The sequence below is a fragment of the Flavobacterium enshiense genome (genome assembly GCF_022836875.1).
Classification (GTDB): domain Bacteria; phylum Bacteroidota; class Bacteroidia; order Flavobacteriales; family Flavobacteriaceae; genus Flavobacterium; species Flavobacterium enshiense_A.
Genome location: NZ_CP090376.1, coordinates 230,686 through 288,356, shown reverse-complemented (window position 1 = coordinate 288,356; position 57,671 = coordinate 230,686). Strand labels below are relative to the sequence as shown.

Below are 57,671 nucleotides of genomic sequence, written 5' to 3'. Positions count from 1 at the left end.
CTGCTTCGAAGTGCTGAGGGAACAGTGTTGGGAAGAAAGTATGAGTTTTCAACTATTAAAAGCTATAAAACCTTTTCTGAAAGAATTCCGGTATCAACCTATGAAGAGCTTGAGCCTCTGATAGAGCTCACCCGAAAAGGTGAACAGAACGTTTTTTGGGGTACGCCTATTAAATGGTTTGCCAAATCCAGCGGTACAACGAATGCAAAGAGTAAGTTCATTCCGGTAAGTAGTGAAGCGCTTGAGGATTGTCATTACAAGGCCAGTAAAGATTTGTTATGTCTTTATCTGAATAACAACGAGGAATCAGAACTGTTCACAGGTAAAAGCCTTCGATTGGGAGGAAGTAAGCAGTTGTATGAAGATAATAACACCTTCTTTGGAGATTTATCGGCTATTCTTATCGATAACATGCCTTTCTGGGCTGAATTCAGCAGTACACCAAGTAATAAGGTGTCTCTGATGAGTGAGTGGGAGACCAAAATTCAGGCGATTATCAACGAAACCAGAAATGAAAATGTGACCAGTTTTGCCGGCGTTCCTTCCTGGATGCTGGTGCTGCTGAATAAAATGCTGGAAGTAACCGGAAAAGAGAATCTGTTGGAAATATGGCCTAATTTAGAGGTTTATTTTCACGGCGGGGTGAGTTTTGAACCGTATCGCGAACAATATAAAAAAATAATACCAAAGGCTGATTTTAGATATTACGAGATTTATAATGCGTCCGAGGGTTTCTTTGCGATTCAGGATCTCAATAATTCCAGTGATTTATTGTTAATGTTGGATTACGGTATTTTCTATGAATTTATTCCGATGGATACTTCCGGAACCCTTAATCAGCGTGTGATCCGACTGGCAGAAGTGGAACTGAATAAGAACTACGCCGTGGTGATAACAACCAATTCTGGTTTGTGGCGCTATTTGATTGGTGATACGGTTCGTTTTACGTCCTTAAATCCTTATCGTATTCGCGTTTCCGGGAGGACTAAGCATCATATTAATGTTTTTGGAGAGGAACTGATGGTAGAAAATACCGATATGGCTTTGGCAAAAGCATGTCAGCAGCTAAATTGTGAGGTAATTGATTATACGGTAGCCCCGATTTTTATGGAAGGAAAAGAAAAAGGAGCACATGAATGGATGGTTGAGTTTAGGAAACATCCTGCCAGTATTGAAGAATTCAGTAGATTATTGGATCAGTGCTTGCAGGAGGTGAACTCGGATTACGAAGCAAAACGGTATAATAATATGACCTTAAATCCCTTGGTTTTAAATGTGGCACGTACCAATTTGTTCTATGACTGGTTGAAAGAACAGGATAAGTTAGGGGGGCAGCATAAAATCCCAAGATTGTCAAATCAAAGAGAGTATCTGGAGCAATTAAAGGCTATGCAGCTCTCTGAAACTGTTTAATATATGAGAAAGGTATTGTTGTTTGTTGTCTTGATAGGGTTGACAGTGTCTTGTGGTCCTAAAAGATTGGGCTGCGGTCCTGGAAGATGTGACTTGGCTAAAGAGGAAAAGGCTGGTGCAAAACCTTGTTAGTTTTTAGTTTAGTATAGAGCAAAAAAAAGTCCTGCTAAGCAGGACTATTTTTTTTCTTACTGTATTTAAAATACTAGTGAGCAGCTGGAGCTTCAGCAGCTGGAGCAGCAGCAGGAGCAGCAGTCTCAGTAGCTGGAGTAGCTTCTGTAGCTGGAGTAGCAGCAGCAGCAGAATCAACAGTTTCAGTTGTAGCTTCAACAGCCTCTTCAGTAGCTGGAGCAACTTCTTCAGTTACAGTTTCTTCTTTTGCAGTTTCTTTACATGATACGAAAGAAACACTCATCATAGCTACTAAAGCTAAACTTAAAACAACTTTTTTCATCTTACTAAATTATAAAGGTTAATTATTAATTCGGGGCAAAGATATAAATTTTTTCATAGCATGAAATAATTTTTTTTCATTTTTTCAAAAAAATATTGCTTTGGATCCCAGCACAGTAAAAACAAATTTCATGCCAATAAAAGAAAATTGTATTTGTAAGGTAAATTTTCTTTGTTTTTCGGTATGTATTTGATTTACAGTTTGTGTTATTTTTTCTTCTTAGTTGTCGGTGTAACTAATTTCATTTCTTCAATCAGGTTTTTAGCACCGGCATATTTATCGATTACGAATAAAACATAGCGCATATCGACCATAATATTCCTACATATTGACGGGTCGTATTGAATGTCACTCATAGTTCCTTCCCAAACACGGTCAAAATTTAGTCCAATCAGGTTTCCTTGAGCGTCTAAAGCCGGGCTTCCTGAATTTCCTCCAGTTGTATGATTCGTTGCTATGAAAGCCACTGGCATTTTTCCGTTTTTATCGGCATACTGACCATAATCTTTCGCATTGTATAAGTCAATCAGCTTCTGAGGAACGTTGAACTCATAATCTCCAGGGATGTATTTTTCCATCACTCCGTCCAAATAGGTTATCGGTTCGTAGCTTACTGCATCACTAGGTTTGTACCCTTTCACTTTTCCGTAAGTAACGCGAAGGGTGCTGTTGGCATCCGGGAAAATACGTGCTGATTTCGGACTCAATTCCAATATTGCTTTCATGTAAGTACGTTGCAGTGCGATGTTTTTCATGTTTAACTCATCGTATTTCGGAGCAACATTTTTATTGTAAGCGTCAGCGATCGTTTTTACAAGTGCAAATCCGGGATCCTGATTCATTTTAGCGATTACGGATTTTGCATCGCCTTCCAATAATCCTTTTAAGCCATCGTAAGAAGTCAGTTTCGAATTGGCGAAAATGGATTTGGCTGTAGTTTCCGGATTGATGTTTTTAATGTTTTCCGGCAAAAACTGTTGCGGAGATTTTTTAGAATACAATTCAATCAATTGCTCGAAAACTTTCTCGTCTACTTTAGCGTTGAAATCTTTGTATAAAGGTTCGAACCCAGCAATAAGGTTTGCTTTTCTATCTTTAAAAGCCTGTTCACCTTTAGTGTTGTAAACCTGCTCTAATTGGTATAGCTTGTATCCGAAACTTAAGATTTCGGTATTTCTTAAAACAACTTCCGAAAAGTAATCACGGGCCAATGCGTAAGGAGCAATAGCGTTGTAAGTGGTTTTGAAATCTGCTAATATGTTTCCGTATTCCGCCTGTTTCCCTGCTTTTTCAACTTTAGCGGTGAAGTCTTTTTCAAATTGTTGTTTGTTGGCAACCGCATTTGTTTTCTTCAGACCTTTTGATTCTCCGATCCATTTTTTCCAGTAATTGGCCACTTGAGCATATTTGGCAGCATATTGAATTTTGATGGCATTGTCTTTTCTCATGAAGCCGTCTTGCGTTTTTAAGGCGCGGTCACGAATTTCAATTTTAGCAGGGTTTAATGAGTTTACGATTTGTTCTACGGCATAAGAAGGCAAGTATTCCTGTGTTCTTCCAGGATAACCCATTACCATGGTGAAATCGTTTTCCTTTACACCTTGTATAGAAACCGGGAAGAAGTGTTTCGGTGTGTACGGTACGTTGTCTTTGGAGTATTCTGCCGGACGGTTGTCTTTTCCTGCATAAATACGGAACAACGAAAAGTCGCCGGTATGACGCGGCCAAACCCAGTTGTCTGTATCCGAACCGAATTTTCCGATTGACGAAGGCGGAGCGCCTACTAAACGTACATCTTTATAGGTTTCGGTAACAAATAAAAGATATTGGTTTCCGTCGTAAAACGTTCTGATACTGTTTTCCTGCCATGTTTCTTTAGGAAGGGTTTTGTTCAGCATCGCAATGTTTTCCTGTATTTTCTTTTGTTTTTCCGTTTCTGTCGGAAGGTTGATAACGCCTTCCAAAACTTTATTGGTAACATCGTCAATGCGGATGATAAAGGTTACGAATAGATCTTTGTTAGGAAGTTCATCTTCCATTTTATAAGCCCAAAAACCGTCAGTCAAATAATCGTGCTCAACTGAAGAATGGCTCTGGATGTTGTCAAACCCACAGTGGTGGTTGGTCAGGATTAGTCCTTTCGGAGAAATTACTTCGGCAGTACAGCCTCCGTCAAAATGAGGAACCGCGTCTTTTAAACTGGAATGGTTTACGGAATAAATATCTTCAGCCGAGATTTTCATTCCCAAATTTTTCATTTCGGTTTCGTTCATTCCTTTCAGTAAAGAAGGAACCCACATGCCGCCTTGCTGAGCATAAATTGGCAGAACGAATAAAATAATAAGGAGTCTTAAAAATTTCATTTTTTTGGTTATTAAGGGTGTTTTTGTACTATATGTTTCATTATTTTCCGATGATGTACCGTAAAATCGTTGGCAAGATACAATTTTTGTGCGTTTTCATTGTGTTCTTCTGTTTCCAGATAGATTATTTTCAACTTCAGTATTTGAGCTTCTGCTTGTATAAATCGGACAGCTTCTTTCCCGATTCCTTTTCCCCGCATACTCTCAGAAAGATACAATTCGTCAAGAAAGGCAATGGTTCCGCCGTATTCAAAACTGAAAACAAATGTCAGGATTACATAGCCCACAATTTCATGTTTATGGTAAATCAGCCATGCTTTTCCTAAATGTTCATTTTTGATGAATTCCCTGAAAAGTATTTTCGATTTTTTTGTATCAATTGGATAATTATCGATGGCATAAAACTCCTGCATCATTGAGACAATCTTCTCGATGTCTGATAAAGTCAGGGGTATGAATTCTGTTTTCGGAGCCATGTTAGTTAAGGATGTGTTTCAGAATCGTAGCCGTCGCTCCCTTATTCATCTGAACAAAAGTGCTGCAAACATGTCCTTTTTCATAGCGTTCGTCTTCGTTTTGTACCAGTAAGTCAAAAGCCTGTTTCAGTTCGCTTTGGTTGGTGATTGAAATGCAGCCTTCAATATTTACCAAAGCTGTTGCTTCTGCGAAATGAGAGTAATTTGGACCAATCACAATTGGAATTGCGAAAGTCGCCGGCTCTAAAATATTGTGTACGCCCGGGTTTCCGAAGCCTCCGCCCACATAGGCGATGTCAGCGTAACTGTAAATTTTGGTCAGAATGCCGATAGTATCAATGATGAAAACCTGAGAATCAGATAAATTTTGATTTTCTTTCTCCGAAAAAAGAACGGTTTTCTTTGTGATTGCGTCTTTCAACTGTTGAATTTGATCGGTTTTGATGTTGTGTGGTGCAATGATGAATTTTACATTGCTATCTGATTGATTGATATAATCTGTTAATAGAGATTCGTCTTTTGGCCACGAACTGCCAATCACAATGGTTGTAGTGTCATTTTTGAATTCTTCAATGAAATAAAGCGAATTGTCGCGTTCCAAAATGGAAACCACACGGTCAAAACGGGTGTCTCCGGATACTTTTATGTTGTGGAATCCGATACTTTGCAGGAGCTTTTTCGAACTTTCATTCTGAACAAAGAAGTAGTCGATGTTTTTCAATGCTTTTCGGTAAAAACCGCCGTACCATTTAAAAAAACTTTGTTTTTCTCTAAAAATGCCGGAAATCAAATAGGTTTTGATATTCTGGTTTTTGAGTTCATTCAAATAATTGGGCCAAAACTCATATTTGATGAAAAAAGCCATTTCCGGACGCGCCAGTTTCAAAAATTTCTTCACATTTTTTTGGGTGTCCAAAGGAAGATATACGGTAACGTCGGCCACGGTATTGTTTTTGCGGACTTCATATCCGGATGGTGAAAAGAACGTCACCAGAATTTTATGGTTTGGGAATTTTTCTTTGATTTGCTCCATGACCGGAAGTCCCTGTTCGTATTCTCCGAGCGATGCAGCATGAAACCAGATGGTTTTGTCGGAAGCTGAAATTTTAGAGGAAAGCGTATCGAAAACCGACTTCCGTCCGTCAACAAACAATCGTATTTTAGGACTGAACAAAGCGACTATTTTCAGTAGAAATCCTGCAGTTTGAAGCACTAAATTGTAGAGAAAAAACATAACTTTTCTTTTGTCGCGCTAAAATACGGTTTCTTTTCGTTATCAATAAATCATTCTGGTTTAATTCGTACTTTTGCGTGTTTTAAAAATCGTTTTTCAAATGAGAAAATTACAAATGGTTGACCTGAAAAGTCAATACGAAAAAATAAAAGATACCGTAAACGCTTCTATTCAGGAGGTTTTAGATACTAATACTTACATTAACGGACCACAAGTGCAGAAGTTCCAAAAGAGTCTGGAGGATTATTTGGGGGTTAAACACGTGATTCCGTGTGCTAATGGTACTGATGCGTTGCAGATTGCCATGATGGGATTAGGGCTTGAACCTGGTGATGAGGTGATTACTGCGGATTTTACTTTTGCTGCGACGGTTGAGGTAATCGCTTTGTTGCGACTTACTCCTGTTTTGGTAGATGTTGAAATGGATAACATGAATATTTCGATTGAGGCCATTAAAAAAGCAATTACTCCAAAAACCAAAGCGATTGTTCCTGTTCATTTGTTTGGTCGTGCGGCTAATATGGATGCCATTATGGATATTGCCAAAGAACACAATTTATATGTAATCGAAGATAATGCGCAAGCAATCGGTGCTGATTTTACAGGAAGAGATGGTTCAAAAAGAAAGGTGGGAACTATCGGTCACGTAGGAGCAACATCGTTCTTCCCTTCTAAAAACTTAGGTTGCTATGGTGATGGAGGTGCAATTTTTACCAATGATGACGAATTGGCTCACACATTGCGCGGAATCGTAAATCACGGTATGTACGTTCGTTATCATCATGATGTGGTTGGTGTGAATTCTCGTTTGGACAGTGTTCAGGCTGCGGTTTTGAATGCTAAATTGCCGTTTTTGGATTTGTACAATGAGGCAAGACAAAATGCAGCCCGAAAATATTCAAAAGGATTTGAAGGTCATAAAAATATTATTACGCCGGTTATTCCGGATGAATGCGATTGGCATGTTTTTCACCAGTATACGTTGCGTATCATTGATGCGAGTCGTGATGCGCTGATGGATCACCTTCAGGCAAAAGGAATTCCTTGTGCCATTTATTACCCGATTCCGTTGCATAGTCAGAAGGCTTATTTGGATTCAAGATACAAAGAGGAAGATTTTCCGGTAACAAACCAATTGGTAAAAGAGGTAATATCATTGCCAATGCATACAGAGTTAGATGACGAGCAAATCAGCTTTATTGTCGATTCTGTTCTTGAATTTTTTAATAAATAGGATGTAAGGTTTATTTTTGTGACATTGTAGTTGACATTGTTTAAAATCAAAAGACTTCGCAAGATGAAAGTATTGGTGACTGGTGGGTTAGGTTTTATCGGATCGCATACAGCGGTGGAATTGCAAAATCAAGGATTTGAGGTTGTAATTGTTGATAATTTGCAGAATTCTACACTTGAGGTTTTGGATGGAATTTCTAGAATTACGGGTAAGAAGCCTGTTTTTGAAAAATTGGATTTGCGTGAGAAAAATTCGGTTCAGGATTTTTTTAAACGTCATTCCGATATTTCTGGAGTGATTCATTTTGCTGCGTCAAAAGCGGTAGGAGAAAGTGTTGAAAACCCGTTGCTGTATTATGAAAACAACATCAGCTCACTGGTGTATCTGCTTCAGGAATTGGAGAAAAAAGGCAATGCTAATTTTATTTTCAGTTCTTCGTGTACAGTTTATGGACAGGCTGAAAAAATGCCCATTACCGAAGATGCACCTGTTCAGGAAGCCATCTCACCTTATGGAAATACGAAGCAAATCGGAGAGGAAATAATTAAGGATGTTGTAAAAGTGTCCGATATCAATGCTGTTTTACTTCGTTATTTTAATCCGATAGGTGCGCATCCGAGTACCGAAATTGGTGAGTTGCCAATAGGTGTCCCTCAGAATTTAGTGCCGTTTATTACACAAACTGCAATTGGATTGCGAGAGGAATTGTCTGTTTTTGGAGATGATTATCCAACGCCGGACGGAACCTGCATCCGCGATTATATTCACGTAGTTGATTTGGCAAAAGCCCATGTGGTAGCTTTGCGACGTTTGCTGGAAAAGAAAAATGTGGAAAAGGCAGAAGTTTTCAATGTAGGAACCGGAAAAGGGAGTTCTGTTTTAGAAGTTATTCAGGCATTTGAAAAGATAAGTCAGCAAAAATTGCCGTATAAGATTGTGGATCGAAGAGAAGGTGATGTTATCTCCGCCTATGCTAATACTGATAAAGCTAATATGGTTTTAGGTTGGAAAGCAGAATCTACTTTGGAAGAGGCATTAAACAGCGCCTGGAAATGGGAACAGAAAATAAGAAGTGTACATATATCAAGTAAATAAAAAAACTCCCAAATCAACGATTTGGGAGTTTTTTTTATAAAGAAGTTTTATTTTATAAAAAAGACCGGATAAACCGGTCTTTAAAAATTACTTTTTAGCATCTTCTTTAACTTCTTTTGCAGCGTCTTCTACTTTTTGAGCACCAGCAGCAGCAGCATCAGCAGCCTTAACAGTAGCAGTGTCAGCAGCAGCTTCAACAGCAGCAGCAGCAGTATCTACAGTTTCAACCATTTCAGTTGCAGCAGCATCAGTTGCTTCTTCCATTTTCTCTTCAGTTTTTTCTTTACAAGAAACCATCAATGCTCCAACAAAAGCTAAAGCTAAAAGTGTTTTTTTCATTTTTTAATTTTTAAGAATTAATAATTATTTATACTTAAGGGTAAAATTAATTTTTTTTTTTAATTAAAAACATTTCAAAGTAAAAATTTTATCCAATTTTTTTTAAAATTAAGCCGAAATGGTTTGGGCTTCTTTATTGATTTTGTTAACCAGGCCTACCAATACTTTTCCAGGACCAACTTCTGTAAATGAAGTGGCACCATCGGCTATCATTTGCTGTACTGACTGTGTCCATTTTACAGGAGCTGTTAATTGGATAATCAGGTTTTTCTTGATTTCATCAGCATCAGAAACAGCGCTTGCTGTTACGTTTTGATAAACCGGGCAAATAGGAGCGCTGAATGTTGTAGCTTCGATTGCTGCAGCCAGTTCTTCACGTGCCGGTTCCATCATTGGCGAGTGGAAAGCGCCTCCCACCGGTAAAATTAATGCGCGTTTTGCTCCGGCTTCCTTCATTTTCTCACAAGCTTCCTCTACCGCTTTCAATTCGCCTGAGATTACCAATTGTCCCGGGCAGTTATAGTTAGCAGCTACTACAACACCATCAATAGAAGCACAGATGTCTTCTACAATTTTATCATCCAGATTTAATACCGCAGCCATGGTTGATGGAGTAATTTCACAAGCTTTCTGCATTGCTAACGCACGCTGTGAAACCAGTTTTAAACCATCTTCAAATGATAAAGTTCCGTTAGCAACCAAAGCTGAAAACTCTCCTAAGGAGTGTCCGGCTACCATTTCAGGTTTGAAATCCTCTAAAGTCTTCGCTAAAATAACCGAGTGTAAAAATACAGCAGGCTGAGTAACTTTGGTTTCTTTTAATTGTTCAGCTGTACCTTCAAACATGATGTCGGTAATGCGGAATCCTAATATCTCGTTGGCTTTTTCGAATAATTCTTTTGCAACAGCCGAATTTTCATATAAATCTTTGCCCATTCCGGTGAATTGTGCGCCCTGACCCGGGAATACATATGCTTTCATCTTTTCTTTATTTAGTTTGTGATGCAAAAATAAGGTTTTTTTTAGAAGCGTAAACATTCAGACATTTTTGGAATCGTCGTTCCTGCTGTCCGCTATATCCCCGCTTTTTAGCGGGGGATGCCGCTCCTCCCGATAGTTATCGGGACGGGGCTATGGAGAAAGCGTCTTTTGTGTCAGTAAAAAAGCCTGCAATTCAAAGCGAACTACAGGCTTCCTATCATCAATCAAAAAGTATTCTTCTGAAATATTATTGTCTTACCAACTGTATTTCGATGTCGAATTTTACAATGTCACTTAATAAAAAACCTCCATTATCCAGTGGTGAGTTCCATTTTAAACCCCAGTCTTTTCGGTCTACTTCTCCGAAAATATTGATGCCTACTTTGGTGTTGCCCCAAGGATCGGTCATCAGTCCGCTGAACTCGGCCGGAAGTTTTACGAATTTCGTAACATCTCTGATGGTTAAATCACCAGCCAATTCATATTTTTTATCATCCAATTTGGTGAATGAAGAAGCTTTGAAGGTTATTTTTGGATATTCTTCCACGTTAAAGAAATCAGCGCTTTTTAAGTGATTGTCACGGTCTGGGCTTCTTGTATCTACCGAATTGGAGTCGACGTAGAATTCAATCACCGCTTTACTGAAATCATCGTCCTCGGCTATAATGTTCACATCATAACTGTTAAATCTTCCGGATAAATTGGTAAACATCATGTGTTTCACCTTAAAGGTTACTTCGGAGTGTGTTGGGTCGATAATCCATTTTGTTGTTGCCATGACTTCATTTTTTTAGTGTTATTACAAAATTACTTTATTGTTGGTAATCAATGACTTAATCTAGATTAAGAAATTTGTCTTGTTCATAGCTATAGTCAAATTGCTTAAAGCTCTGACTGCTGACAGAGGCTTTATAAAGCCATAGGGACTTCCATCAATAAGAATTCGGCTTCTGAATTAGCTTTAATCGTTACTTTGTCAGTGTTCCATATTCCTAAACCGTCCCTTGTATTCAGTTCCTGATTGTTAACGGTAATGTCTCCGTTGAGAACAAAAACATACAATCCGTTGCCTTGTTTATTGAAATGATAGTCGGTTGTAACATCTTTGTCGAATTTTCCCAGGTGAAACCATGCGTCCTGATGAATCCAAACTCCTGCATCCTCGGCATTCGGCGAGAGGATTTGTTGTAATTTATTGTGTCGGTCTTCTGAATTTAAAGTAATCTGATCGTATCTCGGCGTAACATTTCGCTTGTTCGGGAAGACCCAAATCTGAAGGAATTTAACCTGCTTGTCTTCGTTCTTATTGTATTCGCTGTGATGGATTCCGGTTCCCGCGCTCATTACCTGAATGTCACCATTTTTGATTACGGCTTTGTTTCCCATGCTGTCCTGATGCTCCAAATCGCCTTCCAGCGGAATACTGATAATTTCCATATTCTCGTGCGGATGTGTTCCAAAGCCCATGCCAGCTGCAACCGTATCGTCATTCAGTACGCGTAGAACGCCAAAATTCATTCGTTCCGGATTGTGGTAATTGGCGAAACTGAAGGTGTGGTAACTTTGCAGCCAACCGTGATTTGCATTTCCTCTGCTATTGGCTTTGTGTAAAATGATATTTTCCATGATTTTAGAATTGGTGTTTTGAATATGATTGAACCCTACAGTTTCTTCTGCGGATTCAGAAGTTTCTTTAGCCAGCGCAGAGCCTGTAATTATCGCCCCGCTGCCTAAAATTGTTTTTCGGATAAAATCTTTTCGGTTCATAACTGTTGTTTTGATGAAACAAAGTTACGATGAGCCACTGCAGGAAGTGCTTAACCTAGATTAAGAAAGTTAAGGGAGGTAGTAGTCACGGATTTTAATTTGTATAATGTTTGCAGAAGCTGAGAACTTCGACTATTTTTTCAGAAATCTAGCCTTCATCTTACTGAAAAATTCCGGAGTAACGCCAATATAAGAGGCGATTTGTTTTTGTGGAAGACGGTTAATCAGTTCAGGATATTTTTTGCTGAATTTGTCGTAACGGGCTTCGGCCGTAAAACTCATGTTGTCAATTAATCGCTGCTGGTTTGCTACTAATGAGTTTTCGATCAGAATGCGGAAATAGCGTTCCATCTTCGGAACAATAGAGTATAATTTTTCCTGATTTTCTTTGGAAAGTAAAATTACCTCGGCTTCTTCGTTGGTTTCTATGAAGAGTTGTCCCGGTCGTTGCGACAGATAACTGTACATGTCGGCAATCCACCAACCCGGGCAGGCAAAACTCATTACGTGTTCCACACCGTTCTCGTCCAAGGTATAGCTTCTAAGAATTCCCTTCAGTACGAAAAAGGAATGGGTGCAGATTTTTCCTTCCTCTAAAAGTGTTGTTTTTGCTTTATATTGTTCGGTTTGCAATAAGTCCAAAATGCTTTCCTGCTCCACGGCAGTGAGCGAAATGTGTTTGGCTATATTTTCTAATAAGGTCTGCATTGATTTATCCAAATGTACTAAAAAGTAGTCATAAATCTAGAGAAGGAGAACCTTGCTTTTTCTTAATGAATTATTGTTTTTTGCCGAGAGCTGCAGATAGCTTCATTTTATAAGGTTTTCGTTTTGGGTTATTAAAAAAACGTTATCAAAAAAAACACCCCGTTTTACATCGATTTAGAGTAAAACGGGGTGTTCATTTATTTGTAATTCTTTTGTCCTGCGACTATATTTTTAGATTAAGGCATCAAAACTTTTTTGGTGACATTTTTCTGGTCTTCTAAAGTAACCTTCACGATCAGCATTTGTGATGTTGCCGGAATGGCATCTGTATAGAATTTATTAGTGTGAATGCCTTTTTTTGAGTAAACCAATTTTCCTAAAAGATCATGAACTTCGATACTTGAAATGTCTGACATGCCTGATAATACAGAAAGATGTTGGTCTGCAGCAATTATTCTAATATTCGTATCGTTATTGTCTACTGCGTTAACACCTAGTGTTACTGTATTGAAACGCAATTCAAAACGGTTATTAAATGTTCCTTTTGTCGTTGTGAAAGTAAAATCTCCGGCTTTTAAATCGTGATATTGTCCTGTTGTTTTGTCAAATAAATAAATATCTTGTTTAGCGAACAGACCATCAAAATTCTCTAAATGGATGCTGAAATCTCCAGTAATTGTTGTTGTATATCCGATAGGGATGATATCTGAAGCCGAGAACGGTAAACTGCGTCCCTGGATGCTTAATTCTTGATTTGATAACAGAGAATATAGGGAAACTACGTTTTCACCAGGCATTGTTTTACCGTCAAATAATCTGTCCAATTCATTTGTCGCTCCTTGGATATACCCTACAAGGGTTTCATTATAAGCCCCACGATTGTTGCTAAATGAAAGCCAAACACGGTGTTTTTCAAGTGCTAATGGTTTGTTGTTTGTGCTGTTTTTAGTATCTGAATTTCTGAAAAACTGGTTGTTGCTGCCCTGTATACGCATGCTGTTTTTAAAAGTAGCTGTTCCGCTGGCTAAGGCATCTATAAAGAATCCTTGACCTGCTGCTATTTTTCCTGTTGGTGTTACACCACCGGTAATTGCTCTTGAAGCTGTCGTTACTCCGCCTGTAAGATTGTATTTGCAATAATCATCAGCAGTATAATTGTAAACCCAATCTCCTGGAATGGTATTACTGATTGCAGTATTGTGTGTCCAAAGATAAATAGTTCCGTTTACAATTCCTGCATTGGCTGGATCAGTTAAGAATAAATCAATATCGATTGCCGAAGGATAAGGGTTTCCAATCAAGTTAGCGGTGTCAGCTCCTTTTATTATTGGTGTTGTTATGATACCGTTGTTAGGAACACCCGTAAAACTTGTTACCACAATTTGCGGCGTTGCATAATTAAGACCGCTTGGAGCTCTTCCTGCATAGCCTTGACCATTAATCATTACATTACCTCCAGATTTTGGAACCCAATCATTAATGCTTGGGCTGTAAGCATAGAATAATGAATTCGTTGCTAATTGGCTTAAGGTAGCATTGGCTACCGGTGTAGACCACAAAGTATAGTCGTATTGTTTTAATGGTGTAGTTTTTCTTTTATAAACTATGTTTCCGGTGTTTACTGCGTTGTCGTTGATTTGAATCAAGCTGCTGTTGTCTTCAAAAGTTAACGAACCTCCGGAAACTGTAATTCCATTAGTAATGGATACGTTGTTGCCTGAAGTAATAACAACATTGCCTGAATTTACCTGACAAGAACATCCGGTCAAATCCGAAGAAGAAGTAAAGTTCCCGTTAAAGACGATTACATCTGTTCCTGTAGGTGCAGAGCCAGTTGACCATGCAGTTCCGTTCCATGTGTTTGTTTTAATAGAAACGATTGATACACTTCCAGATGCTGATGAAGTACAAGATCCCGAAGACGCTGTCACTGTATATGTTCCCGCAGGGGCTGTAACAGTGTTTCCGGAAATGCTTGTTCCTGCTGATGGAGATACTGTATAAGTATACGATGCGCTGTAATTCGTGATAGTGAAGGTTCCGGTAGCTGTAGTACAAGTTGGCTGAATAACCGAACCTAAAGTTGGCTGTACCGGAGGAATCGGTGCGTTAAGCGTCACAACTCTTGCCGGTGAAATACATCCTGCAGGATTTTTAACTGTTACATTGTAAGTGCCTGCAGCTAAGCCTGAGAAAATTCCTGTAGTGTTAGTGTATGCGATACCGTCAATACTGTAAGTCATTCCTGGTGCAGTCGGGGCAGTAATTGTTATAGTTCCTGCTGCAGTAGTACAATTTGGATGAGTAACTGTAATTGCCGGTTGTGCCGGTATACTGTTTACAACCACAGTAACAGCCTGTTTAGGTGTTCTTTTGGTAGGTGTAATAAGCGCTTCTACATAATATGTGGTTGTAGTCGTTAGTACCGGCGTGGTGAACGTAGCGGAATACGAAACAATATTGTTGTTGGCATCATACCAAGTATAATTAGTTGAAGAATTCGAAGGGACTCTTGTCGCAGTTAGTGTAGATGTGCCGGAACCACAGATAGAAGCGGGAGTGGCAGTTGTGTTAATAACATAGTAACCTGCGCCGCCCATTAACTCTTCAAAGCTGTAAATTGCTCCATTACCGTTGCAACTTGCTACTTTGGTATCTCCGATATAGATGGTTTTATTCGCGTTGCAAGGATTATTACTTGGTAAGTTCCCTCCTTGTTCGATGACAAACGATGAACCTTCAGTTAATTTTAGGTCTACATTTCTGGTGAAATCAACGGTGGCTTTGTCCCTAATGATGAACTCAATCTGGCCCAGGCACGTTAAATCCAGATTTTCATCCATATTTAAAGTGGTAGTGGTAATGCCGTCTCCAATATAAATCTTAGAGCAAGAACCGAATGAAGCACAATTTAAAGTACTCGCGTTAACTGTTCCGGTTATGGTGCATTGTCCGATGGCATTAATAGAAAATAAGATGAAGGCAATTAGTAGTAGTAGACTTTTTTTCATGGATTTGCTCGGAATTGTATAGTATATAATTCACGGCAAAATTATCTCAGGGCGTTTGAGGGGATGAAAAAAATCGATAAACTGCACTTAAAATCGACGAAATACATATTTCAAAAATTAATAAATTTAGTACTACTTTATTACTGTTTAAATCATTTTTATTTGTGATATCTCGTGTTGTAAAAATATTTTTTTTGTTTTATTCTTAACAATTTGTGTTAAATTTAATTTACTGAAATTTATGAAATAATTTTTTTTAGGAATTAAAAGATGAGATTTTGATAAATTGACTCTTGGGAAGAATTATTTTTTTGTCAATAATGTAAAAAAAACACGTTCTTTTTTAATTGTTGAGTGAACGTGTTTTAATCCTGATTTTTAGTAGTGTGAATTATTTTTCCTCTTCTATTAATTTGAAAGAAGTGGCTTTAAAATGATCTTCGACTATGGTGCCGGATACTTCTGCTTTACGGATGGTGTTGCAGAAACCGTCTTCGGCATGAGCATCTCCATGCTCGTCAATGGAGGTTCCCTCGACGAAATATGATTTTCCCTCGATACGGACTGCCAAATCACAACCTTTTTCCTGCATTCCGAACTGACACTGCCCGCAGGCAGCTTCCACGATTTGTGTTTTTGGTTGTTCTTTTTTCTCCTGTGATAGTGCAGTAGTTGTTGCTCCTATTAGAAATAAAAATATTATGTTTTTCATCAATAACTAAATGTTTGGTCTTTTATATAATTGTTTCTGTCTCTATTGTTGCCACTTTGTGGATTGTAAATGATATGAGAAGGGCCTGAATTTCTTTTCCTTTCGTAATTGTAAACGGGTGGTTTTAAATAACTGTTGTTTCTCTTTGCTTTAAATGTCATGGGTAATGTATAAACTCTTTTTTCATTCGTGTCTAAGCTTTCAATAGGAGCAAAAATTGGAAGGCTTTCAAAGGCTTTAATTATTTTTTCCTCGAATTTTTCATCTACTAGACCTCGACGTAAAATTTTAACATTTTCAGTTTTGCCATATTCGTTAACAGAAAAGTTAACTAATATTTGTATCATATGTACTCCTTCTGGGAGTGAGGGTTTGTGCTTCGACAGTTTATTGTATATGTGCTTGTATATTTTTGTAGTACTACAACTTATTTTGTTGTGATCGAACTTTTCATTCTGACAGCCTTCCAAAATTGGATGGGTATTTGTAACTTCCCTCTTCTCGGCGAATATAGCTTTTAATTTTCTTTCCTTAACTGTGAATTTTGCCTCCATATTTATCTTGTAATCCATGGCCTCATTGGTTTCAGGATTGAGTGCAGGGACAAATTTTGGAAGCGAATTAATCATCAGTTTCATATAATTGTCAAGTGTTTTTACACCCGTGTCTATTTGAACGGAATCCATCGGTGTCGTTCCATACGAAGATATTAAATAGACTACGTTAAAGCTGATGGAATCATTTTCTTTCAGTCCTAATCTTCTAAGAAAAACACTGTCTGTTTTTATTTCAATATGCTTAAGTGTTTTGATCGTAATCTCTTCAAGCTTTTTTTCCTTATTTGACTTTGCATCACTTCCATTAAAAGTTGGGACTGATTTGCTGGTCATTTGATAAGGGTTTTGAGAAAAACTCAAAAAGGCAAACAATAGGAATAGAAGAGTAAAAACCTTTTTCATTTAAATCTGCATTAGAAAACTAGGTAGTAAAATTAAGAATTTACTGTAACTAATGCAGCGGTTTTTTTTGCTCTTTCCACGACTTCTTCTACCGGTGTGTCTAAGTGGTCATTAGACAGAACAACTCCCATTCGTCTGTAAGGTCTGGACGTTGGTTTGCCGAAGACTCTAAAATCGGTTTTTGATAAGCTGGCGACTTTTTCGATTCCGGTATACGTTGGGTTTTCTGAGTTTTCGGAAGCTAAGATTACCGCACTGGCACCTACTTTTTCAAGGGTGATTTCTGAAATCGGCCAGCCTAAAATAGCGCGCAGATGTAGCTCAAACTCGTTGAAGTTCTGTGTTCCGGATAAGGTAACCATTCCCGTATCGTGCGGTCGTGGGGATAATTCTGAAAAATAGACGCCTTCATCGGTAAGGAAAAATTCCACGCCAAAAAGTCCGGCGCCTCCTAAAGCTTCGGTTATTTTTCTTGCCATATCCTGAGCTTCTTCTATATCTTTTTGGGAAACGCGAGCCGGTTGCCAGCTTTCCTGATAATCGCCGCGCTCCTGTCTGTGTCCGATTGGTGCGCAGAATAATGTATGATTGTTGTTCTGTGTAACTGTCAGTAATGTAATTTCCGAATTGAAATTCACAAATGCTTCCACGATAACTTCAATGATGTCGCCTCGCGAACCTTCAACGGCATAATTCCAGGCTTTTTCAATACTTGCACTGAGCTCCGTCGAAGTGTCTCCTTTTATGGTAGATTGGCCTTTTCCGGAAGAGCTCATCAGCGGTTTTACCACGCAGGGAATACCCACTTCGGCTACAGCTTTTTCCAATTCTTCTTTGGTTGTGGCGTATCGGTAATTTGCGGTTCGGAGACCCAATTCTTTTGCAGCCAAATCTCGGATTGCTTTTCGGTTCATAGTGAAATTGGCAGCCTTGGCTGACGGAACTACAGTGATCCCCTGTTTTTCATAATCGTAAAAACGTTCGGTTCTGATAGCTTCGATTTCGGGAACGATAAAATCCGGCTGGTGTTTGGCTACGATGCGGTCTAATTCGGTGCCGTCCAGCATGTTGATTACTTCAAATGCGTGTGCTACCTGCATGGCCGGGGCATTTTCATAACTGTCGACGGCAATGACTTTCTGGCCGATGCGTTGTGCTGCTATAACAAATTCTTTTCCGAGTTCCCCGGAACCTAATAAGAGTATCTTTTTTTGCATTTTTTTGAGTTAGTTTAGGGTTTAAAGATAAAAAGTTTAAAAGTTTTGGACAAGAAATGTTTTTAAGATACGATTTTAAGAATTTTGAAGTTATAATAGCGATTTTTACACTTCAATTCTATTTACTTGTTTAATATGTTTAAAAAGATAATTTTTTTAATGGTGCTGTTTTTGGCGCAGAAGTTATATTCTCAGGAACGGTATATTGTCGTAAAAGATTCGGTTACAAATGAAACGCTTCCCTACACAAGTATAGGTTTTCAAAATGGGTATGGTTTGTTTACCGATGAGAATGGGAAGGCAGTCTTAAATAATGATATGCCGAATAAAATAAAAATTACGTATGTCGGTTATACTTCTAAAATTGTTTCAGTCGATAAATTAAATGGGAATCAAATTTTACTCAGACCTGAGGCAAGTATGCTGAACGAAGTAAAAATTTCAGCTTCACGGAAAGAAGTAAAAAAGAAGAAAAAATTTGTGGTCAAACCTTCTTTGCACGATAATATCGATGAGATGTATTGGTCGTCTATCGGGCAGCAATTTGCGTTTTACATTCCATCTGAAAAAAAGAATGGTATTTTGGAGTCGGTTACCATTCCTTTGATTGTAAAAGATCTCTATCAGGGGATAACCGAATCTTCATTTGAAGATAATCCCTATGGAACAATGGTTCGTTTTGAATTCATGAGTAGTTCAGAAATGTTACCGAATAGTAAACTCTATGATTACGAGAAGATTTTCGTGATTCAGTCTGATAAAATTTCCAAAAAGATTGAGGTTGGTTTTGAGGAGAGCATCCCAATTCCTGATGAAGGTTTTTTTGTTGTGATGACCGTTCTCGGAAAAACAGACGAATCAGGGCAATACACACCGGAATTGCCTTTTGAAATCCGTGAGGTCCAAGGTGTTAAGAAGAAGTTTATCAAGATTATATTGCCGAATTATCCGTTGGTGGAAGAGACGAAAGGAATCCTGACTTTATTTCGTCATGTGTTTAATGAGGATAAAAAATGGAACCGAATCAATCGTCCGATGGTGTATAAAAAGGATAAGAAATATCCAATGTACAACATAGGGGTTGGATATACGGTTTCCTATTAGTGTTCTGATTAAACTGTTTTAATAAAAAAAGCCTCAAGAAAACTTGAGGCTTTTTAAATTATGCTAGAACTTCGGTATTGGTTACCGCTTCTTTAATTCGGCGTAAAGCTTCTTTTAGTATTTCTTCGCTGGTTGCGTACGAGAAACGGATACAGTTCGGGTTTCCGAAAGCGTCTCCGGTTACTGTCGCTACATTGGCTTCGGCTAAAAGATACATTGAGAAATCGTTTGCGTCTTTGATTTCATGGCCTCTCAATGTTTTTCCGAAGAACGAAGAAACGTCTGGGAATACATAGAAAGCACCTTCCGGAACGTTGATTTTAATTCCCGGGATTTCTTTTAATAAACCAACAACTAAGTCACGACGACTGTGGAAGGCATCTACCATGTGTTTTAAAACCGATGGGTCTGCGTCAACAGCAGTGATGGTAGCACGTTGTGCGATTGAGTTTGCTCCGCTGGTTACCTGTCCCTGAATTTTTGTACATGCTTTAGCGATAAATTCAGGAGCTCCCATATATCCGATTCTCCATCCTGTCATAGCGAAAGCTTTTGCTACTCCGTTAACCGTGATGGTTTTTTCAAACATTCCCGGAATAGATCCGATACTGCAGAATGTTCCTGAGAAGTTGATGTGTTCGTAGATTTCATCGGAAACTACATAAATGTTCGGGTATTTCTCCAATACTTTTGCTAAAGCAGTTAATTCTTCGCGGCTGTATACCGAACCACTTGGGTTACATGGTGAGCTGAACCACATCATTTTTGTTTTTGGTGTGATGGCAGCTTCCAATTGCTCAGGTGTGATTTTGAAATCAGTTTCAACAGATGTTGGTACTTCTACCGGAACACCTCCCGAAAGTTTGACGATTTCGAAATAACTTACCCAGTAAGGAGCAGGAAGGATTACTTCGTCTCCGTGGTTTAACATTACCTGCGCAATGTTGTATAAGGATTGCTTCGCACCGGTAGAAACTACAATTTGCGAAGGTGTATATTCTAAATGATTGTCTCTTTTGAATTTGCGGCAAATCGCTTCTTTCAATTCCAGATAACCTTCTACCGGAGTATAGGTGCTGTAATTTTCATCGATGGCTTTTTTTGCAGCTTCTTTGATGAAATCCGGAGTATTGAAATCCGGTTCTCCTAAACTTAAACTGATAATGTCTTTTCCTTGAGCCTTTAATTCTCTGGCTAACGCAGCCATAGCTAACGTTTGCGACGTAGATAAATTGTTAATTCTGTCCGAAAGCGGGTTCATAGTTCTGATGTTATGTAGTTATTTTTTATTTATGCTAATTGCGGTTTCTGACCTAATTCCTTCAGATGTTTGAAGTGGGAATAGACAGCAGAACTCATTGTCTTAAATTCATAGTATGGCAGATTGCATTCGGCTGCAGTCTGTTTTACGATTTCACCTATTTTGCCATAATGAATATGACTGATATTTGGGAAAATATGATGTTCAATCTGATGGTTCAGTCCTCCGGTGTACCAGTTTATCAGCCAGTTTTTCGGAGCGAAATTTGCTGTGGTGAACAACTGATGGATTGCCCAGGTGTTTTCGATTTCATTGTTTTCGTCCGGTTGCGGATGATCGGTTTCTTCAACAATGTGTGCCAATTGGAAAACGATGCTCAAAATCAGACCGGCAGTATAATGCATTACTAAAAATCCTAAAATAACCTCCCACCAAACGATGCCAAGAATCATTGGAATTGCCAGCCAAATCGAAAAATAAATGATTTTTGTGATAACCAAAGTGCTCCATAGCTTTATAGGACTTGGAAATTCACCATAGGATAATTTTTTCTTGATATAACGTCTGGTTTGTTTTATATCCGTCGTAATAGCCCAGTTGAATGTTAGTAATCCATAAAGAAATACAGAATAATAGTGCTGGAATTTATGGATTGGCGACCAATCGGAGTGTTTTGTAAAACGGATAATTCTTCCGGCTTCCAGATCTTCGTCGTGACCGTGGATGTTGGTGTAGGTATGGTGCAAAACATTATGCTGCACCTGCCAGTTGTAAACGTTTCCGGCTAAAATGTAGATACTTCCGCCCATGATTTTGTTCAGCCATGGTTTGGAAGAATAGGATCCATGATTTCCATCGTGCATTACGTTCATTCCTACCCCTGCCATTCCGATACCAATCACGATGGTTAAAAGTAAATGAGCCCAAAGCGGGAAGTCCAGCGCCAGAATCAAAAAATAGGGGGTAAGGAACAACGAAAACATAATAACGGTCTTCAGATGTAATTTCCAGTTACCGGTTTTTTTGATGTTATTCTCTTTGAAATAATCGTTTACGCGCTTATTCAGGATTCTGAAAAACTTCAGATTATCGGCCTTAGAGAAAATTGGCGTTTGTTTATTCATGCTCAAATTCATTAAATTCGAGCAAAGGTAACTATTAATGAAGATGCAAACCGTTAAAATGATTAAAAAATTCATCGGTAAATTGCTTACTTTTGCATAAAAGACAGAATAATGCATGAAATTGTAAAATATTTCCCTAATCTTACTGATAATCAGATAGAACAGTTTCAAAAACTGGAGGAATTGTATAGGGATTGGAACGCTAAAATTAACGTGATTTCGAGAAAAGATATCGATGAATTGTATACCAAACATGTGCTGCATTCTCTCGGAATCGCAAAGATAATGGAGTTCAAACCGGGGTCTAAAATATTGGATGTGGGAACCGGTGGCGGTTTTCCCGGAATTCCGCTGGCTATTTTATATCCGGAAGTCGATTTTTATCTGATTGATGTGATTGCCAAAAAAATCCGTGTAGTAAATGAAGTGGCTAAAGGATTGGGATTACAGAATGTTAAGGCCGAACAGATGCGTGCCGAAAATGTAAAAGAAGACTTTGATTTCATTGTGAGCCGCGCCGTTACCAATATGCCTGATTTCTTTACTTGGGTGAAAGATAAAATCGCCAAGAAACAGAATCACGAGCTTAAAAACGGAATTTTATATCTGAAAGGCGGGGATTTGTCTGAAGAACTGAAAGATTTTCCAAAGGCAACGGAATATAATTTATCGGATTTCTTTGAAGATGAATTTTTCGAAACTAAAAAAGTAGTACACTTACCGCTAAAATATAAGTCATAAAAAAACGTCCCAATTTGGGACGTTTTTCGTTTTTATGATTTTGCTTCTTATTTTAAGAAAGCATAGCGATAATCTGTCGGTGTAACGAAAGTTTCTTTGATCGTTCTTGGAGAAACCCAGCGCAACAAGTTCAAAATTGAACCCGCTTTGTCGTTGGTTCCGGAAGCTCTGGCTCCACCAAATGGCTGCTGACCAACGACGGCTCCTGTCGGTTTGTCGTTGATGTAGAAGTTTCCTGCTGCATTTTCCAATGCTTTAGTAGCCTCAACAATGGCATAACGATCCTGGCTGAAGATAGCTCCTGTCAATGCATAGTTTGAAGTTCCGTCAACTAAAGCCAATGTTTCAGTCCATTTAGCATCTTCGTAAACGTAGATAGTTAAAACCGGACCGAATAATTCCGTACACATCGTGTTGTATTTCGGATTCGTAGTTAAGATAACCGTTGGCTGAATGAAATACCCAACCGATTTGTCATAACCTCCTCCGGCAATAATTTCAGCATCTGCATCTTTCTTAGCTTGGTCGATGAAACCAGCTAACTTGTCGAAAGACTGTTCTGAAATAACTGAAGACATATAGTTGCTCATGTCTTCCGGTGAGCCCATTTTAATGGAAGCTAAATCGGCTAACAATAATTCTTTAACTTCTGGCCAAAGTGAAGCCGGAATATAAGCTCTTGAAGCAGCAGAACATTTTTGTCCCTGATATTCGAAAGCGCCTCTTGTTAAAGCAGTAGCAACTTGCGCCGGAATCGAAGATGGGTGAGCCAGAACGAAATCTTTTCCTCCTGTTTCCCCTACGATTCTTGGATATGATTTGTATTTGCTGATATTTTGACCAATTTTTGCCCACATGTCATTGAAAACTCCTGTTGATCCCGTAAAGTGGATTCCTGCGAAATCAGCACTTCCTAATAAAGTATCTGAAATCATTGCTGAATTTCCTGTGATCATGTTGATAACACCAGCCGGTAGACCAGCCTGTTGGAAAACTTCCATGATTACGTTAGCAGAATATACCTGCGTAGCAGCCGGTTTCCAGATTACTACGTTACCCATTAAAGCCGGAGCCGCCGGTAAGTTTCCTGCAATGGCCGTAAAGTTAAACGGAGTGATGGCATAGACGAATCCTTCTAACGGACGGTGCTCCATTCTGTTCCAGATTCCTTCAGAGGAAATTGGTTGCTCGGAATAAATCTGCGTCATGAACTGTACGTTGAAACGCAAGAAATCGATCAACTCACAAGCCGAATCGATTTCTGCCTGGTGTACTGTTTTTGCCTGAGCAATCATAGTTGCTGCATTGATTTTCGCACGGTAAGGTCCTGCTAATAATTCGGCAGCTTTTAAGAAAATGGAAGCTCTTTGTTCCCAAGGCATGTTGGCCCATTTTTTCTTTGCTTCCAAAGCAGCAGCAATCGCTTTTTCAATGTGCTCTTTTTCTGCTTCGTGATATTGTCCAACCACATGTTTGTGATCGAAAGGAGGCGTCATGTTTTTGGTTTTTCCGGTACGGATTTCCTCTGAGCCAATATATAAAGGTACATCAACTGTACTGTTGAACATTTGTTTGAAAGCTGCAGCCACAGCTTCTCTTTCAGGGGTCCCGGGAGCGTATGTTTTAACGAATTCGTTATACGCTGTTGGAACATTGTAGATTCCTTTTGGCATAATTTGTTATAATTTGAGTTATCAAAAATTTCGCGTAGCGAAGATACAAATTATTAGCCAATTAGTTAATCGGTGAATGTTAATGCTATTGTAATTTTTAGGCTTAATTTAAGGCGAACGGCGCGCTTAGTTTAAAAGTAGGAATGATAACGCGGAAACTTCTTGTGGTTGTGAAATTCACCATATTAAAATAGCCGTGCATTGCGCCAAAAGGGGATGAAAGCAGACAGCCTGAACTGTAAGTGTGTTTTTCTCCGGGTTTTAATACCGGTTTTTTTCCAATTACACCTTCTCCATCAACGATTTCAAGATCATTAAGTGAATCGTAAATTTCCCAGTGGCGGGAATTCAATTGTACCGAATCTTTACTTTGGTTTTCTATGGTTACTTCATAACTGAAGGCAAAATGAATCTTGTAGTTTTTGAAGTAAGTGCCCTCAAAACTAGTTAACACAGAAATTTTAATGCCGCTCGTTATTTGTGAAACCATATTTTTTGTAAAAATTGGGTTTGTAACTCCAAAAATAGCAAAATATTTATTTTTGATTGTAAAATTTAAAACTTTTTTAATTCGTTATGTTTGTTGAAGTTGCAATCCCTTTACCAATAACCCGGTCATAACGGTCATTGTTTCCTCGGTAATAGACAAGAACGAAATAATTGTTTTCGGTTTGCCAATAATTTCCGTCGATGGCATTTTGAAAATCGACTTTTCCGTTTTTATCTACAATCTCATATTGATAGTTCGTAAAACCTTGTTTGATTAAAAGTGCTTTTTCATACAATCCTTTTTCGGAATTGTAGTCCATTTTATATTCGGGGATGTGTGCAAAATTGTTGAACATTCCGCCGATATAAATATCGCTTTTGTCCATGAAGGTATTCGTGTTTAGGGTAAAATATACCCAGGCATAATCGGCTTCTATATTATTGTCTTCTGCATTGATGTTGTTGGGCAGGAAACTTCCGTTGATGTCCGGATAATAAGTGTACTGACTCTTTTTTCGGGAAGTATTCATGTACAGATGCGAATTGTAGAGATCGCCCGCACTTACATGTGCTACATTGTTAGCGACCGCCCTAATGTCTTTATTTTCGAAATTTAAAAATTCGTTTCCGCCCCAAAATCGCGTTTCTTTTTCATGACGGTAAATCAATTCAGAACCAATGGTGTACTGCGGTTTGATATTGTATATGCCGTTATCCAGTCGTCCGTTTTGAAACAAGGCGATTTTTACATTCTGAATTGGATTTTGGAGAAGATAATTTGCAGTACTGATGGTAAAATACAGGTTCTGCATGTGGTCGATGATTTCCAAATCGCGGGAACGTTTAACCTGAACCGCAACTGGAACGCGGTCTTCATAAATGATGAATTTGCGTGAAAAAACCAATTCCTGACTGGAATTGAAGATTTTCAGCATGTAATTGCCTGTTAGTATAATCTGGTTGAATTTATTCGGGAAATTTTGAGTGTAATGGGAATATAACTGAAGTGTATTAAATGAATTTTTGTAATTAATGATGCGTTGATTGTCGATTCCCCTCATGTATTCGGCTTTGCCTAAATCGGTCGGCGTCCAATCGTAATTATATTGGGTGATGGTGAAGTAGTAATCGGCTTCATTTCCGTAAACGTCATCAAATTCCAACTGAAAAGGTTCGCCCAAACGGAATATGGGTATCGTAACATTTCCGTTTTGCACGAAAGCTACACTTTTGATGTTAAAAGGAGGCGCAACTTCGTTTTCAACCTGTGCAAAGGCATGGAAAAGACTCATGCATATCAATAAAAGAGTATAAATTTTTCTTTGAGTCATCTTTGTAAACATGAAGGAATTAAAGTGTAAATATAAGGATTAACATCGATTTTAAACTGTTTTTGTTTTCCTTGGTTTTGTTCGTTTTTATGATTTGTGTTAAAGTAATTATAATAAAAAACCTACTTTTGAGTTATATGAATAGTTTTACAGAAAAATAACAATTTAATTTAATTCATGAAACAATTTAACAAACTGACCTTTGGATTGTTTCTGTTTCCGGCGATGATTTTCGCTCAGGAAATGGATCTTTCAAAAACAATTCCGTTTGATCCGGAAGTAAAAACCGGAAAACTGAAAAACGGGCTCACGTATTACATCAAGAAAAATGCCAAGCCTGAAAATAAAGTCGATTTACGTCTTGTCATTAATGCGGGTTCCATTCTTGAAGATGACGACCAGCAGGGATTGGCTCACTTTATGGAGCACATGTGCTTTAACGGAACGAAACGTTTTCCTAAAAATCAATTAGTGGATTACCTGCAAAGCATCGGGGTGAAGTTCGGTCAGCATTTAAATGCCTATACGAGTTTTGATGAAACGGTTTACTTCCTTCCGATTCCTACCGACAGTCCTGAAAAACTGGAAAAAGGGTTTCAGATTTTGGAAGATTGGGCTTTCAACGCCGTTTTGACTCCGGAAGAAATCAATAAAGAAAGAGGTGTTGTTTTAGAGGAATACCGCTTGGGGTTAGGTGCTCAAAAACGTATGATGGGGCGCTTTATGCCTAAACTGATGTACAATTCGCATTATGCCAAACGTTTGCCAATCGGACAAAAAGAAATTCTTGAAAAATTCAAGCATGAATCGTTAATCCGTTTCTACAAGGACTGGTACCGTCCGAATCTGATGAGCGTAATCGTGGTGGGCGATATTGATGTAGCTGAAATGGAGAAAAAAATCATTGACCATTTCTCGAATTACCAAAATCCGAAAAACGAAAGACCAAGAAAAACATTTGTTGTGCCGAATCACAAAGAAACTTTTGTTGCCATTGAAAGTGATAAGGAAGCGTCAAGTGCTCAGGTGCAACTGATGTACAAAGATACAGGTTTGCCAAAACCTGTTGTTACCCTGAAAGATTTGAAGGATGATTTGGCCGAAGGCTTGTTCTCATCCATGATTAACGCACGTCTTGATGAACTTACCAATTCGGCTACTCCTCCGTTTACATACGGATATTCGTTTCACGGGGGAACATGGGCGAGAAACAAGGAAGCTTTCCAGTCAGTAGCCATGTCTCAGGAAGATAAGCAAATCGAGGCATTAAAAGTTTTGGTCAGAGAAAATCAAAGAGCTAAAAAATATGGTTTTACTCAGGGTGAATTAGATAGAGCCAAAGCTGAAATAACTGCCGAAATTGAAAAGCAATATAATGACAGAAACAAAACGAATTCGGCGAATTTTGTAGGCGAATATCAATCGCATTTCTTGAAAAAGGAGCCAACGCCGGGAATCGAATGGACATATGCAACTGTTAAACAGATTTTGCCTTCAATAGAACTGAAAGATATTAATGGTTTGATGGATGGTTTTATTAAAGATGAAAACCGTGTGGTTGTTTTAACCGGTCCGGAAAAAGAGAATCTTAAAAAACCAACGGAGCAGGAGGTTGTGAATGCATTGAAAGTTAATGATTCCGAAATTACCGCATATCAAGATGTCGCTGTGGCAAAAGGATTATTGAAAGTTGAACCGAATGCCGGAACTATTATCCGACGCGAAAACAATGAAAAATTAGGAACCAAAACATTGTACTTGTCTAACGGTGCTAAAGTTACCTACAAAAAAACAGACTTTAAAAACGATGAGGTTTTGTTTGAAGCAGTAAGTTTTGGAGGAACGAATTTATATTCTGATGCGGAAATGAAAAAAATCCAGTTCGCCAATGGTGCTTTGGCGGAAGCAGGTTTTTCCGGTTTGAAATTGAACGACATCAATAAATTTATGACAGGTAAAATCGCGAATGTTGCACCATACATCAGTAGCACAACCGAAGGTTTAAGAGGGAATGCGACACCAAAAGATCTAGAGTATTTATTCCAGCAAACGTATGCCTATTTTACTGATCTGAATTATGATGCAGAAGCTTTTGAAGGTTACAGGCAAAAACAATCAGCGTTCTATAAAAACATGACATCCCAACCTGCTTTTTATTTCCAACAGGAGTTTTATACGTATCTGAACAAGGAAAATCCGCGATTTAACGGTTTGGTTCCAACAGACAAAACATGGGCGGAAACCGATTATAAACTGGCTTATGATAAATTCAAGGAGCGTTTTGCGAATGCTGCCGATTTCGAGTTTTTCTTTGTAGGTAACGTTGATGATAAGGTGATTGAAGACTATGCGGTAAAATATTTAGCGTCTTTACCTGCAGCCCCAATGAAAGAAAAAGCCAAAGATTTAGGTTATCGAATGTTGAAAGGAGAGCATAAAAAAGTGGTTAATAAAGGAAAAGATCCTAAGAGTACGGTGAATATCATGTATTATGGGGATGCGCAATATTCTGCAAAAGATGCTTTTGCCCTGCAAGCACTTGGTGAGGTGCTAACTATCAAATTGGTGGAGCAATTACGTGAAAATGAAAGCGGCGTTTATGGTGTGAATGCCCGAGGAAGTATGATGAAGATGCCTTACGGTTATTTTAATTTTAACATCAACTTTCCTTGCGGACCTGATAATGCTGAGAAGTTAACGGCTTCGGCTTTAAACGAACTTCAGAAAATCATCGCTAACGGACCGGAAGCGAAAGATATGGCGAAGTTCAAAGAAGGGGAATTGCTGGATTTCAAAAAAGAGAGCAAAGAAAACAGGTTCTGGCTGTCCAATTTCATCAGATCTTATTCGAACGATCAAAGCGCTGAAGAAGTGTTGAAATTCGAAGAAAAAGTAAATGCTTTAACGGCTAAAGAAGTTCAGGATGTTGCCAAAAAATATCTTACTAAAGATAAAGTGGTAGGAATGCTAATGCCTGAAAAATCATAATCAATTCAATCAAATCAAAAACGAATAGTTAAACAAAAAGCGCTGCCATGGCAGCGCTTTTTATTTGTAGCAAACCGGAATAATTTCCCCTTTCGCCAAACAATATTTTTCAACCAGTTCAGGTGCAATTTTATTGGTGTAATCTTCTTCGGTAACTCTGAAGCCGATACTTCTTAACTTGTCGAAATAATCTCTTCCGTAAACGCGGACATGATCGTACTGTCCAAATATTTTTGCTCTTTCTTTGGGATCCGTTATGGAATCATCTGAAAAAGTGATGGCTCTTGATAAGTCCTGTGGTATCTGGAAAATGCCCATGCCGCCTGGTTTTAATACACGATACAATTCCTGCATAGCTTTGGTGTCATCAGGGATATGTTCCAAAACGTGGTTGCAGAAAATAATATCATACGAATTGTCTTCAAACGGTAAATTACAGATATCAGCCTTAACATCTGCCAACGGCGAAAACAAATCGGTTGTGGTGTATTTTATATTAGCTTGCTTTTTGAAACGTTTGTGAAATTCCTGCTCCGGCGCAAAATGCAATACTTTTTTCTTTTCAGCGGCTGTAAAAAAATCGGTTTCGTTTTTTAAATACAACCAAAGCAAACGGTGTCTTTCCAAGGATAGCGTACTTGGCGACAAAACGTTGTTGCGCTGCGTTCCGTATCCATAAGGTAAAAACATCCTGAAACTTTTTCCGTCAATGGGATCGGTAAAGGTGTTTCCTCTGAGTAAAAATGCCAATACCGGGCGCACCACAATACTCAAACGGATAAGAATCGGACGTGGAATAGTGTTTAAAATGAATCTGAAAATCTTCTTCATTAGATAGCTAACGGTTGTTTTCTGAATTCATTTTCTTCATCGGAAGTGATTCCTAAAGCCTGATAAATATATGCGAATGTGGATAGTAACTCCGGTTTTCCGTCAATGATTGCCACATCATGCTCAAAATGTGCTGATGGCTTGTTGTCGGCCGTAGTGATCGTCCAGCCATCTTTGTGTTGCTTGATGTTTTTAGTTCCCTGGTTGATCATCGGTTCTATGGCTACCACCATGCCTTCAACAAGTAATTTACCGCGTCCCTTTTTACCGTAGTTTGGCATTTCAGGAGCTTCGTGCATAGTGCGTCCGATACCGTGACCCACCAATTCGCGAACAACCCCATAGTTAAATCCTTCGCAATATTTTTGAATCGCATTTCCAACATCTTCAGTGCGGTTTCCGACCTTCAGTTCGCGGATACCTACATAAAGCGATTCTTTAGTGACTTTTAGTAGTTTTTTGGTCGCATCAGTAACCTCACCAACTTCGAAGGTATAGGCGTGATCTCCGTAAAAACCGTTTTTCAACGCACCGCAATCAACCGAGATAATGTCGCCGCTTTCCAAAGGTTTGTCAGTTGGAATTCCATGAACTACCTGAGCGTTCGGACTCATGCAAAGCGAATTCGGGAAACCGTACATGCCTAAAAAGGCAGGAGTGGCACCATGGTCACGAATAAACGTTTCGGCTAATTTGTCTAAATATAAAGTGCTTACGCCGGGTTTGATTTCAGAAGCAATCATTCCCAGTGTTTTAGAAACGATTAGGGCGCTTTCACGCATCAATTCAATCTCTTCACGGGTTTTAACGATAATCATATCTTCAAATTATTGGTCTGCAAAAATACACAATATTCTGATGATAAATTTTTATTTGATATTTCGTTATGACTTTTGTCACGATTTCGTAACTTAATAGGGTTTAAATTTACTTAAAAATTCAGCGTATGGGTAAGTATTTATCGGCGGCAGAAGCTGTCAAAGTTGTGAAATCCGGAGATCGGGTTTATGTTCAGGCTGCCGCAGCGGCGCCGTCTGTTTTGACCAAAGCGTTGACTGAAAGAGCTTCGGAATTGCGAAATGTTGAGGTCTGTCACCTGCATACAGAAGGAGATGCGCCTTATGCGAATCCTGACTTGTCGGAAAGTTTTCATGTAAATTCATTTTTCATCGGAAGTAACGTCCGTCATACATTGGCAGCGGGTAATGGTTCATATACGCCTGTATTTCTGAGTGAATTGCCTCAGTTGTTCCGAAAAAAAGCAGTGCATTTAGATGTGGTTTTTATTCATGTTTCCCCGCCGGATAAACATGGGTATTGTTCATTAGGGGTTTCGGTGGAAGCTACGTTAGCTGCCATTGAAAACGCCAAAACTGTTGTGGCGCAGGTCAATCCGAAGATGCCTAGGACTTTTGGAGATGGTATTCTGCATGTTTCCGAAATCGATTATTTGGTGGAAGTGGATGAAGTGATTCTCGGTCATGGGATGGCTGCGATTTCTCCGGAGGAGGAGAAAATCGGTGCTTTCGTGGCGAGTCTTATTGAAGACCGAAGTACGCTTCAGATGGGTATTGGGTCCATTCCGAATGCGGCACTGGCAAAACTGACCAATCACAAAGATTTAGGATTGCATACCGAAATGTTTTCTGACGGGGTAATCGACCTTATTGAAAAAGATGTTATTAACTGCAATTATAAAGGCGTGAACCGAGGAAGGGCTCTTGCTACATTTCTTATCGGTTCGCAGCGGTTGTATGATTTTGTGAATGATAATCCGTTTATCGAAATGCGTGAGTCATCATACGTGAACGATACGTCGGTAATCAGACGAAATCCGAAAATGGTGGCAATAAATTCGGCCATAGAAGTTGATGTTACGGGACAGGTTTGTGCCGATTCGATAGGCGCGAAAATGTATTCGGGTGTGGGCGGTCAAATGGATTTCATTCGAGGAGCCTCTTTAAGCGAAGGAGGAAAGGCGATTATTGCATTACCATCGGTTACTAAAAGAGGGGAGAGCCGAATTGTTCCCTATTTAAAACAAGGTGCCGGTGTGGTTACTACTCGTTCGCATGTGCAGCATATTATCACCGAAAACGGTATTGCCGATTTATATGGGAAAACATTAAAGCAACGTTTGGCGGAAATGGTAAAAATTGCTCATCCAAATCATCAGGAATGGTTGGAAAAAGAATATTTTGCAATGCTGAAAGGCTTATAAACAAAAAGGGTTAGCTCACTGAGATGCTAACCCTTTTCGTTTTATCGTTTCATGGCGAAATGGCCTCTGAATTCTTTGGTGACATTGTCTTTTGTATAAATCAATTTGAACCAATAGTCATCGGAAGGAAGGGTATTGCCATTATAAGTCCCGTCCCATCCAGGTCCTGACGGACTCAATTCCTTTAACAATTTTCCGTATCGGTCAAAAATACGGATGGTAATCGCGTCTAGCACTTTTGACCCTTTGATGTTCCAGGTGTCGTGAAAGCCGTCTCCGTTAGGTGTGAAATAATTAGGGAAATCCACGACGCTGAAAGTGGTGCTGGTTTCTCCACATCCATATTTGTTTTTAACTTTCAGGATATATTCGGCTTCGTATAAGTTGGTAAAGACATTGCTTGTTTGCCATCCCATATCGTTTACAGAATACAGATAATCTTCTGAAGGAGGAAACACCATAGCTGTTACGGTGTTGTCAATGCCAAAGGCAATTAATTCAGACGGATTTGCTGTTATCGAAAACGGAACAAACGAATTTTTAGTTGTGAAATTAAATACCGATGCACAGTTGGCAGCATTTGAAATATTGGTCACTTTTACGGAATATGAACCTTCGTTGGAAATGGTGCACTGACTTGAATTTTGGCCTGCAATTTCGTTTCCGGGTTGTGCATTAAAACCGCTGTACCAGATAAATGAATAGTCGGTTTCAGATAAGTAAGTGTCTACTATGGCAGGGCTTGTTACATAGTTGTCTTTGTCAACACAGATGATATAAGGATTAACGTCTAATCTGCTTTCAGGATAAGGGCGGACGAAAAGTTCCAGTTCAAGTATTCTGAAACATTTCAGATCGGTTTCACTATCTGTATTCACCCTGCTGTTAAGTCGCACGTAAATTTTCTGATAGTTGGCAATGGTATTCGTAAAGAGTGTAGGATTTGTAATGTAGTTTATGTTGTTTGCAATTGCATCATCTTCATCAATATAATATTTGAAATCTATATCGGATGGCGGCGTGTTTCCTACCATTTGTATTTCCCTTGCTCTTAAATTGAAGCTTTCAAATCCAGTAGTTCCGGAATTATTACAGATTTCGATTGGCGTCGGGTTATTTGTAGCTCCGGGTAAATCTAAAACAAATAATGCCAAGGTAGTCGTGCTGAAACAATTGTTATTAGACGGATCAGCTATTTTAACGAATACCGTAGTAGTCCCGGAAGTAAATGCATTTGGGGTTGGTATTGCATTTCCAGCTATCAGATCAGCATTGGTCTGGTAAAAAGTAACCTGTAAAATGGAGTTGTTTTGCGTTATTTGGGAAATTCTGCTGGTTAAATCGAACGTCGCTGAATTTGTTCCGCACAGCTTAATTGGTGCTGGTTGTGAAAATTGCGGGTTCGGATAAACTTGAATATCGAAATTCACTACAGAAATACATTGCGTGAGAGAATCGTATAATCTTACGAAAATGGTTTTTGTGTTTACTGTAAGAGGAAGTGCAGTATTCGGGTTAATTGGGCTTATGTTGTTTTTTGCATTGTCAAATGTTGTAAAATAACTCGCCTGGACCGTAGTATTTTGACCTAAAAGAGCTTCGGGGTTTTTGCTGTTTAATAAAAATGTGTCCGAAGCACAGAGGTTGGCATTGGAAATTACATTTTGAGTTGGAGGAGTCGTAATGGTAACAGTGAAGGTTCCAATCCCGTCGCAATTATTATTGGTTTCGATCCTTGTGTAAATGGTTGTTGTGCCGACAGATAATTGGTATGTATTGCTAACCGGGTTTAATTCCGTTGAAGCATCCGATGGAGTTAAATAGAAAGCAATGTCAACATTTGCACTGGGGAAATAAGTGTTTTTAATTAACAGGCGTTGTGCATTAAAGTCGGCGTAGCCATAGGTCATATTTAATTCAGGACAAACCGGAGCCATGTCTGGATAAACTGCAATACTAGTCGGATTCACGTTTAAATTAATAATGCCGACTGCAGAAGATGTACAATTTGGTGTGCTGCTCTCATTAACGATTTTTACATAAATAGTTTGTGAAAAAGGAGATGAGTTATTTGTGTAATGAACTGGGTCGGTTATGAGGTTGGTCAAGCCGATGTCCTGGTAAAAATAAAGTGTCAGACCCGGCGTGTTGTTCGTTAAATAATTGTAGGCTTGCATCAGATTGGTCTCGGTGATGCCATCAGTAGAAGAGGCTATATAATCGCATTGTTCCAAAAGCAACGGTGTCGAATTGACAACTGGAGATGCATTGATACGAATAACAACAGAATTTGATCGGTTGGTGCACAAAATTTGTTCTGTTGTCTCTACATAATAGGTGGCCGCCGAATTGATTGTTTGATTTGATGCAGAAACAGTATAAGTGCTTCCTGTGGCTCCTGTAATTGGATTTCCATCTTTGTACCATTGATAGGTAAGCGATGAGTTTAAGGCACTGTTTGCGTTGATAGATGTTATGGTAAAACTATCGCCTTCACAGATAGTAGTATCTGAAGCAATTGTTACATTCGGACTCGCAATAAGATGTATAGTGTTGGAGATGGCTTCTGAACAAGGATTATTATACCCTTTTACAAAATAATCACCGGGTAAGGTGGGAGTATAACTAGCAGATGTAGCTCCTGCAATGGGAAGGTTGTTTAAATACCATTGATAAGTTAAAATGTCAATCGAATTGTTTAGTTGCGAACTGTTAGTTATGGAGCTGTTCAATACTGGATTAGTACTTAGACATTGTGTGTTGGTGTTCGAAATACTGACAACTGGGATAATGTGGAATTTCAATGTTATTTCATCGGTGCTTTGTCTTAAGCCAGTTGTTGATCCGGAAGGATTAACGGTGATGTCATAGGCAGTAATCATGACTTTATAAAGGCCTGTGTCAGAAACGGTAATCGTATTGGTGGATAAGGTGGAATTGCTTATGGCTGCAATTTGAACACCGTCTTTGTACCATGTATAGTTAAATCGTAAATTTGATAAGAGCCCCGGAAAATCAGAAGTATCTACTCTTGCGACAATATCTTTGGTTTGGGGTTTGCAGTAATCGAATTGTGTTATTTCTTGGTTGGAAGTGTCAACGATGTTAACCGAAGAGAGAAAATCGCAATTGGAACTGCCAGTACCGGCTACTTGGGTAATCTGAATATTTCCTGGAACATTAGAATAATTGTCGATTAAAAGCACATAAAGTTGACCGGAAATTGCATTCGGAATATTTGCGTATTCAACGCTGTCAGCTAACCAGCTGCAATCTGTTTCCCGAGTAATGTCAAGCTGGCTGCAAATGTTGTTTAAGTTGGCAAAAGGTCCCCATAAAACAAAATCAACATCGGATCCATTACCTGATAAATCGGTTTGGCGTATCTGAAGTGTTATCGGGCCGCTGTTCTGAATCTCTATAAAAAACCAAGTAGGCCCATGAAAAGCTTCTCCTATACAGCTTGTGTTAAAGGTCTCCGCATTGCCACCTGTGGAATTGGAGAAAGGGAGATTGGTGGCACAGGATTGATATTGTTGGTAATTCGCCTGAAGTTGCGCACAAGAGGAAGCCCCTGCCTGAGCCATCAGGTTAGCTGAAAAAAGCAATAGAAGCGCTGTAAATAATTTAACAGTGGAATTCATTTTTGTTATTTAAGGGGATAGCAAATGTATTAAAATAATTTTAGCTTGTATGAAGGTATTTTAAAACTTTAATCCGTTCTTGGCTGGGAGTGATTGTGGCTTTAATGAGGCATAAAACTGTTGTGATGAGGTTTTTATTGCGTAAACTTTTACTGATCGTATGTCTGTTTTTAGCAAAAAAAATCGCGTGTAAATTGCTTACGCGCGATTTTTATTGGTTTATGTTGATTGTAAATGCTTTTTAAATGCAACAAACAATATTTAGTTTTGATAAGCGTGCTTGTAATTTTGTCCCGAAATAATTTTAAGCATGTCTTTTTCCAGTGACTCCATTGGCCGCTCTACTATTCGGTGAATTTCCTTCCCGTTTTTGTAAAAGATAAATGTTGGGACGTTTGTAATGTCCAGTTCTTTTTCAAATTGTTCCGGAGTTTTTTTGTTTTTGTCTACCGCAATCAAGGTAACCTTGGTGTTGTCAAACTGTAAAGCTTCCATAATCTTGAAAAAACCTGGAACTTGTAACTGACTGTCATCACACCATGTTCCCATAAATACCAAAACCGTAACATCTTTTGTATGTTTTTTTAATTCAGCTATAGTAGCCATATTCGGTTTGTAGTTTTCATGATTTGGTTTGTACCAAAGGCTGTAAGGGGTTTTTAATAATGCTTCCTTAGGCTGCTTCCCAATTAAAGTGTCTTTGGTTTGTACCACAGTGGTTTCTGTAGTCATGCCCGGAATAGGCTTTGACTGCGCTTTACAGAAAGTAACTGAAGCTGTTATCACCAATAGTGTGATGATTGTTTTCATAGACTAGTGTGTGTAATTAGGGATGTCTTCTTCAATCATTTTATTGCCATCTGCATCAAAATAGGAGCAAGTCATATCAGTAAAGTCACAAATCCATTTATGAGTGCCGGCAGCAGCTGCCTGAACACAAAAAGTTTTGTAATCGGTTTGTCCTGCCTGGTGATTTTTTATTACACGCTCCAATTCTAATGTGGAAGGATCATCTGATATTTCTATGCTTTCGTATTTTGGTTTGTCAGTTAATGAAAAATCATTTTTCCCATAATAAACAGTAGTTCCGTCGGCAACAAAATTTTCGTATTTCTGAACGCCCAGGTTTTTTAGTTCGTTTGCATAACGAGGGAAATCCGCTCCCGATTTTACAAAACTGTGTGCCTCATGGATTTCTTCCAACGCAAAAGCAGTTAATAAGGAATGTCTTGTCATGGCTTTCGGTTTTTCAATTCCGATCAGCTCTAAAATAGTCGGAGCTACATCGCCTAAAACACCATCATAGATTTGTTTTAAATCCTTGTCCACCAAAATAAGCGGCACCGGATTGGTGGTGTGCGCAGTATGTGGACTTCCGTCAGAATTAATCATGGTTTCGCAGTTTCCGTGGTCGGCAATTACAAGGGTAGTGTAGTTGTTTTCCAAAGCGGTTTCGATTACTTCTTTTACGCAGATATCTACAGCTTCACAGGCTTTAATGGCGGCCGACATCACGCCGGTATGACCTACCATATCCCCGTTTGCGAAATTCAAACATACGAAATCAACTTCACCTTTTTTAAGTTCGGGGATTAAAGCGTCTTTTAGTTCATAAGCGCTCATCTCCGGTTTTAAATCGTAAGTCGCAACTTTTGGAGACGGACATAAAAGGCGGCTTTCCCCAATAAATGGTTCCTCACGTCCACCTGAAAAGAAGAAGGTTACGTGTGGATATTTTTCAGTTTCAGCGATTCGGATTTGTTTTTTGTTGTGTTTTTCCAGAATCTCACCCAGTGTTTCGGTGATGTTGTCTTTATCGTAAATAACATGAACATTTTCGAAAGTATCGTCATAATTGGTCATCGTAACATAGTACAACGACATTTTATGCATGTTTTGTTCGTGGAAATCTTTTTGAGATAAAGCTTCTGTTAATTGACGGCCTCTGTCTGTTCTGAAATTAAAGAAGATTATCACATCGTCTTCCTGAATAGTTGCGATCGGTTTGTTATTCATGTCGACCATCAAAATCGGTTCGATGAATTCGTCGGTAACATGATTATGATAGCTTGTCAATATTGAATTTACAGCATCGATGGAATGCACTCCACTTCCGTTTACGATAAGGTCATAGGCTTTTTTTACGCGTTCCCAGCGTTTGTCCCTGTCCATCGCATAATAACGGCCAATAACAGAAGCCAGTTTTGCCGAAGAATTCTGCAGGTATTCCTCTAAGTCTTGAATGTATTTTGCGCCCGACTTAGGATCAACATCTCGCCCGTCAGTGAAAGCATGAACGAATACATTTTTCAGTCCGAAATCCTGAGCAGCATCCAACAAGCCTCTTAAGTGAGATGTGTGAGAATGAACTCCTCCATCGGAAACCAAACCTAAAAAGTGAACATTCTTATTGTTTTCCTTCGCATAAGCAAAAGCATCATTAAGAACTTTTTCCTGATTCAAAGATTTGTGTTCTACAGCCAGGTTGATTTTTGCCAGGTCCTGATAAACAATTCGTCCTGCGCCAAGATTCATGTGGCCCACTTCCGAATTCCCCATTTGGCCATCGGGTAAGCCAACGTTTAGTCCGTCGGTTCTTAATTGAGCGTTCGGATATTTTGTATACAAACTGTTTATAAATGGAACGTTTGCGTTGTCTATAGCGGAAACTTTCGGGTCAGGAGATTTTCCCCAACCGTCCAAAATCATTAAAATTACTTTCTTGTTCATGGTATTATAGCCAATTTTTGGCCTTATTATAATCAATAAAATATTTTACACTTACAGAGAACGTATGATTCAAATCATTCTGTAAAGTATGTGCTAAGTTATCAATTATATTTTTATTTAAACGCTGTTCATAATGAGTGGCATTATTTCGGTATAAAACGGATACCTGACTTCCCGGAGCAAACCACCATACATACGATAAATCATAATTCCAGGATTTGAAATTGTCGTTGTTGTTTTGTTTGTAGTCGGTATTAGGTTCGTAATAGCCGTTTTCCAAAAGGGTCAGGTAGTTTTTTATTTCTGAATACGACCAATAATAACGTACTTTCAGATTAAAAGTCATTCTGCTGTTAATCCCGTATTTTCCACCAACTGAATTCTCAATCGTAGTTACATTTCTGTTAGCAAAAATAATGTCGGTTTCCGTGTTGTCCACATAGCCTTTATCATCATTGTCTCTTGCCATATTCAAACCATAGGTCAGGAATAATTTATCGCTGAAACGGTAGCGCGGACTTATGTTAAATCCGTACGAATTGCGTTTATCCTGTTCGTAAACATAGAAGTATGGGTTAAAATCGATAGCGAACGGATTGTTGTAATTCGAGGAATAATAGATCCAGCTTCCCACACTTTTCGGACGGTATACATATCGTCCTGTTGTTCTGGGCTGGTAAAAATCATAGGTTACTATCGGATTTAAGTCGATTCCAATTCCGAAGTCATCGTTCCTTTTGTTGGAAGCATTCATGCTTCCGCTAAACCAGGCATTCTGCACCAGTCCGGTATCGTTTTGCCATTCAAGGGAAGTGTTGGCATTCAGGAAAAAAGAGTTGAAAAGTTTGGTAGGGTTTAAGATTCGGTAACTGAAATTGGCAAATGTATTATGGTAATTGTTGGTGAAATTAAGTCCCAGGTCATTGATGTCGTAATCCTTCGAAACATAATTTGCACCACCATTGAAACGGTATTTTCCGAACGTTTTGGCGAAATAAATATTGGTGTTATACCCGTTTTTGTCTTCGATATCGTTTATGTGATTGTATTTGAAATTTCCAGAAAGTTTATAGGTGTTTGCCTTGGTGTTTAGGTCAAAGAGTACCGCTGAAACATTTGCATCTTTAAAGCTGCCGTCTCGCATTACATTGGTATTTACAAAACTTATGGAAGAGTTTTTTCGGAAGCGTTGATCGAATACCGTTACATTATAATTGGCCAAGGGTTCTACAACCACGCTTCGTCTATCACCGGTTACCGTATTTACGACTGTTGCTTTTGTTTCTTTTGTGACAGCATTTAATACTCCGATACCCAATCCTTTTGAGGTTCTTCCTGAAATTTTTAAAGCATTGAGCAGATCGATAGTAGTGGGCATTTTCTCAACCTCTTCGTTTTCGCCCAGAGTTACATCACCGGAAGGTGTGCTTCCTATTCTTCGCGAATAGAATAGGGAACCTTTGTTGAATAAATCGGTGCCTTCGGTGAAGAAACCACGGTTTTCATTCAGCTGTTGTTCGAAAGGACCAAGGTTCAGGATTTTATTGTCAAAAGTGGTCTGCCCGAAGTCAGGTACTAAAATGGCATCTAATGTGAAGGAATCGTTGATCCCATATTTAATGTCCATTCCTCCTTTAAAGGTTGTTTCTGTTCCTTCGTCATTATGATTGACATATCCTGATGCATAAGGAATGAAGAATAATCGTATTGGAGGTTTTATATTTTCGATGCCATCCAAAATTCCTGCTTGTTGCAGGATGTTTCCGATGTTGGTGTCGATTTTGTTCCAAGCGTATTTTTGTTTTTTGTATCGCACTTCCCTGAAAAGGTTCAATCCCCAGACTTGCTTGTCTTTGGATGAAAATCGGATTGCGGCATAAGGTATTTTCATTTCTACTACCCAACCGAAGTCTGTCTGTTTTACGGCACTGTGCCAAACGGCGTCCCAGGAATAGTCTTCACCGGTTTCCTGCGTGGCAATACAGTCCATTTGGGTTCCGGCGGCGCTTACAATAAGTCGGAAGTCCTGCTGTCCGTCATTATAACCATTTAAAAAGACTCCAAAATGATCGGACGTTCCAAAATTATCCCTTTGAGTAATCTCTTTCAGAAGGTTTTCTTTTGCCTGATGCATTTCAGCACCTACATAGATGCCTTCATTATCGTAGGCTATTCTGACTATGGTTTTTTCTTCGGGGAGTTCTGGTTTTCCGTTGTCGGGCTGAAACATTATAAAGTCGGTAGCTTTTTCTACAGTGTTCCAGAATGGTTCGTCCAATTTTCCGTCAATGGTAACGTTTTGATCTATTTTTAAGGCGGTAAGTGTTTTCTTTGTTGCGGTAGAAGGTGTTGTGTTCGTTGGATTATCTTGAGAAAAGACTAGGGAAGAACAAATAAAGCTTAGTAAAATGGACAGCTTTAATTTCATTATTTTGATTTTTTGATGATTGATATGTCAAAGATAAATATTTCCCCAAACCCTTAGAAATATTAAGAAATGTTTAACTATCAGGCTCTTAAAGTGTCGACGAAATGTTAAATTTTGCCGATAAAATGCAAAAAATATTTGGAGGATTAAAATATTTATCTACTTTTGGCTCTGTAGAATTTCAACATAACAAATAGATTATCAATGAGTTACAAAATTTTTCCAATATTGTTTTCGTCTTTTGTGTCGTTTACATCTTTAGCGACAAATAAGATCGGTGATCCAAAAGTGCTGGCTTCAACTGCCAGGGCTTCAATGGAAGTGAAAGTGAAGGAATTATATAGTTCTTTGAAGTTGAATTCTTTTACAATGCCTAAGTTGGAAGCTTTTTCTAAAGCTGTAGAAGGATATTATCAGTTAAAGGAGCGTGGTGTGGTTCAGAAAGATATTTTGACTATTGTAGATTTTAGTTTGTCTTCAACTCAAAAACGTCTTTGGGTGATTGATATGGTAACTAATACTGTTTTATTACAGTCAGTTGTGTCACACGGAAGAAACAGCGGTGAAGAATTTGCGACTTCTTTTTCAAATGAATCAAATTCCAATAAAAGCAGCTTAGGGTTTTATTCCACAGGAGAAACGTATAGCGGTAAGCATGGATTGTCCTTAAAGTTGGATGGTTTGGAATACGGAATCAACAATAACGCAAGAAACAGAGCTGTTGTAATGCATGGTGCAGATTATGCGGCTGAAAGCATTATCAAACTACAGGGTAGGTTAGGAAGAAGTCAGGGATGTCCAGCGATTCCTTTTGCGATTCATAAAGAAATCATCAACCTGATAAAAAACAAATCATGTTTGTTTATTTATCATCCTTCCAGAACTTATGAAAAACAATCAAAATTAATTTCGTAATTTTTGATATAAATCGGAATCGAGATTGTAAATGTCGTTCCGGAATTGGAATCCATCCTCATTCATCCAAGCTGTCCAATACAGTAAATGAATGGGGATATATTTTTTTATAGGGATACCAGAGGTTTTTCCGCTTGCAATGAATTTTTCGACCCGTTTCTGGTTCATATAGTTTTCGTCGGTCTCGAGGATATAATAGGCGAGATCCAAAGGGTTTTCTACACGCACACATCCTGAACTTAATGATCTTCCCGTTAATTCGAATAATTCTTTATGGTTGGTGTCGTGCAAATAAACTAAATGTCCGTTTGGAAAATTGAATTTGACGAGACCTAATGAATTATTTTCTCCCGGTTTTTGCACGTATCTGTAATTGTTGGGTTTAGCTGCATTCCAGCTATACGGATCTACTTCTTGGCCTTTCGAATCATAAATAGTTATTCTTGTTGCTGCGAAATAGCCTCTGTTTTGAGAAGCTGTCGGTCCTAAATCTTCTTTTATGATTGTCGGTGGAACTGTCCAGGTAGGGTTGATGACGAGATTGCTTAAATGTGAGGACAATACCGGTGTTCGTCGTTTGTCTTTCCCTACTACCACTTTATGTACCCTGGCTGTATCATTGTCTTTTATGAAATATAGTTTGAATTCAGGGATATTGATAATGATATAATCCTTGCCTAAGTCTCTCGGAAACCATCTCCAGCGCTCGAGATTCGCAATGATTTGTTCAGTACGCTGTTTTTTTGAAACATTCATGGCTGTGACGGTGTTTGTGCCTATGACCCCGTCAGCCAACAATCCGTGTCGCTTCTGAAAACTTTTTACGGCTTCCACGGTTTTGTTGTCGTAAATGTTGGTTAAATTGGTTAAAGTATCTTCTTTAGTATAGTCGCCCCAATACATCAACCGTTTTTTAACCGCTTTAATAGTCGCTGCTCTTTCATTGGGGTTTATTTTTTCTTCAATAACTATTGGGTTGAAGTCGTCATCAGGCATTTCATTCATCTTTTTTAGGCTCTTTTTTAAAAGATGGTAAACAGTATGGTTCGGTTTTAAAGTGTCTAATGTTTTTTCAACGTTATGATGCCTGATTGCCTCCTGAAGTAAATCGATGGCTTTTATTTTTTTATTGCCGGTTTCCCAGTCGATATACAGCTGCTTGGGGTTGAGTTTTCCGTTGTACAGATGGTTGGCCAGTTTGTGAAAGGATTCCGTTAAAAGTATATCGAAATTTACGATTTCAGTTGAGTTTAATTTTGTTTTTGTTCCCTCTTGTTTTTCAAGTGAACTGAAATTGTATTCCTCCGGAATGAGTCCGTCGTCTTCCGAACTTTTTATTAAATCGATAAGTGCTTTTCGGTCTTCTGTTTCCGTCCAAACCGTTTTGAAAAGATTATTGCGATAGAATTCTTTAATTTGCTCTGGTTTGTCCCATAGTGCAGTACTGTCAAAAGCAATTGATTTTGGGGAATTGATGGGTATTACTTTTATCTTTAAAGAGTCCTGTTGGTTGTTATAAGCCAAAGCAACCTCTTTTTTACAATTCATAAAAAGTATGGGAAGAAAAAAAAAGAGGTATTTGCAGGACATGGTAAATAATATTTTTACGCTAGGAAAGTTACGAAAAATACTAAGGCTGACATTGTTTTTTAACATTTTAGAGGCGTTTGTACATGACGAAATGCTTACCAATTTCAGTTATTTCGAATGGATTTCCGTAAATTTTATAGCCCAGTCTTTCATAAAATGGGATTGCTATTTCCCTGGCATTGAACCAAATCAGTCTCCCGTTTTTTTCTTTCACGAAATGCTCTGCCTTTTTCACTAACTGTTCGCCAAATCCCATGCGCTGGTGGTTTTCCAGAACGGCCATGCCTCGCATTTGGAATTGGTTCTCAATAGAGCAATTGGGATAATCTTTTTTGAAAAGCGAAACGACAGCCAGTAATTCTTCGTTTTCTGAAAGTCCGAAGTGTGCTGTGGTCCCTAAATTATCGCCTTCGAAATGACAGCTTTCTATTGGTTTGCCCGGTCTTAAAACGGGTTGTCTGACAGAAAAAGTGTCCTCGGCTTCTATTTGACGGATTAAAATCATAAAATTTCAGTTGTTTTTAGTGAAGGTTGTCTGTGTCTAACGGTTTAAAAATAAATCAATTATATATTAGATGATGGAAAACTTTAAAAGTTGCTTCAAGTTACATGATATTTTTTTAAAAAAAAGTTTGTTTTTAGAATAAATATTTATCTATATTTGCACCGAAATAATGCGGAAGTAGCTCAGTTGGTAGAGCTCCAGCCTTCCAAGCTGGTTGTCGCGAGTTCGAGCCTCGTCTTCCGCTCCAAAACTTAGATGAAAGTTTTAAAAGATCATCACCTGCGGAAGTAGCTCAGTTGGTAGAGCTCCAGCCTTCCAAGCTGGTTGTCGCGAGTTCGAGCCTCGTCTTCCGCTCTAGAGCCTTAAACGAAAGTTTGAGGCTTTTTTGTTTTTATCGGATTCTGATATATTTTCTCAATAGACAAATAGCGCCATTATAATTTCAAAAGCGATTAAGATTATAATGATCCATTCCAAGCGATGACTTTCCCGAACGTTTAAAACATCGGTAAACAGTGTCAGGTTGTCTTCAACAATTTGCAAACGGTAATCAAGATCTTTAAAACGGGGATGGATATCGAAATTATTCTTCAGGTTGCGGTTAAGCAGGTTGAGTTCCTCATTGTCCCAAACCAGATTGGGGTCGTCCAGTATGTATAAATTGTCAACAATACTGTTTTTGACATTCAGAACCTTTCCGATATATTTCAGTAAATCTGTTTTTGAAATGCTAAGCCGGCCTTTTTGTTCCAACTCAAGAATATAATGCTTAGAGGAAGTGATGAGTTCGTCTGTAAGTACTTCGTAATATTCCAAAGCAACGGACTGTCCGGTGTTAAGCATTACGATCCGCAATAAAGAAGGATCTATTTGCGACGTGATGACAAAGTTGTTTTTGACAACTATTTTATCGGGGGTTGCATCTGTTTTGATAATGTATTCCTCAGATAAATTTAAATCGACCGGATTTATTGCATAATTTGTAACGAAGTTCAGAAATTCGCTTTTGGCAATAGGGTCGTAATTGGCAAAAACGACTACACCGTAATCAAAAATATACAGATAACGGTTGCTGTCCGTAAGCGCATAAAATACCTCGGAAGTCGAACCCGAAAAAGCTTCGGTACGAAATTCGGTGCGGAACTTTTTGATGTTAAAAGACTCCGCAATCTGTATGGCCTCGATTCGAATTTCCATAACCAACTGATTTATACAAATTTAAGAAAAAATTCTTACTAAATTTATATAAATCAGTATGGATTTAAAATGGGCTTATTTTAAGTTTGATAAATCAGCTCCGGTTTCGAGTTCAACCGCTTCCTGATTCTGTTTGAATAATCGGGCTGGTAAAGCTCCTTTTAGGGTTATTTTGCTATCCTGCACTTCCAGCCAACTTCCTTCGCGTAATCCCAAAACGGGCTGCGAATTAAAATTATGGAATTCGTTAATTCGGGTTTCACGAGTTTCTCCCATGTGTGTAGAACCTTCAATAGGATCAAGATAATGCGGATTGATATTAAAAGGAACAAAAGCCAGCGTATTGAAACTCGGCGGATAAACGATAGGCATGTCATTGGTGGTCCCCATGGTAAGTCCGCAGATGTTGCTGCCGGCTGAGGTTCCCAAATAGGGTGTTCCGTTTTTTACCACATTCACAAGCGTTTCAATAATTCCGGTTTTGTACAATTGGGTAACCAGTAAAAACGTATTGCCACCACCGGTAAAAATACCTTTCGCCTGTTGCAGCGCTTCGATAGGATTTTCGAATTCATGAAGTCCGTTTACAGCAATATCGATTTTTGCAAAAGCCTCGCTTACTTTTTTTGTATAGTCATCGTGTGAAATTCCGCCCGGTCTGGCATACGGGATAAAAAGAATTTTTTCGATTCCGTTGAAATGCGTTTTTAACGTGGGAAGTAAGTACTCCAGATAACTTCCTTCATATAGCGTTGAGGTGCTGGCAATAATAATTCGTTTCATTTTCAAATCTTTGTCGCAAAGTTAACTAATTTCAAAAATGAATTGAAAGGAATCGAATTTCTCGTTTAACAAAAAATTACGAATCCGTTGGCATAAAATTGGGAAGTGCAGCTCATATTTTTACGCTTTGGTAAATAAATTCTTTCTTTTGAAAGATGAAGAATGTATCTTTCTTTTTTACAAGAACTGTTTTTTAATGATTGTGGATGAAAAATAAATTACTTTTTTTTATTTTTTTAATTATGACGGTTTGTTCAGCTCAAGGGACAAGACTTCTGAAAGGTCAGGTAGTTGCGGACGTTAAAGAACTGCAGGGAATTAACGTAAATAATCTTGCATCAAAGAAAGAAATCGCGACGGAAGCAGACGGATTGTTTTCTATTTATGCAAAGCCCGGAGATACTTTGGTTTTTACTGCTGTGCAGCTGAATGAAAAGCGCCTGGTTGTCGAAAAAGAAGATTTTGATTATCTGCCTTTTTTGGTAAAGATGAAAGTAAAAGTGATCCTGTTGCAGGAGGTTTATATCGAAAAAAACAACATTACTGCAGAAAGTTTGGGATTGGTGCCGAAAGGAATAAAAACGCGCTCGCCGGAAGAAAGAGCTGTAAAAAGATATTATGCGGCGCAAACGGGACCGTTAAAATCCTTGATTTATGCCCTGGATGGGACGGCTAAACGACGCAAGAAAGAAATTGTTGCCGTCATGAGGAGTCAAAGTTTGCAGCATAAACTTGAGCATATATTTAGTGAAGATTATTTTGTTGACGAACTGAAGATTCCATCGGAACAATTGTATGGGTTTTATGTTTTTGTTGCCGAAAATCAGGGATTTACGAATGTTATTCAACAGAAAAATAAATGGCTGATAAAATTTGAATTGATAAAACTGGCTTCTGAATATATTAAAAGGTTGTCCGATGAAAAGTAACGTGCTTTTATTTTTTTTGCTAATTGCAACAGCTTAGGGAGCGAACAGGGTAGTGTTGAAAGGAATCGGATTTCTCATTTAATAAAAAATTACAAAGCTATTGGTACTAAATTAGCAAACCTAGCCAGTACTTTTACGTTGTGGTAAAAATCTGTATTTATTGAAGGATGATTCCTTTTTTTTGTAAGTTCTGTCAATAGTACGGGTTTTGCATCATTCGCAAAAAAAATGATTTTTTTGTTTTATGTATGTGTCAGTAATTCAGATTATTAACGTAACTTTAAGGTGTAATGTTTTCACTACAACTTAGAAATGTTTTTTTAATATGTGCCTGATAGGTAATGAGCAAGCTTTCCTATGGTGTATAAGGCTCAGTTTTAAATTAGTGTAGATGAAAAATAAATTACTTTTTTTAGTTTCTTTTTTAATTGTGACGATTTGTTCTGCTCAAGATGCAAAACTTCTAAACGGGAAGGTGGTTGCCGAGGTGAAAGATTTGCAGGGAGTTAATATAGTAAATCAGGCTTCGGGAAAAGTAGTGGCTACTTCGGAAGACGGATTGTTTTCCATTTATGCAAAACCCGGTGATACATTGGTTTTTACATCCGTTCAGTTAAACGAGAAACGAATTGTTATTGAAAAAGAGGATTTTGATTATCTGCCTTTTGTGGTGAAAATGAGGCTAAAAGTTACCCAGTTAAAAGAAGTAGTGATTACTGATAGTGGTGTCAATGCCGTTAGTCTGGGAATTGTGCCGAAAGGGATGAAAGCGTATACGCCTGCAGAACGAAGATATTATACGGCTACTACAGGTTCGGGAATAATCCCCGTAGATCCCATAATTAATGCCATAACCGGAAGAACAAAACAACTGAAAAAAGAAATCAAAGTCGAGCGTTCGGAAATGCTTCAGCAGAAACTTTCCGCCCTATTTGACGAAAACTATTTTATTGAAGAATTAAAGATTCCACCTGCTCAGGTAAATGGTTTTTTCGTTTTCGCTGCGGAAAATCAGGAATTGGCCAATCAGGTAAGAGGAAAGAAAAAACCGCTGATAGAGTTGGAATTGGTAAAACTGGCGTCTGAATATCTAAAACGATTGTCCGATGAAAAGTAAAGTGCTTATTTTTTTGATGTTGTTGTCGTTAACCGTAACGGCTCAAGATGTTAACCGCGTATTGTTTCGGGGAGTGGTAGTTGCTGATTCCCTGGACGTGGATAATATTGTTGTTAGAAATATTACTTCGAAAAGGATTACGATTACCGACAATAAAGGAAATTTCAGCTTATTCGTGAAAGAAAGGGATACGCTGGTTTTTAGTGCCATCGCCTTTAATTCATCGGTTTTGATAATTAATAAGTCACATCTCGATAATGAAGTTGTCAAAATACGCCTTTCGGTTAAAGTTAACGAACTCGACGAAGTTGTGGTCCGACCTTATACGTTAACCGGTAACCTGGAAGCGGATTCCAAAAACCTCAAAATTAAAACGGTGGATGTGGATGAAAAAAAGATAGATTTCTCTAATCCGTTGCCTAAGTACAATAAGGTTGACAATTCTTTGGCACAGATTACTCCCGGTAGCGGAAACAGTTTCAGCGGTATGGATTTTATAGCGTTAGGCAAAAAAGCTAAAGATGCTATTTTTGGTCATAAGCCCAAAGAAAAGAAAATTGAATATGTAACTGATAAAATCTTCTCCGAAGGGGTGAAAGAAAAATTCGATCCCCAATTCTTTACCGAAACCCTTAAACTCAAACTGGAAGAAATCGATTTGTTTCTAGCGTATTGTGATGATACTTCTCCGGATAGCAGAGCGCTGCTTAATCCAAAAAAAGAATTCGAACTGATTGATTTTCTGCAGAAAAAAAGTGAAGAATATCATAAAAAAAATCAGTAAATAATATCTTTTACTACTTTTGAGGCATGAGGAAATATTTTCAGCTTCTTTTGCCGGTATTTCTTTTTGTTGTGCTGAGCTCTTTTGCTTTGCACAAGTTCTATGTTGGTATCTATCAGATAAATTATTCGGACAAGAAAAAAGAGGTGCAGATAACGGCACGCGTTTTCATTGACGATATCGAAAAAGCCCTTCAAACCAAATATAAAAAGAAAATATATTTGGCTACCCCAAAAGAAATTACTGAAACCAACGAACTTCTCAAAAATTATCTTTCTGAAAAAATGCAGCTGACAGTAAACAGAAAGGCCAAGCCCCTGAAATTTTTAGGCAAGGAAACAGAAGACAATGTGTTGATTTGTTATCTTACCACATCGGTACCTGAAAAAATAACATCAATGGCGATATACAACTCCGTGTTAACCGAAATATATCCCGAACAACAAAATATCATCCATTTCAATATTTATGGTAACAAAAAAAGCTTGTTGCTGACAGATAGTGAAACAGAAGGTGATTTAGAATTTTAAAACAAACAAAACAACATAAAAACATGAGGAAATCAGTTTCAGTTTTTTCATTGGTAGCTTTGGCAGTTCCTTTTATTGCCTTGGCACAGGAAACAAAACCAGCCGATAAAAAGAGAGATCCGGGACATAGTGATACCAACAAATTCAGTCAGATGTACCATGAAATGGCTACCCCGAATTCGTACAGAACGGCTTCAGGTGCTCCCGGTCCGGCTTATTATCAGCAACAGGCGGATTACAAAATCAACATCGAGCTGGATGATAAAAACACTAAGCTGTACGGTACGGAAACGATTACTTACCATAATAATTCGCCGGAAGCGCTGACCTATCTTTGGGTTCAACTGGATCAGAATGAAAAGAAACGGGACGGTAAATCTCCATTAACACAAGGACAAAGAGTTAGCAATGCTATGAGTTCTGGTGAGTTCTCAAGACAATTCATGCAACAGCGTTTTGACGGCGGTTTTAACATTGAATATGTGAAAGACGCTAAAGGCAAGCCGATGAATTACACCATCAATCAAACAATGATGCGCATCGATTTGGAAAAACCTCTTAAACAAGGTGATAAAGTTTCTTTCGATGTGAAATGGTGGTACAACATCAATAATTATATGGTAGACGGAGGACGTTCCGGATACGAGCATTTCGATAAAGATGGTAACAATCTGTATGTAATCGCTCAGTTTTACCCAAGAATGGCTGTTTATAACGACGTAGAAGGTTGGCAAAACATGCAGTTCTGGGGTTCCGGAGAATTTGCGCTGCCTTTCGGGAATTTTGAAGTGAGTATCACTGTTCCGGCAGATCACGTTATGGAAGGAACCGGAGTGTTGCAAAACAGAAAAGAAGTGTACACAGCCGAGCAGGTAAAACGTTATGAATTGGCTGAGAAAACCTATGACAAACCAGTTGTAATCGTAACGCAGGAAGAAGCAGAAGCTGCTGCCAAAGGATTTTCGACTAATAAGAAAACCTGGAAATTTAAGGCGGACAACGTTCGAGATTTCGCGTTTTCGACCTCAAGAAAATTCATTTACGATATGATGGCCGTTAAATTGGAAAACGGTAAAACAGTAATGGCAGTATCTTGTTATCCACCGGAAGCCAATCCGCTTTGGGGTGAATATTCAACTCGAGTAGTGGCACATACGTTAAAAACGTATTCAAAATATACATTCGACTATCCTTATCCGAAAGCCGTTTCGATTTCTGCAGAAGATCAGGGAATGGAGTATCCGATGATTTGCTGGAACTATGGGCGTCCGGATGAAAAAGGATACGTAAGCGACCGAATCAAATACGGAATGATGGGGGTGATTATCCACGAAGTAGGACACAATTTCTTCCCGATGATCGTAAACTCGGATGAGCGTCAGTGGACCTGGATGGACGAAGGTTTAAATACATTCTTAGAGTATTTGACAGAGCAAAGCTGGGATAAGAACTTCCCTTCAAGCCGTGGACCGGCTGCTAAAATTGTTCCGTATATGAGTGGCGACCAGAAATTTTTGGAGCCTATCATGTCTAATTCGGAAACGATTTACAACTTTGGAGCGAACGGATATTCAAAACCTGCAACGGGATTGAACATTCTTCGTGAAACTATTATGGGTCATGAGTTGTTTGATCATGCTTTCAGAACGTATGCACAGCGTTGGAAGTTCAAGCATCCAACACCAGAAGATTTCTTCAGAACAATGGAAGATGCTTCGGCAGTGGATTTGGACTGGTTCTGGAGAGGATGGTTCTATTCTACCGATTATGTGGATATTGCAATTAAAGAAGTGAAACAGTATTATGTAACCGAAGATCCTTCTAAAGAAGTAAAAGAGCAGTTCAACCGCAGAGGAAGAAAAGTAAATAATGGTGAGCCAATGGTGTATATGGTTTCTGAAGCATCCGAAGATTTTAAACCGGAATTGAAAAAACCGTTGAACGTACAGGATGTAAAAACATTATCGGAATATGTGAATAAACTGAGTCCTGAAGTACGAAATGAGCTTAAACAGCCAAAGTATTTCTACGAAGTGGAATTCGATAAGCCAGGCGGAATGATGATGCCGGTAATCGTAGAATTACAGTTTGAAGACGGAACGACTGAAAACCATCATTTCCCGGTGCAAATCTGGAGAAAAGGGAACGATACGGTGAAACGTGTTTTTGCAACAGAAAAACCGCTGAAGAAAATTCAATTGGACCCGAAATTGGAAACCGCTGATATTGATGTGATCAATAACGTCTGGCCAAAAGAAGAAACGAAATCAAAATTTGATGAGCTTTCCCAGAATACAAAATAAATAAGAAAAAGACCATCTGGATAAGGTGGTCTTTTTTGTTTTTAATAACATATTCCATTTTAAAACTTTGTAACTTTGTCGCGTTACAACCAGTAATTACAAAATCATGTTCGGAATAGGAGGAGGAGAAATATTCTTCATTATATTGGTGGCCTTGATGCTGTTCGGATCCGATAAGGTTCCGGATATCGCACGTACTTTGGGTAAAGGTATGGCACAACTTAAAAATGCGACCAATGATATCAAAAACGAAATTCAGAAAAGTGCCGAAGCCAACGGTTTGAATGATTTAAACGATTTGAATCCGATGAAACAATTGGATCTGACTTCTGATATTACCAAAGAAATCGACAAGGCGAAAGAAGACATCGAAGATATGACCGGACCGATTAAAAGACAGATGTAACTTTGGAAAAAATTATTCATTTAGACAAACAATTGTTTGTTCTCCTAAACGGCCTGGGTTCAGTTTCATACGATGGGTTTTGGTTACTGATCACCAAACAATTTCATTGGGCGCCTGTTTTTCTCTTTGTTTTTTATCTGTTGTATAAGAAAGTGGGGTGGAAGCATTTGCTTTTGATACTTGTGTCCATCGCAGTCATGATTACGTTCACCGATCAGTTTATCAATCTGATAAAAAACAACGTGCAGCGATTACGTCCGTGCAACGATTTGGAAATAAAAGATATGATCCGAATTGTAAAGTCGAGCAGTTCTTTCAGTTATTTTTCAGGTCACGCAGGCAATTCCATGGCATCAACCGTATTTGTGTTTTTGATTTTGAGAAAATATTACAAGTACGCTTTCTTGTTGTTTTTGTTCCCGCTGATATTTGCCTATAGTCGAATTTATCTTGGTTTGCACTTTCCAGGTGATATCCTTTCTGGATATTTATTTGGGATTATAGCCGGCTTTGGATTCTCAAAATTGTATATCATTTTTAGGAATAAATATTTTCCGGAAAACATATAAAATAAAAATCCCGATTCTTGAATCGGGATTTTTATTTTATAGTACTCGGCTCATGGTTAAACCATCGCGAATTGGGAGTAAAACGGTTTCTACTCTTGGGTCGTTCTTTAGGATTTCATTGTATTCCAACAATACTTTGGTGCTTTTATCATTGGCTTTAACTTCTTCCAACACTTTTCCGCTCCACAGTACATTGTCGGATAAAATCAAACCGCCTTTGTTCATCAACGGCACAATCATATTGAAATAGTTGATGTAGTTTTCTTTGTCGGCGTCAATAAAAACCAAATCGAATTTTTTGTTCAGTGTCGGGATAATTTCCAAAGCATTGCCTAAATGTTGCTTAATTTGGTTGTCCCATGGGGATTGTGCGAAATATTTTCTCTGGAAATCATACAATTCTTCATTGTTGTCGATGGTGTCCAGCGTTCCGTTTTCCGGTAGGCCTTCAGCCATACATAAAGCCGCATAACCGGTATAGGTGCCTATTTCGAGAATGTTTACAGGGCGAATCAACTTCGACATCATACTTAAAAACCGTCCCTGAAAATGTCCGCTCAACATTCGGGGCTGTAAAATTTTTTGATGGGTTTCTTTATTTAAACGCGCTAGTAACTCCGGTTCGTTTTCCGTGTGTAACGCTACATAATCTTCTAAAGCTTCGGATATAAAGTGCATAATATTATGATTTTGGTTTTGGTTTTTGCCAGTAGTACAATTGATTAGTGAAAAGCTAAAGAGGAAAAATAGCTATCTCATTTGAAAAAGTTTCACACAAATTTACAAATTAACAGATAATCAAATCGATAAATTGTGATTAACTTTGCGCCATGCAAATGGAGAAGAAGGATATACGCGCATTAACGAAAGACCAGTTACGCGATTTTTTTGTTACGAACGGAGATAAAGCCTTTCGTGGTAATCAGGTGTACGAATGGTTGTGGCATAAGCGCGCGCATAAGTTTGAGGACATGACCAATGTTTCCAAGCATACACGTGAAATGTTGGAAGCAAATTTCGTAATCAATCACATCAAGGTTGATACGATGCAGCGCAGTTCTGACGGGACCGTGAAAAATGCTGTTCGTCTTCATGATGATCTGATAGTAGAGTCAGTTTTGATCCCGACCGAAACGCGAACTACAGCCTGTGTTTCCAGTCAGGTGGGTTGCAGTCTGGATTGTAATTTCTGTGCAACGGCAAGATTGAAAAGAATGCGTAACCTAAACCCGGATGAGATTTACGATCAGGTGGCGGCTATCGACAGTGAAAGTCGTTTGTATTACAACCGTCCATTATCCAATATAGTTTTCATGGGAATGGGGGAGCCGTTGATGAACTATCCAAATGTAATGAAGGCGATTGATAAAATCACATCTCCTGAAGGTTTGGGAATGTCGCCGAAACGTATCACAGTTTCCACATCGGGGATTTCGAAAATGATTATGAAAATGGCCGATGACGATGTGAAATTCAAACTGGCTGTTTCTTTGCACTCGGCTATTGAGGAAATCCGAAACGAAATTATGCCGTTCACCAAGAGTTTTCCTTTGCCTGAATTGAAGGAAGCATTAGAATACTGGTACAAGAAAACAAAAAGTAAGGTTACCTATGAATATGTGGTTTGGAAAGGAATCAACGATGACAAGAAATCGATTGACGCCTTGGTGAAATTCTGCAAATACGTTCCGTGTAAAGTAAACTTAATTGAATACAATCCGATTGACGACGGTCAGTTTCAGCAGGCTTCCCAGAAAGCCATTGAAGATTATATTATGGCTCTTGAGCGAAATGACATTGTTGTTAAAGTACGCCGAAGCCGAGGAAAGGACATTGATGCCGCCTGTGGTCAGTTGGCCAATAAAGAAGGATAAAGATAAAAAAAAACGTTCGCTAATAAAGCGAACGTTTTTTTATGAATAGGTTAGTGTTTAATTACCAAAAGTAAAAGTATAAGGTGCTCCTGCGCCGATAGAAATAGTAGCAATATTGTCACAGTCCCCGTTTCCGTAATCCAGCGTTGCCATGTGATTGTTTCTGCTTGATACTAAGACACCTGAAACTACTTTATATGTACAGTCGATTTTAAATATAAATGGTGTAGTGATTACTGATCTATAGTCACTGTTAGATCCTGTTGTGACCCAGCTTCCCCATATCTGGTAAACATTATCATGGAAAACCAATGGTGTGTCATATCCTTCAATCAGTTCTCTGGTTCTTGTGCCGACTCTTGAATAAGTGTTTCCATTTGGAAGAGTAATGTCTAAGTCCAAATTGATTACCACAATCGGATGCGGGATCGGATATGGATCTCTAGCTTCAATAGTTCTTGAAAGTGTTTTTGTGCCTTCTACTAAGATATTGTCATAGTGGAAATTATGGAAATTATATGTCCATACATAAGGCGATTGTTGGAAGTTAGTGCTGCCACTAATGATAATTTGTCCTCTTAAGATAGCTCCGTTATGATATGCACAACCCGTTGTCCCGAAGTCGACGATTCTGGTCCATGTAGTCCCTTCTACCGATGTAGTAACAGTTGCGCAATCCGGAAGGATGGATTGATAGCTCTCAGCTCTTGCAGTGTTTTGTACATTAACCTGGTCTTCCGCGATTTCCGAAATGTCATTTGAAATAGCGTCCATTTTGGCATTAGCGTTAAACTCTTCTGTGGTAAATTGGCCGGTAGTATTACTGTTGTTTTCTTCTTCCTGTTCTTCTTTGTTGCAGCCAATTAAGGAAAAGGCTAATAAAACTACAATCGATTTTAATAAAGTGTGTGTCTTCATAAAATTAGGTTTTGGGTGTATCTAATAGATGCAAAATACATATAAAGGTTTAACGGATTAACGAAAAAACTATATTTTTTATTTCATATAGAATTGTATCTTTGAATTCAATGAAACGAGTTATGACAAATATAAGTTCCAACGAAAATTACGAAAGTCATCTTGTACCATTGAAAAATCCAATCCCATAGATGAAAATCGTTGAACAGATAAAGGAGCCGATTAGTCTTGAAATGGAACTTTTTGAAACGAAGTTTCGTGATTCTATGTCTTCTAAAGTGGCTCTTTTAAACAGAATCACTCATTATATCGTAAACCGAAAAGGGAAACAAATGCGTCCAATGTTTGTCTTTCTTACCGCGAAAATGGTATCGGGCGGAACGATAAACGAGCGGGCATATCGCGGCGCTGCAGTTATCGAGCTGATCCATACAGCCACGCTGGTTCATGATGACGTGGTGGATGACAGCAACCGCCGCCGCGGATTTTTCTCTGTCAACGCCTTATGGAAAAATAAGATTGCTGTCTTGGTTGGTGACTTTTTGCTTTCCAAAGGTCTGCTGCTTTCCATTGATAATAATGATTTCGACTTACTGAAAATTATTTCGGTAGCTGTTCGCGAAATGAGCGAAGGTGAATTGCTTCAGATTGAAAAGGCACGCAGATTGGACATCACCGAAGAAGTTTATTACGAAATCATACGCCAAAAAACAGCCACGTTGATTGCTGCCTGTTGTTCGCTTGGAGCTTGTGCCGTTTTTCCAGAGGACAAGGAAGTAATTGAACGCATGCGTAAATTTGGAGAGTTGATCGGAATGGCTTTCCAAATTAAAGACGACTTGTTCGATTATACTGATGATGCTATTGGAAAACCAACCGGTATCGATATCAAAGAACAAAAAATGACCTTGCCCCTTATTTATACCCTAAATAATTGTTCTTCCAAAGAAAAAAGCTGGGTGATTAATTCGGTAAAGAATCATAATAAAGATAAAAAACGCGTTCGCGAAGTTATTCAGTTCGTAAAAGATAAAAACGGATTGACATACGCCGAACACAAGATGGTGCAATTCCAAAAAGACGCACTTCAACTCATTGAAGATTTTCCCCATTCTGCCTATAAAGATGCCCTTATATTGATGGTAAATTATGTGATTGAAAGAAAAAAATAATTTTTTTTCATTCTAATACAACCATTTTCAAACTTCGCTCGTCTATGCTAATAGAAGTCGGTTATAAAGACCGGTTTTCGAAATACATTTTTTGAATGAAAGTAATAGACTTACATCAGGAGGAAAAAGAAATCATACAGTTGGCTGTCGAAAACAACCGACACGCCCAACATAAGATTTACTCGAAACACGCTCCAAAAATGCTGAGTGTCTGCCGACAATATATAAAAGACGTGCAGCAGGCAGAAGATGTAATGATAACCGCTTTTATGAAAGTGTTTTCCAATCTGAAAAATTTCGAACACAAAGGCAGTTTCGAAGGATGGATCCGGCGGATTATGGTAAACGAGAGTATTTCGTTTTTGAGAGTACAAAAACAGGTAAAGTTTACGGAAGACGAAAATTATTTTGAAGAACGGTACAATAACATCGAAAGCCAGTTTTCTGTTGAAGACATTCAGTTTTTGATTGACAGTCTTCCGGATGGTTACCGAATGGTTTTTAACCTTTATGCCATTGAAGGATACAAACATCAGGAAATTGCCGAAATGCTGAACATTAGCGAAGGAACTTCGAAATCGCAGTTGTCACATGCCCGAAAATTGCTCCAAAGTCAAGTGAATAAACTTAAAAATTATGAAAATGGAACCGAATAAAATGGAAGAGGAATTCAGAAAAAAACTGAATGAAAGGGAAATGCAGCCCTCTGATGCGGCATGGGACCGCCTGGATGCTATGCTTTCGGTAGCCGAGAACAAAAAACCGAAACGCAATTTAAGATGGTTGTTCATTGCTGCGGGCTTGGCACTTTTTTTCTTAATAGGTTTGTTTTTGTTTCAAGAGGAAAGAGGCAATCCTGGAATTCAGGTGAAAAACCCAGCTGTTGTAACTTCTGATGAGGATCAGAAAACTTCGGAAGTGCCCAATACGATTGTTCCCAATGAAGTGGTTCCTATTATTGGCAATGCTGAAGCTGTTGCTGAAAGTAAATCAAAAACAAAATCAAAGTCATCTGAAAAAAATGTTGCAAGTGATGTTTTCGATACTAATCATCAGATTGTAAAAGAAGAAGTTGTCGAAGTCATGACACCAAAAGAACCGGAAATTCGAAAAGTAGCCCCTGAGCCAGAAAAACTTTTAGCCGAAACTGATATGTCTAAGGAAAAGCCTCAAGTGAAAATTAATGCTAATTTATTGCTGAGCAATGTGGAGGGAGAATTAAATCAGGAATTCAGAGAAACAACCTTACAGCGCTTGAACCGAAATTTTAAAACGGTTAAAACTGCTGTAGCAAACAGAAATTACGAGTAAACAATCAAAAATCGAACAGTTAAATTTTAAAATTATGCAAAAGATTATCTTTTATGTAGTGGTCATGTTATGCTTTTTTGTAAGCAAAGTCACTGCGCAGGAAACCTTTGAGCAACGTGCTAATGCCATTGCCAAAAACATTGATAATATCACTAAAGAAGAGAAGCTTGCTTTAAAAACGGAAGTTGAAGAGGTTAACGAACAACTTGCAAAGGGAAAGCTGACTCAGGAAGAAGCTGA

50 protein-coding genes and 2 tRNA genes (2 of these 52 only partly in view) are annotated in these 57,671 nt (G+C 38.6%); 22 read left to right on the top strand and 30 right to left on the bottom strand.

Annotated features, from left to right (window positions below):
* On the top strand, window positions 1-1,413 hold the 3' portion of the coding sequence (locus tag LZF87_RS01300) for a GH3 auxin-responsive promoter family protein (protein ID WP_244340456.1). It extends 114 nt beyond the left edge of the window; the window shows 1,413 of its 1,527 coding nt (coding positions 115-1,527); the start codon falls outside the window, past its left edge; it ends in the stop codon at window positions 1,411-1,413.
* Window positions 1,414-1,618: 205 nt separating this feature from the next.
* Here LZF87_RS01300 and LZF87_RS01295 read toward each other — a convergent pair whose 3' ends face one another.
* The 4 genes from LZF87_RS01295 to LZF87_RS01280 form a co-directional block, all read right to left on the bottom strand.
* Window positions 1,619-1,867, bottom strand: a complete 249-nt coding sequence (locus LZF87_RS01295) for a hypothetical protein (protein ID WP_023573402.1) — start codon at window positions 1,865-1,867, stop codon at window positions 1,619-1,621.
* Between the two features lie 206 nt (window positions 1,868-2,073).
* Complete coding sequence (locus LZF87_RS01290; RefSeq protein WP_244340454.1) at window positions 2,074-4,230, bottom strand: S46 family peptidase; 2,157 nt, start codon at window positions 4,228-4,230, stop codon at window positions 2,074-2,076.
* An 11-nt stretch (window positions 4,231-4,241) separates the two neighbouring features.
* Entirely contained in the window at window positions 4,242-4,706 is a 465-nt protein-coding gene (locus LZF87_RS01285; RefSeq protein ID WP_244340453.1) for a GNAT family N-acetyltransferase, read from the bottom strand.
* A 1-nt stretch (window position 4,707) separates the two neighbouring features.
* The gene (locus LZF87_RS01280) at window positions 4,708-5,940 is read right to left on the bottom strand and encodes a 3-deoxy-D-manno-octulosonic acid transferase (protein WP_244340450.1); all 1,233 of its coding nucleotides are present in this window, start codon (window positions 5,938-5,940) and stop codon (window positions 4,708-4,710) included.
* A 100-nt stretch (window positions 5,941-6,040) separates the two neighbouring features.
* Between LZF87_RS01280 and LZF87_RS01275 the strand changes: the two genes are divergently transcribed.
* On the top strand, window positions 6,041-7,174 hold the full coding sequence (locus LZF87_RS01275) for a DegT/DnrJ/EryC1/StrS family aminotransferase (protein WP_244340448.1): 1,134 nt from the start codon (window positions 6,041-6,043) through the stop codon (window positions 7,172-7,174).
* 63 nt (window positions 7,175-7,237) lie between these two features.
* Window positions 7,238-8,269, top strand: a complete 1,032-nt coding sequence (gene galE / locus LZF87_RS01270) for a UDP-glucose 4-epimerase GalE (protein WP_244340446.1) — start codon at window positions 7,238-7,240, stop codon at window positions 8,267-8,269.
* 87 nt (window positions 8,270-8,356) lie between these two features.
* On the opposite strand, the gene LZF87_RS01265 is transcribed toward galE, so the two are convergent.
* From LZF87_RS01265 to purT, 9 genes are all read right to left on the bottom strand, one after another.
* Window positions 8,357-8,608, bottom strand: a complete 252-nt coding sequence (locus tag LZF87_RS01265) for a hypothetical protein (RefSeq protein WP_244340444.1) — start codon at window positions 8,606-8,608, stop codon at window positions 8,357-8,359.
* Window positions 8,609-8,716: 108 nt separating this feature from the next.
* Window positions 8,717-9,589 (bottom strand): ACP S-malonyltransferase, encoded by an 873-nt coding sequence (gene fabD, locus LZF87_RS01260; RefSeq protein ID WP_244340442.1) that lies wholly within the window; start codon window positions 9,587-9,589, stop codon window positions 8,717-8,719.
* Window positions 9,590-9,836: 247 nt separating this feature from the next.
* Window positions 9,837-10,367, bottom strand: a complete 531-nt coding sequence (locus LZF87_RS01255) for a YceI family protein (protein WP_244340440.1) — start codon at window positions 10,365-10,367, stop codon at window positions 9,837-9,839.
* Between the two features lie 131 nt (window positions 10,368-10,498).
* Window positions 10,499-11,215 carry a pirin family protein gene (locus LZF87_RS01250; RefSeq protein ID WP_244343841.1) on the bottom strand — a complete coding sequence of 239 codons (717 nt, stop codon included), beginning with the start codon at window positions 11,213-11,215 and terminating at the stop codon, window positions 10,499-10,501.
* A 273-nt stretch (window positions 11,216-11,488) separates the two neighbouring features.
* Window positions 11,489-12,064, bottom strand: coding sequence for a Crp/Fnr family transcriptional regulator (locus LZF87_RS01245; RefSeq protein ID WP_244340436.1), 576 nt, complete (start codon window positions 12,062-12,064; stop codon window positions 11,489-11,491).
* A gap of 236 nt (window positions 12,065-12,300) precedes the next feature.
* Window positions 12,301-15,075, bottom strand: coding sequence for a T9SS sorting signal type C domain-containing protein (locus tag LZF87_RS01240; protein WP_244340430.1), 2,775 nt, complete (start codon window positions 15,073-15,075; stop codon window positions 12,301-12,303).
* A 391-nt stretch (window positions 15,076-15,466) separates the two neighbouring features.
* Window positions 15,467-15,787: a DUF6370 family protein gene (locus LZF87_RS01235; RefSeq protein ID WP_244340426.1), complete on the bottom strand. Its 321-nt coding sequence runs from the start codon at window positions 15,785-15,787 to the stop codon at window positions 15,467-15,469.
* A complete protein-coding gene (locus LZF87_RS01230; RefSeq protein WP_244340424.1) occupies window positions 15,787-16,677 on the bottom strand; it encodes a hypothetical protein in 891 nt (296 codons plus the stop codon). Before LZF87_RS01230 ends, LZF87_RS01235 begins: the two co-directional genes overlap by 1 nt.
* Window positions 16,678-16,778: 101 nt before the next feature.
* Window positions 16,779-17,963: a formate-dependent phosphoribosylglycinamide formyltransferase gene (gene purT, locus LZF87_RS01225; RefSeq protein WP_244340422.1), complete on the bottom strand. Its 1,185-nt coding sequence runs from the start codon at window positions 17,961-17,963 to the stop codon at window positions 16,779-16,781.
* A 135-nt stretch (window positions 17,964-18,098) separates the two neighbouring features.
* On the opposite strand from purT, the gene LZF87_RS01220 reads away from it, so the two are divergent.
* Window positions 18,099-19,067 (top strand): hypothetical protein, encoded by a 969-nt coding sequence (locus LZF87_RS01220; RefSeq protein WP_244340420.1) that lies wholly within the window; start codon window positions 18,099-18,101, stop codon window positions 19,065-19,067.
* Window positions 19,068-19,125: 58 nt separating this feature from the next.
* Here the strand turns inward: LZF87_RS01220 and LZF87_RS01215 are convergent, their stop codons facing one another.
* Window positions 19,126-20,328, bottom strand: coding sequence for a pyridoxal phosphate-dependent aminotransferase (locus LZF87_RS01215; protein WP_244340418.1), 1,203 nt, complete (start codon window positions 20,326-20,328; stop codon window positions 19,126-19,128).
* 29 nt (window positions 20,329-20,357) lie between these two features.
* Window positions 20,358-21,452, bottom strand: a complete 1,095-nt coding sequence (locus tag LZF87_RS01210) for a fatty acid desaturase family protein (RefSeq protein ID WP_244340416.1) — start codon at window positions 21,450-21,452, stop codon at window positions 20,358-20,360.
* 111 nt (window positions 21,453-21,563) lie between these two features.
* Here LZF87_RS01210 and rsmG point away from each other — a divergent pair, with 111 nt between their 5' ends.
* Window positions 21,564-22,193: a 16S rRNA (guanine(527)-N(7))-methyltransferase RsmG gene (gene rsmG / locus LZF87_RS01205; protein ID WP_244340414.1), complete on the top strand. Its 630-nt coding sequence runs from the start codon at window positions 21,564-21,566 to the stop codon at window positions 22,191-22,193.
* 47 nt (window positions 22,194-22,240) lie between these two features.
* Here rsmG and pruA read toward each other — a convergent pair whose 3' ends face one another.
* The 3 genes from pruA to LZF87_RS01190 form a co-directional block, all read right to left on the bottom strand.
* Entirely contained in the window at window positions 22,241-23,866 is a 1,626-nt protein-coding gene (pruA, locus tag LZF87_RS01200) for an L-glutamate gamma-semialdehyde dehydrogenase (protein ID WP_244340412.1), read from the bottom strand.
* A gap of 103 nt (window positions 23,867-23,969) precedes the next feature.
* On the bottom strand, window positions 23,970-24,356 hold the full coding sequence (gene apaG, locus LZF87_RS01195; RefSeq protein WP_023573426.1) for a Co2+/Mg2+ efflux protein ApaG: 387 nt from the start codon (window positions 24,354-24,356) through the stop codon (window positions 23,970-23,972).
* A 76-nt stretch (window positions 24,357-24,432) separates the two neighbouring features.
* Window positions 24,433-25,686, bottom strand: a complete 1,254-nt coding sequence (locus tag LZF87_RS01190; protein ID WP_244340409.1) for a DUF5103 domain-containing protein — start codon at window positions 25,684-25,686, stop codon at window positions 24,433-24,435.
* 177 nt (window positions 25,687-25,863) lie between these two features.
* On the opposite strand from LZF87_RS01190, the gene LZF87_RS01185 reads away from it, so the two are divergent.
* The gene (locus LZF87_RS01185) at window positions 25,864-28,674 is read left to right on the top strand and encodes a M16 family metallopeptidase (protein ID WP_244340406.1); all 2,811 of its coding nucleotides are present in this window, start codon (window positions 25,864-25,866) and stop codon (window positions 28,672-28,674) included.
* A 60-nt stretch (window positions 28,675-28,734) separates the two neighbouring features.
* Here the strand turns inward: LZF87_RS01185 and LZF87_RS01180 are convergent, their stop codons facing one another.
* Complete coding sequence (locus tag LZF87_RS01180) at window positions 28,735-29,505, bottom strand: class I SAM-dependent methyltransferase (protein ID WP_244340403.1); 771 nt, start codon at window positions 29,503-29,505, stop codon at window positions 28,735-28,737.
* Window positions 29,505-30,323 carry a type I methionyl aminopeptidase gene (map, locus tag LZF87_RS01175; RefSeq protein WP_244340401.1) on the bottom strand — a complete coding sequence of 273 codons (819 nt, stop codon included), beginning with the start codon at window positions 30,321-30,323 and terminating at the stop codon, window positions 29,505-29,507. The genes LZF87_RS01180 and map overlap by 1 nt, the downstream gene beginning before the upstream one ends.
* A gap of 128 nt (window positions 30,324-30,451) precedes the next feature.
* Between map and LZF87_RS01170 the strand changes: the two genes are divergently transcribed.
* Window positions 30,452-31,726 (top strand): acetyl-CoA hydrolase/transferase family protein, encoded by a 1,275-nt coding sequence (locus LZF87_RS01170; protein ID WP_244340399.1) that lies wholly within the window; start codon window positions 30,452-30,454, stop codon window positions 31,724-31,726.
* Between the two features lie 41 nt (window positions 31,727-31,767).
* On the opposite strand, the gene LZF87_RS01165 is transcribed toward LZF87_RS01170, so the two are convergent.
* The 4 genes from LZF87_RS01165 to LZF87_RS01145 form a co-directional block, all read right to left on the bottom strand.
* On the bottom strand, window positions 31,768-35,370 hold the full coding sequence (locus tag LZF87_RS01165) for a T9SS type B sorting domain-containing protein (RefSeq protein WP_244340397.1): 3,603 nt from the start codon (window positions 35,368-35,370) through the stop codon (window positions 31,768-31,770).
* Between the two features lie 261 nt (window positions 35,371-35,631).
* On the bottom strand, window positions 35,632-36,180 hold the full coding sequence (locus LZF87_RS01160) for a thioredoxin family protein (RefSeq protein ID WP_244340395.1): 549 nt from the start codon (window positions 36,178-36,180) through the stop codon (window positions 35,632-35,634).
* A 3-nt stretch (window positions 36,181-36,183) separates the two neighbouring features.
* Entirely contained in the window at window positions 36,184-38,100 is a 1,917-nt protein-coding gene (gene gpmI / locus LZF87_RS01150) for a 2,3-bisphosphoglycerate-independent phosphoglycerate mutase (protein WP_319800046.1), read from the bottom strand.
* A 4-nt stretch (window positions 38,101-38,104) separates the two neighbouring features.
* Window positions 38,105-40,528 carry a DUF5916 domain-containing protein gene (locus LZF87_RS01145; protein ID WP_244340393.1) on the bottom strand — a complete coding sequence of 808 codons (2,424 nt, stop codon included), beginning with the start codon at window positions 40,526-40,528 and terminating at the stop codon, window positions 38,105-38,107.
* 204 nt (window positions 40,529-40,732) lie between these two features.
* Here LZF87_RS01145 and LZF87_RS01140 point away from each other — a divergent pair, with 204 nt between their 5' ends.
* Entirely contained in the window at window positions 40,733-41,443 is a 711-nt protein-coding gene (locus tag LZF87_RS01140; protein WP_244340391.1) for a murein L,D-transpeptidase catalytic domain family protein, read from the top strand.
* Here the strand turns inward: LZF87_RS01140 and LZF87_RS01135 are convergent.
* On the bottom strand, window positions 41,432-42,991 hold the full coding sequence (locus LZF87_RS01135) for a L,D-transpeptidase family protein (RefSeq protein WP_244340389.1): 1,560 nt from the start codon (window positions 42,989-42,991) through the stop codon (window positions 41,432-41,434). The genes LZF87_RS01140 and LZF87_RS01135 overlap by 12 nt on opposite strands.
* A gap of 109 nt (window positions 42,992-43,100) precedes the next feature.
* Entirely contained in the window at window positions 43,101-43,538 is a 438-nt protein-coding gene (locus LZF87_RS01130; RefSeq protein WP_244340387.1) for a GNAT family N-acetyltransferase, read from the bottom strand.
* A gap of 171 nt (window positions 43,539-43,709) precedes the next feature.
* Here LZF87_RS01130 and LZF87_RS01125 point away from each other — a divergent pair.
* Together LZF87_RS01125 and LZF87_RS01120 are read left to right on the top strand one after the other, a co-directional pair.
* Window positions 43,710-43,785: transfer RNA gene (locus tag LZF87_RS01125), tRNA-Gly, on the top strand.
* Window positions 43,786-43,819: 34 nt separating this feature from the next.
* Window positions 43,820-43,892: transfer RNA gene (locus LZF87_RS01120), tRNA-Gly, on the top strand.
* Between the two features lie 60 nt (window positions 43,893-43,952).
* On the opposite strand, the gene LZF87_RS01115 is transcribed toward LZF87_RS01120, so the two are convergent.
* Window positions 43,953-44,735 carry an RMD1 family protein gene (locus LZF87_RS01115; RefSeq protein ID WP_244340385.1) on the bottom strand — a complete coding sequence of 261 codons (783 nt, stop codon included), beginning with the start codon at window positions 44,733-44,735 and terminating at the stop codon, window positions 43,953-43,955.
* A 75-nt stretch (window positions 44,736-44,810) separates the two neighbouring features.
* Window positions 44,811-45,518, bottom strand: coding sequence for a dipeptidase PepE (pepE, locus tag LZF87_RS01110; RefSeq protein WP_244340383.1), 708 nt, complete (start codon window positions 45,516-45,518; stop codon window positions 44,811-44,813).
* A gap of 242 nt (window positions 45,519-45,760) precedes the next feature.
* Between pepE and LZF87_RS01105 the strand changes: the two genes are divergently transcribed.
* The 7 genes from LZF87_RS01105 to LZF87_RS01075 all read left to right on the top strand — a co-directional run bounded on the left by LZF87_RS01105 (window position 45,761) and on the right by LZF87_RS01075 (window position 52,156).
* Window positions 45,761-46,447, top strand: coding sequence for a hypothetical protein (locus LZF87_RS01105; protein WP_244340381.1), 687 nt, complete (start codon window positions 45,761-45,763; stop codon window positions 46,445-46,447).
* A gap of 391 nt (window positions 46,448-46,838) precedes the next feature.
* Window positions 46,839-47,564: a hypothetical protein gene (locus tag LZF87_RS01100; protein ID WP_244340379.1), complete on the top strand. Its 726-nt coding sequence runs from the start codon at window positions 46,839-46,841 to the stop codon at window positions 47,562-47,564.
* A complete protein-coding gene (locus LZF87_RS01095; RefSeq protein ID WP_244340377.1) occupies window positions 47,554-48,348 on the top strand; it encodes a hypothetical protein in 795 nt (264 codons plus the stop codon). Before LZF87_RS01100 ends, LZF87_RS01095 begins: the two co-directional genes overlap by 11 nt.
* A gap of 26 nt (window positions 48,349-48,374) precedes the next feature.
* A complete protein-coding gene (locus tag LZF87_RS01090; RefSeq protein ID WP_244340375.1) occupies window positions 48,375-48,878 on the top strand; it encodes a DUF6702 family protein in 504 nt (167 codons plus the stop codon).
* 23 nt (window positions 48,879-48,901) lie between these two features.
* Complete coding sequence (locus LZF87_RS01085) at window positions 48,902-51,181, top strand: M1 family metallopeptidase (RefSeq protein WP_244340373.1); 2,280 nt, start codon at window positions 48,902-48,904, stop codon at window positions 51,179-51,181.
* Window positions 51,182-51,287: 106 nt separating this feature from the next.
* Window positions 51,288-51,587, top strand: a complete 300-nt coding sequence (locus tag LZF87_RS01080; RefSeq protein WP_244340371.1) for a Sec-independent protein translocase subunit TatA/TatB — start codon at window positions 51,288-51,290, stop codon at window positions 51,585-51,587.
* Between the two features lie 2 nt (window positions 51,588-51,589).
* Window positions 51,590-52,156 (top strand): phosphatase PAP2 family protein, encoded by a 567-nt coding sequence (locus tag LZF87_RS01075; RefSeq protein WP_244340369.1) that lies wholly within the window; start codon window positions 51,590-51,592, stop codon window positions 52,154-52,156.
* Between the two features lie 36 nt (window positions 52,157-52,192).
* Here the strand turns inward: LZF87_RS01075 and LZF87_RS01070 are convergent, their stop codons facing one another.
* Entirely contained in the window at window positions 52,193-52,834 is a 642-nt protein-coding gene (locus tag LZF87_RS01070) for an O-methyltransferase (RefSeq protein ID WP_244340367.1), read from the bottom strand.
* Window positions 52,835-52,986: 152 nt separating this feature from the next.
* Here LZF87_RS01070 and rlmN point away from each other — a divergent pair, with 152 nt between their 5' ends.
* Window positions 52,987-54,030: a 23S rRNA (adenine(2503)-C(2))-methyltransferase RlmN gene (gene rlmN, locus LZF87_RS01065; protein WP_244340365.1), complete on the top strand. Its 1,044-nt coding sequence runs from the start codon at window positions 52,987-52,989 to the stop codon at window positions 54,028-54,030.
* Between the two features lie 57 nt (window positions 54,031-54,087).
* Here the strand turns inward: rlmN and LZF87_RS01060 are convergent, their stop codons facing one another.
* Entirely contained in the window at window positions 54,088-54,948 is an 861-nt protein-coding gene (locus LZF87_RS01060; RefSeq protein ID WP_244340363.1) for a hypothetical protein, read from the bottom strand.
* A gap of 191 nt (window positions 54,949-55,139) precedes the next feature.
* On the opposite strand from LZF87_RS01060, the gene LZF87_RS01055 reads away from it, so the two are divergent.
* The 4 genes from LZF87_RS01055 to LZF87_RS01040 all read left to right on the top strand — a co-directional run.
* Complete coding sequence (locus tag LZF87_RS01055) at window positions 55,140-56,120, top strand: polyprenyl synthetase family protein (RefSeq protein WP_244340361.1); 981 nt, start codon at window positions 55,140-55,142, stop codon at window positions 56,118-56,120.
* Window positions 56,121-56,215: 95 nt separating this feature from the next.
* Entirely contained in the window at window positions 56,216-56,776 is a 561-nt protein-coding gene (locus tag LZF87_RS01050; protein ID WP_244340359.1) for an RNA polymerase sigma factor, read from the top strand.
* A complete protein-coding gene (locus LZF87_RS01045; protein WP_244340357.1) occupies window positions 56,763-57,431 on the top strand; it encodes a hypothetical protein in 669 nt (222 codons plus the stop codon). Before LZF87_RS01050 ends, LZF87_RS01045 begins: the two co-directional genes overlap by 14 nt.
* 34 nt (window positions 57,432-57,465) lie before the next feature.
* Window positions 57,466-57,671, top strand: the 5' portion of a protein-coding gene (locus LZF87_RS01040) for a hypothetical protein (RefSeq protein WP_244340355.1). The gene runs 823 nt beyond the window's last position; the window shows 206 of its 1,029 coding nt (coding positions 1-206); the start codon lies at window positions 57,466-57,468; its stop codon lies beyond the right edge, outside the window.

Coding starts and splice junctions, on each gene's coding strand:
- LZF87_RS01250 (WP_244343841.1), bottom strand. CDS start 11,215: ATGGAAAATATCATTTTACACAAAGCCAATAGCAGAGGAAATGCAAAT.
- LZF87_RS01165 (WP_244340397.1), bottom strand. CDS start 35,370: ATGAATTCCACTGTTAAATTATTTACAGCGCTTCTATTGCTTTTTTCA.
- LZF87_RS01055 (WP_244340361.1), top strand. CDS start 55,140: ATGAAAATCGTTGAACAGATAAAGGAGCCGATTAGTCTTGAAATGGAA.
- galE (WP_244340446.1), top strand. CDS start 7,238: ATGAAAGTATTGGTGACTGGTGGGTTAGGTTTTATCGGATCGCATACA.
- pruA (WP_244340412.1), bottom strand. CDS start 23,866: ATGCCAAAAGGAATCTACAATGTTCCAACAGCGTATAACGAATTCGTT.
- LZF87_RS01045 (WP_244340357.1), top strand. CDS start 56,763: ATGGAACCGAATAAAATGGAAGAGGAATTCAGAAAAAAACTGAATGAA.
- LZF87_RS01080 (WP_244340371.1), top strand. CDS start 51,288: ATGTTCGGAATAGGAGGAGGAGAAATATTCTTCATTATATTGGTGGCC.
- LZF87_RS01235 (WP_244340426.1), bottom strand. CDS start 15,787: ATGAAAAACATAATATTTTTATTTCTAATAGGAGCAACAACTACTGCA.
- LZF87_RS01070 (WP_244340367.1), bottom strand. CDS start 52,834: ATGCACTTTATATCCGAAGCTTTAGAAGATTATGTAGCGTTACACACG.
- LZF87_RS01135 (WP_244340389.1), bottom strand. CDS start 42,991: ATGAATTGTAAAAAAGAGGTTGCTTTGGCTTATAACAACCAACAGGAC.
- LZF87_RS01240 (WP_244340430.1), bottom strand. CDS start 15,075: ATGAAAAAAAGTCTACTACTACTAATTGCCTTCATCTTATTTTCTATT.
- LZF87_RS01085 (WP_244340373.1), top strand. CDS start 48,902: ATGAGGAAATCAGTTTCAGTTTTTTCATTGGTAGCTTTGGCAGTTCCT.
- LZF87_RS01220 (WP_244340420.1), top strand. CDS start 18,099: ATGTTTAAAAAGATAATTTTTTTAATGGTGCTGTTTTTGGCGCAGAAG.
- LZF87_RS01180 (WP_244340403.1), bottom strand. CDS start 29,505: ATGAAGAAGATTTTCAGATTCATTTTAAACACTATTCCACGTCCGATT.
- LZF87_RS01115 (WP_244340385.1), bottom strand. CDS start 44,735: ATGGAAATTCGAATCGAGGCCATACAGATTGCGGAGTCTTTTAACATC.
- LZF87_RS01105 (WP_244340381.1), top strand. CDS start 45,761: ATGACGGTTTGTTCAGCTCAAGGGACAAGACTTCTGAAAGGTCAGGTA.
- LZF87_RS01190 (WP_244340409.1), bottom strand. CDS start 25,686: ATGACTCAAAGAAAAATTTATACTCTTTTATTGATATGCATGAGTCTT.
- LZF87_RS01130 (WP_244340387.1), bottom strand. CDS start 43,538: ATGATTTTAATCCGTCAAATAGAAGCCGAGGACACTTTTTCTGTCAGA.
- LZF87_RS01050 (WP_244340359.1), top strand. CDS start 56,216: ATGAAAGTAATAGACTTACATCAGGAGGAAAAAGAAATCATACAGTTG.
- LZF87_RS01245 (WP_244340436.1), bottom strand. CDS start 12,064: ATGCAGACCTTATTAGAAAATATAGCCAAACACATTTCGCTCACTGCC.
- pepE (WP_244340383.1), bottom strand. CDS start 45,518: ATGAAACGAATTATTATTGCCAGCACCTCAACGCTATATGAAGGAAGT.
- LZF87_RS01290 (WP_244340454.1), bottom strand. CDS start 4,230: ATGAAATTTTTAAGACTCCTTATTATTTTATTCGTTCTGCCAATTTAT.
- LZF87_RS01160 (WP_244340395.1), bottom strand. CDS start 36,180: ATGAAAACAATCATCACACTATTGGTGATAACAGCTTCAGTTACTTTC.
- LZF87_RS01100 (WP_244340379.1), top strand. CDS start 46,839: ATGAAAAATAAATTACTTTTTTTAGTTTCTTTTTTAATTGTGACGATT.
- LZF87_RS01255 (WP_244340440.1), bottom strand. CDS start 10,367: ATGGCAACAACAAAATGGATTATCGACCCAACACACTCCGAAGTAACC.
- fabD (WP_244340442.1), bottom strand. CDS start 9,589: ATGAAAGCATATGTATTCCCGGGTCAGGGCGCACAATTCACCGGAATG.
- LZF87_RS01210 (WP_244340416.1), bottom strand. CDS start 21,452: ATGAATAAACAAACGCCAATTTTCTCTAAGGCCGATAATCTGAAGTTT.
- purT (WP_244340422.1), bottom strand. CDS start 17,963: ATGCAAAAAAAGATACTCTTATTAGGTTCCGGGGAACTCGGAAAAGAA.
- LZF87_RS01145 (WP_244340393.1), bottom strand. CDS start 40,528: ATGAAATTAAAGCTGTCCATTTTACTAAGCTTTATTTGTTCTTCCCTA.
- rlmN (WP_244340365.1), top strand. CDS start 52,987: ATGCAAATGGAGAAGAAGGATATACGCGCATTAACGAAAGACCAGTTA.
- apaG (WP_023573426.1), bottom strand. CDS start 24,356: ATGGTTTCACAAATAACGAGCGGCATTAAAATTTCTGTGTTAACTAGT.
- LZF87_RS01215 (WP_244340418.1), bottom strand. CDS start 20,328: ATGAACCCGCTTTCGGACAGAATTAACAATTTATCTACGTCGCAAACG.
- LZF87_RS01275 (WP_244340448.1), top strand. CDS start 6,041: ATGAGAAAATTACAAATGGTTGACCTGAAAAGTCAATACGAAAAAATA.
- rsmG (WP_244340414.1), top strand. CDS start 21,564: ATGCATGAAATTGTAAAATATTTCCCTAATCTTACTGATAATCAGATA.
- LZF87_RS01185 (WP_244340406.1), top strand. CDS start 25,864: ATGAAACAATTTAACAAACTGACCTTTGGATTGTTTCTGTTTCCGGCG.
- LZF87_RS01095 (WP_244340377.1), top strand. CDS start 47,554: ATGAAAAGTAAAGTGCTTATTTTTTTGATGTTGTTGTCGTTAACCGTA.
- LZF87_RS01280 (WP_244340450.1), bottom strand. CDS start 5,940: ATGTTTTTTCTCTACAATTTAGTGCTTCAAACTGCAGGATTTCTACTG.
- LZF87_RS01090 (WP_244340375.1), top strand. CDS start 48,375: ATGAGGAAATATTTTCAGCTTCTTTTGCCGGTATTTCTTTTTGTTGTG.
- map (WP_244340401.1), bottom strand. CDS start 30,323: ATGATTATCGTTAAAACCCGTGAAGAGATTGAATTGATGCGTGAAAGC.
- LZF87_RS01265 (WP_244340444.1), bottom strand. CDS start 8,608: ATGAAAAAAACACTTTTAGCTTTAGCTTTTGTTGGAGCATTGATGGTT.
- LZF87_RS01285 (WP_244340453.1), bottom strand. CDS start 4,706: ATGGCTCCGAAAACAGAATTCATACCCCTGACTTTATCAGACATCGAG.
- LZF87_RS01170 (WP_244340399.1), top strand. CDS start 30,452: ATGGGTAAGTATTTATCGGCGGCAGAAGCTGTCAAAGTTGTGAAATCC.
- LZF87_RS01060 (WP_244340363.1), bottom strand. CDS start 54,948: ATGAAGACACACACTTTATTAAAATCGATTGTAGTTTTATTAGCCTTT.
- LZF87_RS01140 (WP_244340391.1), top strand. CDS start 40,733: ATGAGTTACAAAATTTTTCCAATATTGTTTTCGTCTTTTGTGTCGTTT.
- gpmI (WP_319800046.1), bottom strand. CDS start 38,100: ATGAACAAGAAAGTAATTTTAATGATTTTGGACGGTTGGGGAAAATCT.
- LZF87_RS01230 (WP_244340424.1), bottom strand. CDS start 16,677: ATGACCAGCAAATCAGTCCCAACTTTTAATGGAAGTGATGCAAAGTCA.
- LZF87_RS01295 (WP_023573402.1), bottom strand. CDS start 1,867: ATGAAAAAAGTTGTTTTAAGTTTAGCTTTAGTAGCTATGATGAGTGTT.